Raw genomic sequence first — 52,507 nt, 5'->3', positions numbered from 1 at the left:
CGACTTGCATGTGTTAGGCCTGCCGCCAGCGTTCAATCTGAGCCATGATCAAACTCTTCAATTTAAGATTTTGTTCGGCTCAATGAATACTGAACATTACATAAGTAATGTTTGAATTGACTGTGCTCTTATTGGTTTTCACTTTTAAAAAGTGAAATAAAACAGCTCAAGGCTGCTTTCCAATTCGAATGGTCACTTCGTATCATTGAAACCTAATTTGAAACCGAAGTTTCTAATTGGATTATCATCAACGAGTGCCCACACAGATTGATAGGTCTATATTGTTAAAGAGCAACTCTTCTTTGTGATTGACATCACTCCGGAAGAGGCGGCCATTCTAGCGAGATAATTTATTGTGTCAAACACTTTCTTCAAATTATTTCGTTTTTCTTTTCAGCCTTATCAACTTCGCTTAAACCCTTGTGAGCCCTTGCCCTGTCGACGAGGAGGCATTATAGAGATCGCGCTCACATTGGCAAGCGTTATTTTTCAAAAATTGCAAAAAATAATGGTTAAACGATGAGTTTTCGATCAAAGCTTTATTTATTCAACTTTGCCCCAAGAACTCGCACAGCTTATCCACAGAGTTATTCTATAAGGCGTGTTTTTCAGGTGCTATAATAAAGAAAGCTGCTTTATTGCAGCTTTCTTTATTTACTCTAAACTCGATTTAAAAGTCATTATGGTTATATGCCGGACCCATCTTGTTCTGAACCATCATCTTCATGTAAACCACACTCTCGTTTTAAACCAAAGAATCGAGTTTCTTCCTCTGACATTCCCGGCTCCCATTTACGAGTGGTATGAGTATCACCAACTGAAAGGTAACCTTCATCCCACAATGGGTGGTATTTAAGGCCGTGTTGTTCTAAGTAGTAATGGACGTCTTTATTAGTCCAGTCAATTACGGGCAAAAACTTAAACACACCGTTCTGAATTGATAGTATCGGTAAACCTGCTCGTGATTTACTTTGCTCTCGACGTAGTCCAGAGAACCACGTTCCAACATTAAGCTCTTTTAGCGCTCGACGCATTGGCTCCACTTTATTGAGCTTGTTGTATTTTTCAATTCCCTCTACACCCTGCTCCCATAACTTTCCATATCGAGCCTCTTGCCAATTCGCACTTTCTTTCGCTCGATAAACTTTTAAGTTTAGGTTGAGAGCATCTGTCAGCTCATCAATGAATTGATAGGTTTCAGCAAACAGGTATCCTGTATCGGTTAGAATGACGGGGATATCCGCTTTGACTTGAGTAACTAAATGAAGCATAACCGCGGCTTGAATACCAAAACTAGAAGAAACCGCAAACTCGCCCTCTAGATTCTCTAAAGCCCACTTTACTCTATCTTGTGCCGAAAGCTTTTCGAGCTCGACATTAATTTGAGCAAGACGGAGGATTTGCTCCGTCTTTGTTAATGTCAATAACTCTGTAAGCTCAAGCCTGGATGCTACAGAATCAAGCATGAAAGTCCCTCTTTGATACGAGCACTTCTTGGATTATACCAGCACGAATAGTGAAATCGCCAAAGGCTTCGCCTTCTTCACGCTCTTTCGACCATCGAGCCACCAGCAGATCAATCTCTTCTAAGATTTGCTTATCCGTGATGTTCTCTTTGTACATTTTTGGTACTCGAGTACCAGCACGGTTACCACCTAAATGTAGGTTGTAACGACCTGGCGCTTTACCCACTAAACCAATTTCAGCCAACATGGCGCGACCACAACCGTTTGGACACCCAGTTACACGCAAAATGATGTTGTCATTTTCTGGTAGGTTGTGCTTTTCCAAAATCCCCTCCACATCAGTAACAAACTGAGGAAGGAAACGCTCTGCCTCTGCCATCGCTAGCGGACACGTTGGAAAGGCAACACACGCCATTGAGTTTTTGCGCTGCTCACTGATATTGTCATCCATCAAGCCATGTTCACGAGCGATCTTTTCGATCTTCGCTTTTTCGCTTTTAGGTACCCCCGCAACAATTAAGTTCTGGTTGGCAGTCATACGTAAATCGCCTTTATGGATTTTGGCAATTTCAGCAACACCCGTTTTAAGTGGTTTACCTGGGAAGTCCAGCAGACGACCATTTTCGATGAAAAGTGCTAAGTGATGTTTACCATCAATTCCTTCTACCCAACCAATACGGTCACCACGCTCAGTAAACTCGTACGGGCGGCTTGCTTCAAACTGAATGCCTGCTCGCTTTTCGACTTCGGCTTTAAAGACATCAGTACCTACACGGTCAAGTGTGTATTTGGTTTTGGCATTCTTACGGTTTGAGCGATTACCCCAATCACGCTGAGTGGTAACCACCGCAGCTGCAACATCAAGCGTTTTCTCTAATGGGATGAAACCTAAGTCGTCAGCGCGGCGCGGATAAGTTGACGTATCACCATGTGTCATCGCTAGGCCGCCGCCAACTAAAACGTTAAAGCCTACCAACTTGCCGTTATCCGCAATTGCTACGAAGTTAAGATCATTGGCATGAACGTCTACGTCATTTTGCGGTGGGATCACCACCGTCGTTTTAAACTTACGCGGTAAATAGTTTTTACCCAGAATAGGCTCATCTTCTTCAGTTTCAGTGCTTTCTACTTTCTCACCGTCCAGCCAAATCTCAGCGTAAGCACGTGTTTTTGGAAGCAGGTGTTCACTGATCTTCTTCGCCCATTCATAAGCTTCTTGATGAAGTTCTGATTCGACCGGGTTAGTGGTACACAACACGTTACGGTTTACATCACCCGCGGTTGCAATCGAATCAATGCCAATACTGTTGAGCGTTTGATGCATCAACTTAATATTCGGTTTCAATACTCCATGAAACTGGAACGTTTGGCGCGTCGTTAGACGAATACTTCCATATAAAGAGTGCTCCGTTGCGAACTTGTCGATCGCTAACCATTGCGTTGGCGTGATGATGCCTCCAGGCATGCGAGCACGAAGCATCACGTTATGCAATGGCTCTAGCTTTTGCTTTGTGCGTTCATTACGGATATCACGATCGTCTTGCTGATACATACCGTGGAAACGAATTAACTGGAAGTTGTCGGCAGTAAAGCCACCAGTAATACGGTCCTGTAAATCTTGCTCAATGGTGCCACGTAATAAGTTACTTTCTCGCTTCAGGCGCTCGTTATCAGATAGCGGCCCTAACTCTTCACCTAATACAACCTGCTTATTATTGTCCGTAGAAAAAGTCATTAGTACACATCCCTCTGATAACGTTTCGCTTTACGTAGGTCATTAATAAATTGTTCTGCATCGTCACGCGGCATCTTGCCTTCTTGTTCAGCAACGATAACCAGTGCGTCGTGCACATCTTTTGCCATACGCGTTGCATCACCGCAGACATAGATATAAGCGCCTTCTTGGATCCACTGCCACACTTGAGCTGCGTTTTCTAAGATGCGGTGCTGTACGTAAACTTTTTCTACTTGGTCACGACTAAAGGCAACATCCAATCGGCTTAGTACTCCTGACTTGAGGTACTTTTGCCATTCCACTTGGTACAAGAAGTCTTGAGTGAACGTGCGATCACCAAAGAACAACCAGTTTTTGCCTTCAGCATCACGGTTTTCACGTTCCTGAATAAAGCTACGGAATGGTGCGATCCCAGTGCCCGGACCCACCATGATAATTGGAGTGCTATCATCTTCCGGCAGTTTGAAGTTGTTGTTATGCTCAACGAATACTTTAACTTCATCTCCCTCTTCGAGACGCTGTGCTAAGAAGCTAGACGCACCACCATATCGTTTTTCGTCGTTTTGTTCGTACTCAACCAAAGCAACCGTTAGGTGTACTTCTTCATCGACCTCTTCTTGGCTTGATGCAATAGAGTAAAGGCGAGGAGTAAGACGACGAAGCAAACTAATCAACTCATCTGCGGTTAACTTGGTTTTCTTCTCTGCCAATACATCAACAATTTGAGTATTAGCAGAGTACTCGCGAAGTTTATCTTTATCGTCAACCAGCTTTTGTAGCTTCTTGCTACCGGATAACTCGGCAAACTTTGTAATGAGCTGTGGGTTAGATGTTGTGATTTCATATTTACTCACGAGAGCACTATGAATTGACAAGCTTTCACCATCAACGTCAACGGTCTCAACCCCAGACAAACCGACCTTACCAAGAATGGCATTTGCAAGTTCTGAGCTATTTTCAAACCACACACCTAGCGCATCACCAGGCTGATACGTTAACCCCGAACCTTCCAAGTCAATTTCTATATGACGAACATCCTTTCCAGAATCACGCCCCGTGATTTTTTGACTGGTCAGTAACGTCGCTGTGTATGGGTTTTGTTTATTGTAAGGAGAGTGCGCAGTCGCCGCCTGACACACCGGAAGTTGAACCACATCCGCTTCAGTGCCAGAAGAAAGCGTATCTTTTACCTTACCTAACGCATTCTTACGCCATTCAGCTGCTGGTGCTTCATAATCCACATCGCAATCAAGACGATCGATAAATGGGGTCGCGCCTAACTTTGATAGGTAAGCGTCGAAGTCTTTACCGGTTTGGCAGAAGAATTCGTAGCTCGAGTCACCCAGAGCAATAACGCCATATTGAAGGTTTGACAGCTTAGGAGCTTTCTTAGATTGCAAAAACTCGTGTAGCTCTATAGCGTTATCTGGTGCTTCGCCTTCGCCATTCGTCGATGCCACAATAATGACATGTGTTTCTTTGGCTAAGTTTTTACCTTTGTAATCACTTGCATCAAAAAGTTCGACAGCAATTCCTTCTGCTTTTGCTTCCTGCTCTAAAACTTCAGCAACGCCTTTAGCGTTGCCAGTTTGGGAAGCAAAAATAATACTCAACTTACCTGCAGGCTTCGCTGATACGGCTGCCGTCGCTTGTGCAATTGGCGTTACCGCTGTATTTGGTTGATTTTGAGCTAATCCCCAAAAATACCCACTGACCCAAGCAAGTTGCTGTGAAGACAACTCAGAGACAGTTTGTTGGAGTGAGCTAATTTGTTGGTCATTCAGAGGGCTTGCGATTGGAGGAGTTCCTCCTTGCCCATTATTATCTTCAGACACATTCTTGTGAGAATACTCATTCTTTTGAAAAGACATTATCACGACATCCCTATTCATTGCGTGACGATAGAGTACCCACTCTCCTTAATAACAAGAAAGAATAGAAGTGAATGTTTTATAACTTTTTGGAAGTAAGAACGGCTTACTTTTTGCTCATCGATCTTCAATGCGGACTTGTTGAAAGCCTACTGCCATTGCCGATTTTGACGCTGCATCCAAATCTTCATAAAGACATTCTTCACCATGACTGTCCGTCAGAAAAACAAAACCACCGCGCGCATGTCTGAATTCCACAACCCAGCCACCCTCTTGGATTGCAGGTTCAATAATCGCTTCGACAAGCTGGTTTTCACGGAATAGATGTCTTAGTTCGTTTATTGTCATCGCTATCCCTGCTTTAACTTTCACATTGCTCCTAGGTAAGCATGGTCTAAGTCAGCAAAATAGGCAGAAAATTCGATTGGATATAATGAAGTGATATAAAAAAACGCCGCTTATAAAGCGACGTTTTAAAAAAATCGAGTATCTAATCTGGCTGCATTTAGAATGCGTATTCTGCACTCACAAAAAAGCCGTTAGCAAAAATAAACTCTTTCCCTAGATCCGACATGAATTTCTCGGACTCCAAATCAATCACGCGGTAACCACCACGAAAAGCCAGTTGAGCTTTTTCGAGCGGTACATGGTATTGAACACCTGCCATGAAATCAGTGCTTTTGATACCTTTGTTGTCACCAAAGTTTATCTCACCAATCACATCAAAATTTGTGTCCGGAACTTGAATCTCTGCGTAGCCGTACCAAGCCCAAATCAGCTCATCAAACTCTTCTATACGCTTGTTTGAGCCAGCATCAATGTATTTAGTGTCACTTAAATTACTGAATGTAACACCCGCATCAAAATGCAATAAATCATGCTCCAGAACTTGGTAGTACATGGTTAAATCGAGCTTATCGAACCCCATGTAGTCCGCATCAACACTTGAGTAACGAAGGCGCGCATTAGGAACGTATTTAACATCATGTTCAATCGCCGCGTAAAATGCGCCTGTTGTGCTGCTATCTCGTCTTACTTCATTTACTTTAGTGTCAGCAGCCCAGATCTCTGCGCCGACTTTCGTCGATACAGAATATTCTGCAAAAACAGGAAAAGATACTGCCAACGATAATGCTGTTAAAGCGATGGTCGCTTTATTTGTCATGTAGTGTGTACTCCGAGATAGCTGATGTTCACGTTGAAGACGTGAGAGGAAATATACCATACTCTCACGTCTCTCTATCAACTAAATCATGTCACTCGTTATTTATAGCGGGGCTGGGCAACGTAATTCTTGAAGAACCAAACACCCAATGCAATCACGATTAACCATGGCAATAGTTTGAGTACCGCTCCGACCATTCCCAGTAAAAACATCACAACTAACGCAATACCGGTTGCTGCGAATACGGTCATCATTGTGATACCGGTAACCAATAGGGTCGCCGCAAAGACTAAAATAAAGATTAGCTCCAACATAATCACTTCTCCATTTGTTTTTAATAAACACAGCAGTTTCCATACCAACTTATCAAGATGACGATAAAACATTGATTTTATTCAAAAATAAAGCCAGAGGCATTTCTGCACTCTGGCTTTATCATTCTTTAGTTGGCAATTTTAGCCAACCACTGGTGAATTTTACACATTCAATTCTTTTGGAATCTTCGCTAACGCGTCTTGCAGCACTTCTAAACCAGAACCCGGCTTGTGCGCATTTTCACTGATATGACGACGCCATTGACGAGCACCTGGCATGCATTGGAATAAACCTAACATATGACGGGTAATATGACCAAGGTACGCACCTTTCGCTAATTGCGCTTCAATGTATGGGTACATTTCTTCAACAATTTCGCTGCGTTTCTTCACTGGAGCATTAGAGCCAAATAACTCTTGATCTACCGATGCCAGTAGATATGGGCTTTGGTAAGCCTCACGACCAATCATCACACCGTCAAGATGCTGAAGATGTACTTTTGCTTCTTCTAATGATTTCACGCCACCGTTAATCGCAATGGTTAAGTGAGAAAAATCTTGCTTCAATTGGTAAGCTCGTGGGTAATCCAATGGTGGGATCTCACGGTTTTCTTTTGGGCTTAAACCACTTAACCAAGCTTTACGTGCGTGGATAGTGAACTGCTCACAGCCCCCCTTTTCTGAGACAATAGAAACAAAATCCGTTAGGAACTCGTAAGAATCTTGATCATCAATACCAATACGAGTCTTGACTGTCACAGGAATATCAACCACATCCTTCATTGCAGCGACACAATCCGCAACCAACTGTGGTTCCGCCATTAGGCAAGCACCAAAGCGACCGTTTTGTACACGATCAGACGGACAACCCACATTGAGGTTAACCTCATCGTAGCCACGCTCTTGAGCCAGTTTGGCACACTTTGCCAAGTCTTCTGGGTTTGAACCACCCAACTGAAGGGCCAACGGATGCTCTTCTTCGTTGTAAGCGAGGAAATCTCCTTTTCCATGAATGATCGCACCTGTCGTCACCATTTCAGTGTACAGCAGGGTTTCTTTGGTCATTAAGCGATGGAAGTAGCGACAATGACGATCGGTCCAGTCGAGCATTGGTGCTACGGAGAGCCTGCAAGAATGAGTCATGATATAAACACCCGTTTTTATGTTGCCAAGGTCGAGCGCAGCAGTACGCTCAAAAAATAAGTCGGGTATTGTATACCCAAGCACCTCTAGGTGCTAGTTTCAGCGAGAATGATTTGGCTGGCTGGCTAGCCAAATGCTTAAGAATATGCAGCAGTAATACGAATTCGTCACTCGTTGATTCATTCTGTGATGACTATTCCGACTTCACACCACCACCGACTTGCTTTAATTCATGATTTTCGTTCTGATAGTGGGTAAAATGAAGCATTTCTAAACGAACTTCGTATAGAAATGATTTATCATAGAGCACGTCCGATAGTTATGGTGAAAGGTTTGAACCCAACAATCATTGAACAAATTGAAAGTATCTGCGCAGAGCGTGGAGTACGATTGACTCCGCAACGCCGACGCGTATTTGAACTCATTTGTTCTAATCGCCGCGCCTCAAGTGCGTATGAGCTATTGGAGCAACTAAAAGAGAGTGAGCCTCAGGCTAAGCCTCCCACTGTTTATCGAGCATTAGATTTTCTCCTAGAGCAAGGCTTCATCCACCGAGTGGAATCGACAAATAGCTTTATTACTTGTTGTTCTTTCAATACTCAGCAGCACTTTTTCCAATTACTAATTTGCGATAAATGTGGTGATGTCGTTGAACTCGAAGATGAGACGCTGATATCCTTGTTAGCCGAAAACGCCGAGAAGCATGGATTCAAACTGACCAACCAAGTTATTGAAACTCATGGTGAATGCCAGGCCTGTTCCTCCGAGACGAAAGAAAAAGTATAGAAGAACGTTATGCGCGCTGAATTTGTAAACCCGTTTTTAGCTTCTTTAATGAACGTGCTAAAAACCATGGCTTCTCTTGAGCTGAAGCCACAAAAACCGCGAATCAAAAAAGATGAGATCGCACGAGGTGACGTTTCTGGTCTGATTGGCATGGTAGGTCCACAAACTCGTGGTTCAATGTCGATTACCTTTGATGAAGCGCTAGCTCTAGAAATCATGCAGAACATGCTTGGTGAGCGTCCAAATGGACTCAATGAAGAGGTCACCGATATGGTGGGTGAGATCACCAACATGGTTACTGGTGGTGCGAAACGCATTCTGGCGGAAAGTGGTTTTGATTTTGATATGGCAACACCGGTAGTGGTTTCTGGCCGAGGCCATACCATTCGCCACAAATGTGAGGGCTCAATCATCATCATGCCTTTCTCTTCCCAGTGGGGAAATGCCTTTATCGAAATCTGCTTCGAATAAAAGAGAAAAAATAGGTTGGCACTGGCCAACCTATTTTGTTTTTGCCTCAGGCAATAAAAAAGGTCAGCATTTGCTGACCTTTTCTTTATCTATTCAAACCAAACATTAAGCTTTGAACGCTTTAAATGCGTTGATTAGACCATTTGTTGAGCTGTCATGCGAGCTGATTTGAAACTCGTCTGCAAGCTCAGGTAGGATTTGGTTAGCCAGTTGTTTACCTAGCTCCACGCCCCATTGGTCAAAGCTGAAGATGTTCCAGATAACACCTTGTACGAAGATTTTGTGTTCGTACATTGCGATCAAGTTACCTAGCGTACGAGGCGTGATTTGCTTCACTAGGATAGAGTTTGTTGGACGGTTACCTTCAAACACTTTGAATGGCGCAATCGCGGCCACTTCTTCAGCGTTCTTACCTGCTTTCACCAACTCTTCTTTCACGGTTTCTTCACTCTTACCAAACGCTAGTGCTTCAGTTTGCGCAAAGAAGTTGGACATCAGTTTTTGGTGATGATCGCTAGCTGGGTTGTGGCTGATTGCAGGTGCAATGAAGTCACATGGGATCAGCTTAGTGCCTTGGTGAATCAGTTGGTAGAACGCGTGCTGACCGTTGGTACCTGGTTCACCCCAAATAATAGGGCCCGTTTGGTAAGTCACAGCATTGCCTTCACGGTCAACGTATTTACCGTTTGATTCCATGTTACCTTGTTGGAAGTACGCCGCGAAACGGTGCATGTACTGATCGTAAGGTAAGATAGCTTCTGATTCCGCACCGTGGAAGTTGTTGTACCAAATACCGATCAGAGCAAGGATCACAGGGATGTTGCTTTCTAGGTCCGTTGATACGAAGTGCTTGTCCATCTCGTGAGCACCTTCAAGCAGCTCAACGAAGTTGTCGTAACCTACCGCTAATGCGATTGATAGACCGATTGCAGACCATAGTGAGTAACGGCCACCAACCCAGTCCCAGAATTCGAACATGTTCGCGGTATCAATACCGAACTCAGACACGGCTGTCGCGTTCGTTGAAAGCGCAGCAAAATGCTTAGCCACGTGCGCTTGATCACCCGCAGACTCTAGGAACCAATCACGAGCAGTGTGCGCGTTAGTCATGGTTTCTTGCGTTGTGAACGTCTTAGACGCGATCAAGAATAGCGTCGTTTCTGGGTTAACTTTCTTCAACGTTTCAACGATGTGAGTACCATCAACGTTAGATACGAAGTGAAGGTTTAGATGATTTTTGTATGGTGCTAGAGCTTCCGTCACCATGTAAGGACCAAGGTCAGAACCACCGATACCGATGTTCACGATATCTGTAATTGCTTTACCTGTGTAACCTTTCCACTCACCGCCGATAACGCGTTCAGTGAATGATTTCATTTTTTCTAGAACCGCGTTCACTGCTGGCATTACGTCTTCGCCGTCTACCATTACTGGTGTATTCGCGCGGTTACGTAGTGCAGTGTGAAGAACAGCGCGACCTTCTGTTTGGTTGATCGCTTCACCACTGAACATCGCTTCAATTGCAGATTTCAGCTCAGTCTCGTTCGCAAGAGCGAACAGGTGCTTCAGAGTTTCCTCATTGATGAGGTTCTTTGAGTAATCGACTAGGATGTCTGAGCCGAAACGTGCAGAGTATTTGTCGAAACGCGCTGCGTCTTGAGCAAATAACTCTTTAAGATCCATATCTTGTGCAGATTCGAAATGCGCAGTTAGCGCTTTCCAAGCTTGTGTTTGCGTTGGATTGATATTTTTCAACATGGTCTTTATCCCGATGTTACAGTAGGTTCCATTCCTTACAGTCTAGCGAAAACTGTGGAATCCCCGATTTAGCAAATAGAATATTAATTAGATGTTTGGGCGAATTGCCACAAAACAAGTCTTTGTAATTTTTTTTCAGGTGCCAATTATGACTGAGAGTATTTACATTCACATTGAGTTAGGTCACGTTCCCTGCCCTGAAAATGAACAATTCATTTACGATGACAAGAATCATATCACTTACTAATGACAGGCTCTAATTGGAATAGGATAGACGCCAATTTATAAATTTCCAAAGGAACACGTATGTGGGCACAAAAAACACTGCAATTAAAAGCGAGAAGCCGCGGTTTTCACCTAATAACTGATGAAATTGAACAACAATTACCACAAATAAACGAGCTTTCAGTAGGTTTATTACACCTATTTATTCAGCATACCTCCGCCAGTTTGACCTTAAATGAGAATGCTGATCCAACCGTGCGTATGGACATGGAAGCGCATTTCAACAAGTTTGTACCAGAGCGTGCTCCTTATTATCAGCACACCTATGAAGGTGATGACGACATGCCAGCACACATTAAAGCATCCCTACTTGGCAGTAGTGTGACGATACCAATCCAAAATGGTCGATTAGCTTTAGGAACATGGCAGGGCATTTACTTGGGTGAGCACCGAGACTTTGGCGGCGGCCGCCGCGTTATTGCTACGATTAACGGTGAGTAGATAAAACAAAGGCTAACCTTAGGTTAGCCTTTCGCTGTTTATTTTGAGTACTCCATCTCGACGCGAGGCGTTAGCTTAGTCACGAGTTCATACGCAATGGTACCAATGTGACCCGCCACTTCTTCTACTGGGAGCTCTTTCCCCCAAAGAATCGCTTCGTCGCTGACTTTATCCGTTGCATCTGGTCCCAAATCGACCGTCAGCATATCCATAGAAACTCGACCTGCGATAGGTACTTTACGACCATTTACCCAAACCGGAGTGCCGTTCGGGGCACTTCTTGGGTAACCGTCGCCATACCCTACTGCGATGACACCGACTTTTGTATCTCGCTTACTGGTCCACATACCGCCGTAGCCAACACTTTCGCCCTTCTTAACTTCACGTACCGCAATAAGATGGGATTTAAGTGTCATCACGGGTTGATACCCCAGATCTTGTGCGGTCTTGTCATCAAATGGCGATACACCATACATGATGATGCCCGGACGAACCCAATCCAAATGGCTTTGAGGCCATGCCAACAACCCCGCAGATGCAGCAAGTGAACGCTCCCCCTGACAACCAGAGGTCAACGACTTAAACAGCTCAATCTGTTGGGGAGTGATATGGCTATCCAGCTCATCTGCACAGCCAAAGTGACTCATGTAACGTAACGGCTTGGCTACGTTTGGACACTCTTTCAACCGCGTGACAAACTCATCATATTGCTCAGGGCGAACGCCAAGACGGTGCATCCCACTGTCAATCTTAAGCCACACGACAACCGGAGTTTCAAGGTCGGCTTGCTCCAAAGCGATAAGCTGCTCTTCACAATGCACCACGGTTTGGATGTTGTTCGTCACAAGAACAGGTAAGTCACCTGGAGAGTAAAAACCTTCTAGCAATAGAATCGGCTTTACCACGCCACAAGCGCGCAGTTGCAACGCTTCTTCAATGCGCGCAACACCAAAGGCATCCGCATGGTTGGCATGTTTTGCAACGTGACGTAATCCGTGACCATAGCCATTGGCCTTCACTACAGCCATCACTTTACTTTGGGGCGCTTGCGCTTTCACGCGCTGTAAGTTGTGCTGCAACGCAGACAAATCAATGCACGCCTTGGCCGCTTTCATATAGCTCATGGGGTTACTCATCATCAATATCGAATGCAGGACCCGCGTAGTTGTCAAAGCGCGAGTGTTGACCTTGGAAGGTGAGACGTACAGAGCCGATAGGGCCGTTACGTTGCTTACCAATGATGATTTCTGCCGTACCTTTGTATGGGCTATCTGGGTGATATACCTCGTCACGGTAGATGAACATGATCAAGTCGGCATCCTGCTCGATAGAGCCCGACTCACGCAAGTCCGAGTTTACTGGGCGTTTATCTGAACGTTGCTCTAGGGAACGGTTAAGCTGAGACAGCGCCACGACGGGCACATTCAGCTCTTTTGCCAGCGCTTTCAGAGAGCGCGAAATCTCCGCGATTTCCAGCGTACGGTTATCAGAGAGTGCAGGCACGCGCATAAGCTGAAGGTAGTCGACCATGATCATCGACAGACCGCCATGTTCACGTGCGATACGGCGAGCGCGTGAACGCACTTCGGTCGGAGTTAGACCGGAGCTGTCATCAATGTACATGTTTTTCTTCTGCATCAAGATACCCATAGTAGAAGAAATACGCGCCCAGTCTTCGTCATCCAGCTGACCCGTACGGATCTTGGTTTGGTCAACGCGAGACAAAGAGGCCAACATACGCATCATCAACTGCTCGGCTGGCATCTCTAGCGAGAAAATAAGCACAGGCTTCTCTTGTTGCATGGCCGCATTTTCACACAAGTTCATCGCAAAGGTCGTTTTACCCATAGATGGACGCGCCGCGACAATCACCAAATCAGAACCTTGCAAACCTGCGGTTTTCTTATTGAGGTCAGTGAAACCTGTGTCGACACCCGTTACACCATCTTGCGGCGTTTTATATAACAACTCGATACGTTCTAACGTCTTTTCGAGTATGTTATCGACATTTTGTGGCCCTTCGTTTTCACTGGTTCGTGACTCAGCGATGGCGAAAACTTTGCTCTCCGCCATATCAATCAGATCTTCCGAACTTCGACCTTGAGGATCGTAACCCGCATCCGCAATCTCATTCGCGACACCGATCAAACCACGGACAATCGCACGTTCGGCAACAATATCAGCGTACGCATTAATGTTAGCGGCGCTTGGCGTGTTTTTCGCCAAATCTGCAAGGTAAGCAAAACCGCCCACATCTTCTAATTGCTCGTGACGCTCCAGGTATTCCGATAAAGTAATAAGATCGAGAGGCTTGCCCGCTTCAAGAATGGTTTTTACACCTTCAAAAATTAGGCGATGCGGACGACTATAGAAATCACTGCTTACAACACGTTCGGCAACGGTGTCCCAACGTTCATTGTCCAGTAAAAGACCACCAATTACTGATTGCTCGGCTTCTAGTGAGTGAGGTGGCACTTTGATTGCGTCGACCTGACTGTCTGAAGGTTTGCGATTTCTGTTTTCCGCCATGACTTTGCTCGATAACTACTATTGACCCACGATTATAACCTTAACCTAACTGAGATGCTTCCCCGAAGCGACAATTACTTGTTAAGAAATCCACATGCGAACCGCACAAGTAATAGCCTGGTTCTTCCGCCCAGCTCTAATAAAAATTAACCTACCATTGACCCAACAAAATATCTGTATCAGTATCATGCCCCTCCTTTTTAATTACGTTCGAGGTTGATGTGTCCCGATACTGGTTACTTAGCTTTAGCCTACTATGCGCTAGTGCATCGTATGCTGACGAATCAGTACAGCCAGAGCAAAATATTGATGTGCCCGACCCATTAAAAACCGAGGTGGAGTTCGGCTATCAAGCTCACACAGGTAACACGGACTCTCGTTCCCTGAATGCTCGTTTGAGTGCTGAATATACGTCAGGTCGACACCGTTCTAATGGTGAATGGAAGTACTACAACTTGTACAAAGACGGTGAAGAAGACAAACGCTCATCCACCTACGCCCTACAGAGTGACTACAAGTTAGGTCCTAAAACGTATTTGTATGGCAGCTTTAAAGGGGTGGATTCTCGTTACAGTGCCTATTTTAAAGACTACACCTTATCAGGCGGTTTGGGTTACCAGTTCTCCTACACTGAAAACTTCATTTTAGAGGTAGAAGTCGGTCCTGGTTTTCGTTATCAAGAACCAAATTTAGATGAGATAGATGATGACGACATTGTCTTTCCCGATATCGTTCGAGAAGGCATTTTTCGAGGGAATATCAATACGACTTGGCACGCACTAGATAATTTGAGTTTCGCGGCTGATATTACGTTGGTAACAGGTAAAAGTAACACTCGGGCCGATAGTGAACTCAGCGTGACCAATGATATTACTGAAGATATTGCACTGAAACTGGCACACTCTCGTCAGTATCACGATAAAGTGCCTGAAGGCTTAAGCAAAGCGGATAGCGTATTTTCCGTTAATTTACTTTTCGCTTTTTAACCCTTTTTCTCTCAGTTTTAGAAATAAAAAAAGCACCTCCGAGGAGGTGCTTTTTAGTATTTCGTCTTGATACTGAATTACTCAGCAGCAACAACTTGTAGGTTCACAGTTGCGAAAACTTCAGAGTGAAGTTGAACGCTGATCTCGAACTCACCAGTTGTACGTAGAGCACCTTCAGGAAGGCGAACTTCGCTCTTAGCAACTTCAACGCCTGCAGCTGTGATAGCGTCAGCGATGTCACGAGTACCGATAGAACCGAATAGTTTGCCTTCGTCACCAGCTTTAGAAGCGATAACTACAGCTTCTAGAGCGTTAACTTTCTCTGCGCGAGCTTCTGCAGCAGCTAGTTGCTCAGCAACTTTAGCTTCTAGTTCAGCACGACGAGCTTCAAACATTTCAACGTTAGCTTTAGTTGCCATAACTGCTTTACCTTGTGGGATAAGGAAGTTACGAGCGTAGCCAGATTTAACGTTTGCAGTATCGCCAAGACCACCTAGGTTACCAATTTTATCAAGTAGAATAACTTGCATTGCTTAATCCTCTTTCTTAATAAAATGAACCGATTACTGATGCTTGTCAGTGTACGGTAGTAGAGCTAGGTAGCGTGAACGCTTGATAGCACGTGCTAGTTGACGCTGGTACTTAGCGCTTGTACCAGTGATACGGCTAGGTACGATTTTACCAGCTTCAGTGATGTAGTTTTTAAGAGTTGCTACGTCTTTGTAATCAATCTCTTGTACGCCTTCTGCAGTGAAACGGCAGAATTTACGACGACGGAAGAAACGAGCCATGGGCTATCTCCTGATCTTAAATTTGAGTAATGTTGTCGGCGTGTAACACTAATTTTCCCACGCCATTTCGGCCGGTTTGATAAGTGACAAAACCACTTACCTTAATGTTACTGCCTTGAACTAAATTCTGAGTTAGTGCTTGTGACCCAAGCCCGCTGACGACTACCGGCATACGACAATAAACTTGTCGAGGTAAGTCAGCTTCGATAATAGTAGAGCGATGCTCCAGCCAAAACCGACAGTGTTCAATGCCACCAGGGCTTTTACTACGAATGGGCGGTTTGGCAATGGTGCCGCTCAGCTCCATTCGATTGGCCATAAGAAAACTTACTCAGCAGCTTCTGACTTAGCTTCAGGCTTAGCTTCAGAACGCTCTTCACGACGTGGAGCACGCTCTTCTTTTTGCTTAAGCATGATAGATTGCTCAGTGATCGCTGCTTTAGTACGCATGATCATGTTACGTAGAACTGCATCGTTGAAACGGAAAGCAGTTTCTAGCTCATCAATTACAGCTTGGTCAGCTTCAACGTTCATAAGAACGTAGTGAGCTTTGTGAAGCTTGTTGATTGGGTAAGCCAGTTGACGACGGCCCCAGTCTTCTAGACGGTGGATTTTACCGCCAGCTTCAGTGATTGAACCAGTGTAACGCTCGATCATGCCAGCAACTTGCTCGCTTTGATCTGGGTGCACCATGAATACGATTTCGTAATGACGCATTGGTTGCTCCTTACGGATTATTCAGCTTCCACAAATGGCTCAGTCGTCCAGAGGAAGCAAGGAACTAAAGATAATTGACTGAGTTTAAGGAGCACGAATAGTACAGAAAGGGCGCAAAATAGGCAAGTGATTATTTGCTCAACGCAGGGGATATTTTATTTCATCCAACGCTAGAAATAACAAAGGCTGCCAATAAAGTGACAGCCTTTAAAATCAGGGCATTATCGCGCGTATATCAGGACTTATTTCACTTCAGCCAGTTCCGTGCGCATTTGGTCGATCACTTGTTTGTAATCTGGCTGACCGAAAATCGCCGAGCCTGCAACAAACATATCTGCGCCCGCTTCTGCGATTTCACGAATGTTGTCAACCTTCACACCGCCATCGATTTCTAAACGGATATCGCGACCAGACTCATCGATCATCTTACGAACTGCACGCAGTTTATCTAGCGTGTGAGGAATGAATGATTGACCACCAAAGCCAGGGTTAACCGACATCAGTAGAATCATGTCGACTTTGTCCATGATGAACTCAAGGCTCGCAAGTGGCGTTGCTGGGTTTAGTACCACACCAGCCTGACAGCCGTGCTCTTTAATTAACTGCAGTGTACGGTCTACATGATCAGAAGCTTCCACATGGAATGTAATCATCGACGCACCCGCTTTTGCGAAATCAGGAATAATGCGGTCAACCGGTTTCACCATTAGGTGAACATCGATTGGTGCGGTGATGCCGTAATCGCGTAGTGCTTTACACACAGGTGCACCAAAAGTCAGGTTTGGTACATAGTGGTTATCCATAACGTCGAAATGCACCACATCCGCACCCGCTGCGAGTACTTTCTCGACATCTTCACCGAGACGAGCAAAATCTGCAGATAAAATGGATGGAGCAATAAGAAAATCTTTCATACCTGACCTCAGTAGTAATGAGCAAACAATCTGCGCGCAATTCTACCGAAGCCAGTGGGGAGATCCACTATTTAGATTTAATAGTGTGAGAACTAAGAGCTTGGTTGATCCATCTCAGGGGCATGAAAAAGCGCAAGCAGCTCATCGACTTTATTACGACCACTGCCATTGCGGCTAATGGTGCGCTTCACTTTTACTACATTGAGATCCGCACCGTGATACAACCGACGCGTCAGCGTAGTGTCGTGGTTGGAAATCAGAACCGGAATACCACGCTCAGTCGCCGTTCTTTCAGCAATGTCGGCTAATGCAGCCTGGTCATCCAACGTAAAACCATTACCTGCGTATGAGGTGAAATTTGCCGTGTTTGAAAGCGGTGCATAAGGAGGATCGCAATACACCACACTCCCCTTACGTGCTCGACGAAAAGTTTCTGGATAACCTTCACAAACGAACGTAGCTTTCTTGGCTTTTTCGGCAAAAAACTCCAATTCCGCCTCTGGGAAGTAAGGCTTTTTATATGAACCAAACGGAACGTTAAAGCCGCCTTTTTTGTTGTAACGGCATAGGCCATTAAAACCAAAGCGGTTCATGTACAAAAACGCCAAAGAGCGGTACATCACGTCATCTGTTTTATTAAACTCAGCGCGAATGTGTAAGTAGGCTTCTTTACGGTTATTCTCGGCAACAAACCAACGCTTCGCTTCAGAGATATACTCTTCAGGGCGTTCTTTCAGTAGGTTGTACAGATTGATCAGATCTGGATTGATATCTGCCAGTAGGTAATGGTCATAGTCGGTATTCAGAAAAACTGAGCCCGCGCCAACAAAAGGTTCAACTAGCTTTCGAGCCGGCGGTAAATGACGTTGGATGTCTTCAACCAGTCCGTATTTTCCTCCTGCCCATTTAAGAAAGGCTCGTTGCTTTTTCATCTACTGCTCTATCTATCGACCAAAAATTAAGGCTGCGGAATGTAACATATTTTTCAGCGAAGCTCAGGTTTATTTCACGCGATCAATTTCGCGATGAACCTGACGGAGTGATTTTGCCCAAGGACTCACCGACTTAACCGAATCAGGCAAGCTTGCAACGGCATCGCGAGCCATTTGAATTGTCGGATAATCTTGGTATGTGATGATATACCACTCGGTGTCATTGCGAACGGTAGGATAAATTCGTACTTGATTATTCAGCTGATGCTCATCGAGGAAGGCTTGTACATCCTCCAGTGACGTCATAGCAGCAAGCTGCAGTGTATAGGCTCTTGGTGATAGTGCTTTTAATTCTTCGCGAGCAAATGAAAACTTAACCACAGGCTGCTTCGCACCGTCTTCTCCTGACCGAGCAGAAGTTTGCGTCATACCTTGATTTGGTTTTACGACTTTTATTAGGGGTGAGCTGGTTTCATCAGTGGCGTCTTGCTTCTCAACGCCTATGACATCATCAATCGCTTTTGTGTCTGCTGAATCAGCTTTACCTTCAAGCAATGCATCGACCACATTCGACTCAATCACCACTCTCTGTTGATTGTCATCACTGCCAACGCTCGCCACTTCTTCCGTTACTGCTGGCGGTAATGAATCAGAATCATCAATCGCGCCAGAGCCATCAAGGCTACTGCTAGTGTCATCAGTCACAGATTGTAGTGAAGACTGCGCAGCACTGATTCCTGAATCTTCAAAAGTTGGAATAGCCGTTTGCTCTAAACTACCAGCAATTTGCTGCGCTTTATCATCAGGGCTTGGTTGATTATACATCCACCAATAGCCACCAACAGCAAGCAACAGTAATGCTAATACCACTAACGCAATATTCAGCGGTGAACCGACAATCGAGCGGATAATGATCCTTTTTTCCACTTTCATCTCTCCTAACGCCATGATGTCACCCGGTACTGGGTCAACTTTTTTAAATGCATCTCGAACCCGCTTCTCCGCCTCATCATCAACATAGCGCGCAACAAGTGATTCAAAGAAACGACGGGCTTCCACTTCGGACAACATATCAATATCAAGCTCAACAGGCTTTATCTCTTGTCCGTAACTGAGACGTGACAGCAATCCTTCTAAGCGCCCAGACTGCGTAAATAATAAGACATTGATGGTCCAATTCGGCTTATGATGCGCCTCTAAAATCAGCATCCAAAGCTCAGAAACGAGCGTCTCACTTAATAAATGCGCATCATCAACCACAATCGCGATATCACAAGGCTCATCACCCAATAGTCTTTCGAGACTATCAAGTAAAGGTTCTTGCTGATTAAACAATGCGTCCGAAACCAGTTGACTCAAAATAAGGATGCGGCGCTGCACATCATCTTGATTAGAATGACAAAGTAACAAACATTGATTCTTGTTACTGGCACCCACTTCAAGGTATCGCTGCGCTAACCAAGATTTTCCATAACCATCATGACCATTAATCGCAATGAAATTGGAACCAAAATTAGTCAGCAATCCCAACCTATCAAGCAACTCGATTTGAGAATCTAGTTCCAGAACGTGAGCAACACTCATCTAATAACCTTAATACACTACAAGAATGACGCCCAAAGGCGCCATTACAAGGTTAAATATCGCGACCGAAGTCTATCGCCTGTTTGAGTACGTCTTGTGTCGTATCAGCAATGACCTCGGCACTGCCAATGCCTGTAGGCAAAACCAATCGTAATTGACCAGAGAGGACTTTTTTATCTCGCATCATATGTTTGAGGAAGTCATCGAAGCTCATACTTTCTGGAGTATGAACAGGCAGTTTGGCACGACGCAAAATCGCAACAATACGCTCAAATTGCTCTGCTGAGATAAGACCGCGCAGATGCGAAGTTTTGGCCGCCATAACCGTGCCAGCAGAAACCGCTTCACCATGCAGCCAATTGCCGTAGCCAAGCTCAGCTTCAATCGCATGACCAAAGGTGTGACCTAAGTTGAGCAGAGCGCGGATGCCCGATTCTTTCTCATCCAGAGCCACCACTTCCGCTTTTATTTCACAGCAACGTGCAATGGCATAAGTTAGCGCTTCTTCATCCAACGCGTACAAGCGTTCAAGGTTTTCTTCCAACCATACAAAAAAGTCTGCATCGTAAATGATGCCGTACTTAATGACTTCTGCGATACCTGCTGCGAATTCACGCTCAGGCAACGTCGATAAACAGTTGGTATCGATGATCACGGCTTTAGGTTGGTAAAACGCACCTATCATGTTCTTACCCAACGGATGGTTAACCGCGGTTTTTCCACCCACCGAAGAATCCACTTGAGATAGTAATGTCGTTGGTATTTGAATAAAGTCGACCCCACGCTGGTAACAGGCAGAAGCAAAACCCACAAGGTCGCCAATAACGCCACCACCTAACGCGATGATCACAACATCACGAGCATAATTCCCCTCGAGGAGGAAGTTCATCACTTGGTTAAACACATCCAAGTTTTTGTACTGTTCGCCGTCAGGCAATTCTAACAAGGATGCACTACAACCGAGCTGCTCGAGTTGCTTTAAAATTTTGTCAGCATACAAAGGCGCCACTGTGACATTACTGATCACAACAACTTTTTGTTTTGCATTTTTGTTTGAGAGAACTTGAGAGAGGTACGCCGGGTCCTCAAATAACCCGGCGCCAATAGAGATTGGGTAGCTACGCTCAGCTAGGTTGACCGTAATCCGTTCCATCGGTTTGCTCCAATTAAAAAAAAGATAAAAACTTATCTCTCTTCTAGCATTTTTACGATCTGGTTGGCTACCACTTTTGCACTCTGATCGTCAGTGCGAACAGTGTAATCCGCTACTTCTTCATACAGAGGATTACGTTCTTCAGCTAATTGCTCCAATACTTCGCGAGGGTTGTCCGTTTGAAGTAGAGGACGCTTCTTGTCACGGTTTGTGCGCGCAAGTTGCTTTTCAATCGTCGTTTCTAAGTAAACAACAACACCACGTGCCGAAAGACGATTACGGTTTTCTTTGCTCTTAACAGAGCCACCGCCAGTCGCAAGCACGATGCCTTGCTCTTGTGTTAGGTCTTCAAGTACCGCTTCTTCACGCTTGCGGAAGCCTTCTTCACCTTCTACATCAAAAACCCAAGAGATGTCTGCACCAGTGCGTTCTTCGATCACTGTATCGGAGTCAACAAACTCCATATGCAGTTGCTGTGCTAGATGTCTACCAATTGTACTTTTGCCGGCGCCCATTGGGCCAACAAGGAAAATATTACGTTTCTCAGCCATGTTTAGCAGTAATTTACAACATTGATTCAATAAGATCGCCACAAGAAAACACAGCTAAATCGCTGTTCTACAAGGCTTGTGGCACCAGTTCCTCACAGATAATTCGTGATAAGACCCGAAATTATCCAAGCATGGTGCCACTATTGCAACTTTATTTTTGATTTAATCAGTTTTTCACGAGGTAGAACTACTGAATCACCACCTTAGGGGTGACGAAAATTAACAGCTCACTTTTGCCAACATTTTCATAACTTCGACGGAAAAGCGCACCTAATAGTGGCAGATCGCCTAACAAAGGCACTTTGTCCACCGAGTTAGTAATGCTGTGCTGGAAAATACCACCAAGAACGACGGTTTCACCGTTATTTACTAACACTTGCGTCCCGATACGCTGAGTATCAATCGCAACGGCTTCACCAGTGCCTGTTTTCACGACTTGTCCAGGTCTATCTTGCGTAACGCTTAAGTCCAACACAAGACGGTTATCCGGTGTAATTTGTGGCGTCACCTTCAAACTCAATACTGCTTTTTTGAACGTTACCGTCGTGGCACCACTTGATGAGGACTCTAGATAAGGTATCTCGGTACCTTGCTCAATATAGGCAGGCTTCTTATTAGTAGTGATCAAACGTGGGCTTGAGATAATCTCAGCTTTGGACTCTTGTTGCAGCGCAGAAAGCTCGAGGTCTAACAAGGTGTCTGAGCCTAATTTTGCAACCTGAAAAGCAATGCTGGTCGCGTTTGGACTGGTTGCAGCTAAGTTTACGTTTAGGAAGTCATCGATACCTACTCCATCACCGTCACCACCGTCTTCTCCTTCACCACCACCGTTATATAAACCGATCGTGGCAAGGTTGTTTTCGATAGAACCACCAACCGTGTTATTGCCATTAATAGAGGTAAAGCCCCAGCGAATTCCCAACTCGTCCATGTTGCCTTCATTGATGGTCACAATACGCGCTTCAATTTGAACCTGCTTCACCGGGATATCCAAAGATTCAATAATTTCTCGAATCACTTCAATGTTTTCAGGTAGCTCACGAATCAATAACGAGTTAGTCCGCTCATCAATGGTCATACTGCCTCGCTCAGACAACATACTGATGTTCCCTTCTCCGTTGATCATCTCTGCAATATCTGATGCTTTAGCGAAGTTTACCTTGATGATTTCAGACGAAAGCTCTCCCATCGTTTGTTCTAGCTGCTGCTTTTCGAGTTGCTGTTTTTCGCGCAGATCAAGCTCATCTGTTGGAGCAACCAGAATCACGTTGCCATCAACACGCTTATCTAACCCCTTAACTTGCAAAATAATATCCAGCACTTGCTGCCACGGAACACCATCAAGACGAAGTGTGAGGTTACCTTCTACGGAGTCTGAAACAACCAAGTTGAACTGGTTGTAGTCGGCAATCAGCTGTAACACGTTACGTACAGGAATATCTTGGAAGTTAATCGAAATGAGCTTGCCTTCTTTTTCTAGAATGCTTTTATCCGGAGCTTTCTCATTGGGTTTGATCTTAGCCACTTTGATTTCCAAGAATCGCCCCGTTAAACGGTAATCATGCGTATATTCTTCATTGATGTGCGCAACCAAGCGCGTAGTTGAGGTATCGCGAAACACCTCTACGCTTTCAACCACAGTCGAGAAATCTTTTACGTCTAGGAGATACAGTTGCTCGTCTTTTACCGAAGTATTAAGCAAATCGATACTTAACCCTTCCTGTACGCGTTTGACATCAACAATCGCGGCAGGTGACGCCAGTTCAACGACAATAACGGCGTCTTTATCTTTATTAGTGCGAAAATCGATACTCTTTAAGGCATTAGACGATACTTCTTCTGCTGCCACTAAAGGGGCTAAAAATACAAACAACCATAAGGAGAAGAGCCCAGTTAGTATCCTTGGTGTACGTGTTAATCCTTGTCTCATTTTCATTACTCAATATCAAAAATAAATGGGGCTATCTCAAAGCCAACTTAACTTTACGCTTCTGCCAACACCCTAAGCCGTCGGGCAACGTTTCATTAATTAACAAATAGGAATGGCTGACATGGGTCACTTTGCCATTGTTGCGTCCGAGGTATTGCCCCGGCTTCACTTTATAAACGGTGCCATTGGGTGCCTGAACGAGACCAGAAACCGTATTACCCATGCCCATAACTCCTTTCAAACGTAATTGGCTTAATGGGAATTTTTCTAATTTGCCAGTGCGCCGTCTTGAAGGCGGTTGCCAGCAATCTTTTCTTGCAACGGGCTGAGTGGCGATCGTGGCTTCTTTTGGTAACTCAAAGGGCGCACGCTGTACTTCAGGTGCGTACGTGACGGCAACATACTTATCTGCAGGCTTAAGTTTCTCGACATCTTGACGCGCCTGACTCTCCACCCCTCGAATAAAATCCGTTAATGACTCATCATTCGCCTGACATCCAAGGAGCAGAGACCCCATCAGCACCAACAACAAATGCTTACTTGTCATTGTTCGTCTCCTCTGGCTTAAACTGATAGGTATTGGCTCGTACCCTAAAGTGCAGAGTTTCACTTTCTTGGCTGACACGCTGCCAAGTCACATCTTTAAACGTGATGATTCGAGGTAGCGTTGCTATCGCCTGAGAAAAATGTCCGATGTCATGAAAATCTCCCGTTAACTCAATGTTTAAAGGAAGACGATAGAGGAAATGCTCTGATTGCTTTTCACCCCAGTCGATACGGGTAAAGGTCAACTTATTGTCGATACCGAGTTCATTCACCGAAGCGAGCATCGTAGCCAACTCTTTTTGCGCGGGCAGTTGTTGTAGCAATAACTCGTAACGCGTGGTGAGTTCATCCAATTGAGATTGAAGCTGAGGCAATGCAGCTACTTTGTTCGCTTTAATCTTCAGTGCCACCTTGAGCGTCTGCTCCTGCTGGACCAAGTTATTCAATTGCTCTTCTTTTGGCTTAAGGTAAAACCAATAGCCAAAACCTTGAATGAGGAAAATCAGCAGCGCGATAACCACAAGCTGAGGCAACAATGGCCACTCTGCCATTTCATCTATTTCGAGATCCTGCCAATCAACCATGCTGGGCCTCCACTTTCTTCTCCGGCACTTTGAACATGAAAGACACTTTGAACGTTTGGAACTCTTTTCCAAAACGCGCTTTTCCGTGAACGATGGAGTGCATTTCTACATCATTCAACTTGGCCGAACGCTCCATGTTGTCCAGCATCGTGGCAAGTTTTGGAGTGCTATCAGAGATCCCAGAGATCTCAATTTCCAGATCATTCATTTTGATCTTGTCGACATATACACCTTCAGGAATGACGGCTGGCATCAAGTTCATAAACTCGGTCGTTTTGTTTCGACCGTTTTGTAACCCTTCAACCACTTTTAAACGTTCGAGGATTTTGCTGTGCTCTTGCTCGGCGATTTTCATTGCTTCAATACGCTGGTCGAGCTCAGCAATGTAGTGAGTAAGGTAATCAAGCCGCTCCTGCTGCTGATCTTGTTGGTACTCAAAAAACTTTCCAATACCCCATTGAATACCAATGGCAACCAACATGCCTAACGCGACCAAGCTAATGAAACGACGTCGGTGCTCTTCTCTTTGGTTCTCTCTCCAAGGAAGTAAATTAATGCGATAAAGCACGCGCACCTCCTAGCCAATGAATGCCACGAATCGCGAGTCCTGCGGCTGTAGAGAAATGCTGCCAATCCGCGGCACGACGTTTACGTTTGGACACCTTCATTTCAAATAGCCCTAGCGGGTTTAGCAATTCACACTCTAGTGACAGTTGCTGAGATAACTCTTCCGCGAGCATTGGTGTCGAAGCTCCTTCCCCTGATAACCAGATACCTTTGATATTTTGCGAGCCATTAATTGAGGTGTAGAGCTGCATCTGACGTTTCACCCGTTCCACGATTTGGCGATTAAACAGCTCTGTTTTCTCCTGAGCATCATCGGACATCAAATCATCTTGAACAGGGCTGTTTGCTCCTCGAGTGCCGCAAGCAAACTCTTTGTGAAACAGCTCACCTTGTTCGGTAAACATGGTAAAGGAGCTCGATGAGGTGCCAATATCGAGTAAGCAGTACTTATTTTTGTCAGGAAAGCGATCGGCGGTGAGCTTCCAGATATGACCAAGACTTTGTGAATGCACGTCCACTAAAACGGGTTTTAGTCCGGATTTTTGTAATGCATCCACGCGACTATCGACCACATCTTTTCTTGTCGCAAACACTTGATAGTTATCAGTCCCACGCAACCCATCTTCGGCACGAAGACGGACGAAGTCTAAACTCAGCTCTTCGACAGGGAATGGCGATTGATGAGAAAATGCCTGAATCACAGCAAACTCAACTTCGCTATCTTCAAGGTTTTGTTCTATTTGCAGTTTTTTACTGATCACCGAATTATCAGGCACTGAAATTGCGACCTTTTTAGCACCAAAAGGCAGTTCTTTTTTAATCAGCTTTAGGGTCTTTACAATTTCTTGATGATTTATAGTGTTATTTTCAGCGACAATACCTTCCTTTAGTAATATTTCTTTGTAACCCAACAGAGCGTAATTGTTGCCTGTGGGTTTAAGTACTACGGCTTTGAGGCTGTTATGGCCTATATCGATGCCGGTAACGATTAGCTTATCCATCTCTTACTCTCGCTCCGAAATTTCTTCGTGCAAAGGTTGTTATTAGCACCCAAATAAGAGTTAATATCTCTATGTGCTAAATTTTTGACCTAAGAGTACAAGGGTTTGCCGTTACACAGCCTCAACCAATCAGGGATTCTCCGGTGAAGTTCATAAAGCGTTTATTATTTTTAACATTGATTTGCATAATTCTTGGAGTCACCACAATATTTGGCTTCTATCAGTACGTGAAGCCTGAATTGCCAGATGTTGCAACTCTAAAAGACGTTGAATTACAAACACCTATGCAGGTGTTTAGTCAAGACGGGAAGCTGATCGCACAGTTCGGTGAAAAGCGTCGTATTCCTGTTACTTATGATGAAATTCCTCAAGACTTAATTCATGCGCTAATCGCAACCGAAGATAGCCGTTTTTACGAACACCCAGGTATCGATCCTATCGGCATCACTCGTGCAGCCGTTGTAGTTGCGATTTCAGGTTCAGCTAAGCAGGGCGCAAGCACCATTACTCAACAGCTAGCGCGTAACTTCTTCTTATCTAATGAGAAGAAGATCATGCGTAAGATTAAAGAGATTTTCATTGCTATCCACATTGAGCAGCTTCTGAGTAAGCAAGAAATCATGGAACTTTATGTCAATAAAATCTTCCTTGGTTACCGCTCATATGGTTTTGGTGCGGCCGCTCAAGTTTACTTTGGTAAGAGCCTTGATGAATTGACGTTAAGCGAGCTTGCGACACTCGCAGGGATGCCAAAAGCGCCATCAACGATGAACCCAATTTACTCTCTTGAGCGTGCGACAAAACGCCGTAACGTCGTGTTAATGCGAATGCTTGATGAAAAATACATCACGCAAGAACAGTATGACGAAGCACGCAACGAACCTATCGTGGCACGTTACCACAGTGCTGAAATTGAACTTTCAGCTCCTTATGTGGCGGAACTAGCTCGTGCATGGGCCGTGAAAGAGTACGGTGAAGAAGAAGCCTATACCTCTGGCTTGAATATCTACATGACGGTGGACTCTAAACTGCAAGATGCCGCGAATACATCCGTGGTAAATAATCTGCTGTCATACGATGAACGTCACGGCTACCGCGGTGCGGAAAAAGTGCTTTGGAAAGAAGGTGAAACCGCTTGGAACAGCGAGCAAATAGAAAAGCACCTTAAGAAGCAACCAACTTATGGTGACCTTTATCCTGCCGTCGTGACAAAAGTCGATGATAAGACTGCACAAGTTTGGGTTAAAAACCATGAAGAGCAGACCATTCCTTGGACTGGAATGCATTGGGCACGTAAATACATCACCGAAAACCGCCAAGGCTCAACACCAAAATCAGCGCATGATGTGCTAGCGACAGGTCAACAAGTTTGGGTTCGCGAAGTGAGCGAAGCCAATGAAGATGACAACACGACACAAAGCTGGAAACTGAGCCAAGTGCCAACAGCGAACACCGCGTTTGTCGCGATGAACCCGGAAAATGGTGCGATATTGTCGTTAGTGGGTGGCTTTAACTTTGTTCATAGTAAGTTTAACCGTGCCACTATGTCAGTGCGTCAGGTTGGCTCAAGTATCAAACCATTTATCTACTCAGCCGCAATTGACAAGGGACTTACCTTAGCCACTCTGATCAACGATGCGCCAATTAACAAATGGGACGCAGGTTCTGGTTCGGCTTGGCGACCTAAAAACTCACCACCAACCTATGGCGGTCCAACTCGCCTTCGCCTCGGCTTAGCTCAGTCAAAGAACGTGATGGCAGTGCGTACGCTGCGTGAAGTAGGCCTTGATGAGACTCGTCAGTACCTTACTCGTTTTGGTTTTGATATTAACCAAGTACCACGTTCAGAGACCATCGCGCTCGGTGCTGGTAGCTTAACACCAATGAAAGTGGCACAAGGCTACTCTGTATTTGCGAACGGAGGTTATTACGTCGAACCGTTCTACGTAGAACGCGTGGAAGATGCATTCGGTGAAGTGCTGTTTAAAGCGAATCCAAAGAGCGTTTGTCATAAGGATTGCCCACAAATGAGCGATGAGCCAGACAATCGCTATGCCGATGAGTTTGGCGAACAAGACGTCGCGATTGATGGTTTGGCAACAGACAACGCACTGGAAAATGATGAACCTCAATATGCTCCACAAGTTATCTCTGAGCAAAATGCATTCTTAATGCGTGAGATGATGTACAGCAACATTTGGGGTGGTGGTAACTGGCGTGAAGGTACGGGTTGGAACGGTACTGGCTGGCGTGCACAAAAACTGGGGCGTCGTGATATCGGTGGTAAAACGGGTACAACGAATGACTCCAAAGATGCTTGGTACAACGGCTATGGTCCTGGTGTTGTTGCCATTGCTTGGGTTGGTTTTGATGATCACTCACGCGCACTTGGTCGTACAACAGTTAATAGCAACCTAGGCAAAGGCCAAATTTCTGGTGCTGAATCGGGTGCGAAAACCGCAGAACCCGCTTGGATTGACTTTATGCGCGTTGCACTAGAAGAAACACCTGAGCAAGGTAAAAATATTCCAGATAACATCATTCGTGTTCGTATTGATCGCAACACTGGCATGCTAACGCACAAAGTAGACAGCACATCAATGTTCGAATACTTTGAAAAAGGCACTGAGCCTACCGAATACGCTGGAGACCGTTTGGAAGACAGTATTTATTCTTCCGGCTCTGGCGCAGAAGAGCTGTTCTAAATCACTAAAGCAAAAGGGAGAGCACTCGCTCTCCCTTTTTTATGTCGGCTTTTACGCCGCGGCGTTCAATGAAGGATAAGAAGCCAATACTTCTTTAATCTTCGCCGCCAAAGCTTCAAACCTTGCACGCAGTGGTGAACCCGGGCGATATACAAGGACTATATTGCGCGAAGGCGTAGGGTTAACGGCTGGTACATAGCACACACCATCTTTTTGCTTCTCATTGGGGATAGAAAGCTGAGGCAATAACGTAATCCCAGCACCAGCAGCGACCATATTCCGCAGTGTCTCCAAACTGGTTGCCTTAAAGCGTTCATCGTCTTTCGCTCCGGCAGCAAAACAGAAACCTAACGCTTGATCACGAAGACAGTGACCGTCTCCTAGCGCTAAAACGGTTTTACCATTCAGCTCCAACATATCAACATGGTCGAGAGAGGCCCACTCATGATCACATGGCACCGCAACGCTTAACGGCTCGTTATACACTTCGATTTCTTTAAAAGGTGCCGTTTCATCAACCGAAGCCAAGACCAAGCAGTCCAATTTACCTTCTTCTAATTGACGCACCAACTGATGTGTTTGAGCTTCGTGCAGGAACAGCTCCAGTTCAGGAAATGCTTCTTTTATCTGCGGCAGAATTTTGGGTAGTAGATACGGACCTACCGTCGGGATGAAACCGATATGCATCGGCCCAGTCATTGCTCCGCTCTGACCACTCGCCATATCTTTAAAAGTTTTCACTTCACTTAAGATACGCTTAGCTTGCTCCACCAACTGCAACCCTGAATCGGTAAACAAAACGCGACGGCTGCTTCGCTCTAAAAGCGTGGTACCGAGTTCATCCTCTAGCTTACGAATTTGTCCACTCAATGTTGGTTGGCTAACAAAACATGCTTCTGCCGCTTTGCGAAAGTGCTTATGTTCCGCAAGTGCAACTAAGTACTCAAAATCTCGAATATTCATAACTCACAATTCGCTTTTTTTAACAATAGCTAATACCTATCAAAACCATAACACCAAACGATTAGAGCTATCAAAGGATTTTTACAATAATGGGCTCAACAGAACGAAACAGAGCAAAGAAAAACGCTAAGCTCTATACGCATAATTTAAAATAGTTAAAGGAAATCATTATGTTTGTATCTAAAGAAGGTCAACAAGTCCCTCAAGTTACTTTTCCAGTTCGTCAAGGTGACTCTTGGATGAATGTAACGACTGATGAGCTATTTAAAGGTAAGACCGTTATCGTATTTAGCTTACCGGGTGCATTTACTCCAACCTGTTCATCAAGCCATCTACCTCGTTACAACGAATTGTTCCCTGTATTTAAAGAGCACGGAGTGGATGAGATTATTTGTGTCTCAGTCAATGATACGTTCGTGATGAATGCATGGAAACAAGACCAAGAAGCAGAAAACATCACCTTCATTCCTGACGGTAATGGTGAGTTCACCGATGGCATGGGCATGTTAGTGGATAAAAACGACATCGGCTTTGGCAAACGTTCATGGCGTTACAGCATGCTAGTAAAAGATGGCGTAGTAGAAAAAATGTTCATTGAGCCAAACGAACCTGGCGACCCATTCAAAGTGTCAGACGCAGATACGATGCTGAATTACATTGCGCCAGACTACAAAACGCAAGAGTCCATCACGGTATTCACTAAGCCAGGCTGCCCTTTCTGTATGAAAGCGAAACAAAACCTGATTGACCACGGTCTTCAATATGAAGAAGTGATTCTGGGTAAAGACGCAACGACAGTTAGTCTACGAGCTATATCTGGTCGCACGACTGTTCCACAAGTCTTTATCGGTGGCAAGCACATCGGCGGTAGCGAAGAGCTAGAAGCGTATCTAGGCTAAGCTGTCCATAGCCTACACCCTCGGTCTCCGGTGCCTTTGGCTCGGAGGCCAACCCTAACTCACTTCTTCTACTAGTCTAGATAAGTAGTCGTCTACCGATAAGGTGACTCCTTATGCAGATTCAACGACCCAATTCACTCTCCAAGCTCAATGTAGCTAGCTTGGCTTAAAAACAAAAAGCGAGAGTTCACGATGAAACAAGTTAATGTCGACGTAGCGATTATTGGTGGTGGTACTGCTGGTCTTGGCGCTTATCGAGCAGCAAAAGCTCATACTAACAGCGTAGTAATGATTGAAGGCGGCCCTTACGGAACAACCTGTGCTCGCGTCGGTTGCATGCCCTCTAAGCTGTTGATTGCGGCCGCAGAAAGTGCCCACCAAATCGAAAAAGCGCCTGGATTTGGGATCCATCCGCAAGGTGAAATACGCATTAACGGACAAGAAGTCATGGATCGTGTAAAACGCGAACGTGATCGTTTTGTTGGCTTTGTGCTTGAAAGCGTCGATGATATTCCCGCAGAAGACAAGTTGTCAGGTTACGCGAAGTTTGCCGATGATCATACACTTATCATAGATGACCATACTCAGGTCGCCGCAAAACGGATTGTGATCGCGACGGGCTCTCGTCCTGCCTATCCAACAGCTTGGAATGAGTTGGGTGACCGTCTCGTAATTAATGATGATGTCTTTGATTGGGATGATTTGCCTGAGTCCGTTGCGGTATTTGGCCCCGGAGTGATCGGACTTGAACTCGGTCAAGCATTGCACCGCCTAGGGGTGAAAGTGAAGCTCTTTGGTCTTGGTGGTCAAGTTGGTCCACTGACAGATCCAGAGGTGATGGCTTACGCAGATAAAACTTTTAAAGAAGAGTTCTATCTTGATGCCGATGTAAAAGTAGAAAGCATGAAGCGCATACCATCATCGAATGCAGCAGGCGCAGACAAAGTTGAGATCCAATTCATTAACCACGACGGTGAATTAGAAACCTTTATTGTTGATTACGTTTTAGCAGCCACTGGACGACGTCCTAACGTAGATAAGCTAGCGATCGAGAACACCAATGTGGCATTAAATGAACGCGGTGTACCAACCGCAGATCACTACACATTGCAAACCTCCGTAGAGAGTATTTTTATTGCGGGTGATGCAAGTAACCAAGTTCCATTGCTGCACGAGGCCGCTGACCAAGGTCGCATTGCTGGTGATAATGCTGGTCGCTTCCCGGATATTCGTGCAGGTCTGCGTCGTTCGCCAATTTCAGCTGTATTCTCCGATCCGCAAATAGCTATGGTCGGTGAAACTTTCAAACAACTGGAAACTCGCTTAGGAAGCTGTGGTTGTTTTGTTACTGGCGAAGTCTCGTTTGAGAATCAAGGACGTTCACGTGTCATGCTACGAAACAAAGGGATGTTACATGTCTATGGCGAGCAAGGTACTGGACGATTTTTAGGTGCAGAGATGATGGGGCCGAACGCAGAACACCTCGCGCATCTTTTGGCTTGGGCACACCAAAATAGAATGACGGTTTCTGAGATGCTAGATATGCCCTTCTATCATCCAGTGCTCGAAGAGGGTGTCCGCACCGCTCTACGTGATTTGAATGCAAAACTACACTTAGGGCCAGAAATGGTGAAACATTGCCTTGACTGTGGGCCTGGTTGCTAACGCTTTCATGCTCAATCGAGCCAGTCTTTACATACCAAACAAAACAGAAAGCCTCGTGATTAACGAGGCTTTCTGTTGACTACTTTGAGGCGATTACATAAGTACTACACTGCCATCATTGCGTAACGACTTACCATGATGATCGCGACTACACCGATCGTAAAAAAACCACCAGCGATACTCAGCGCAAATTTCAATTCTGTCGACATGATTACTTTCCTATTAAAGACTGACAGCGAACCATACATCAATCACGTGCCACATAAGCTCTACAAAGCTAACTTTCCATTTTTGGTTGTGTTCCTGCGCTCTAAGCTGCGACAAAAAACGCTTTCTCTCTTTGTGTTGGGTATATAATCTGAAGCAACACTGATGCCTTGGAAAACACTATGACTTGTCGCCGTTGCGAGGAACATTGGTTTTGGAAAAAGCTTGGGCGTTGCCAACGATGCTTGGATCAGTTAACGGTGCTTTCGGTACTGTGCTGGATTGTGTGGTGGTTTGCGTTCAAAGATGATCCACAAAGCATCGGTTCGATCGCTTTGATCTTCGCTGGTTTCGCTTTCAATATTTTATTGTTTTTGCACTTATGGATGCGTTTTGTCATCTTGCCGTGGCAACGTCGGCGAGGACGAAAAGAGACGGATAAAAAAGAGTAAAGTGGCAGATAGAAAAAAGCCCCAAAACCAATATCAGTTCTGGGGCTCTCTTAGATTCTTCTAAGAAAAAGCAGTGGTACTTTAATAGACCGAGCTTCCTCTCAAAGGTTCCAAATTTTTTCGATTTTTTTAGCAAATACTGATGTAAGTGAATCAGAAAATAACTATGTCATTGAATGCTAATAAAATCACTCCGAAATTTCAGCTCATGCCACATGCGATTTTTGGATCACTTGCTCCATTAAATTGATCTCTAGCGCCACTTCATCACACGCGTGCTGACGTGGACACTGATCGCAATCTTTCAAGACTTTTTCTGGCAACAGCGACTTCGATGTTGGTAAGAAGCTCTGCTTCATAAAGAACTCTGGCGTTCGAGTGAGGACAAAGACCTTCTTGATCGCCATTTGACGTGCTTTCTCAACCAAGTGATTTACGATTGCACTGCCCTGCCCTTGGCCTTGCCAGCCCGCTTCGATACCAAGAGAGCGTATTTCAGCCAACCCTGAGTCATACACATATAGAGAAGCGCAACCTGTCACTTCACCATGATGCTCAGCCACCGCGAAGGAGCCAATATCTCTCACGAGCTCATTTCGAGAGCGGGGTAGATTCTCACCGAGGTTCGCCCAATAAGCCACCATGCCCTCTAGTGTTTCAATGTCCGTCAAACGTGCAGGACGCACTTTCACTGCCGAGCTGTCACGCTGGCTCAGACGTTTATCCGCTTGCTCTACCGCATAAGCGACTTGGTGAGGCGAAACGCCACCCAGCGCACAACGTTTTTCCAAACAAGACTCTATTGTCAGAATGTCATACACATCATCTTCAATCACCTCAGAGAAGGCTTTTAGCTCTTGCAGAGACAATTCTTCCAGCGCGCAGCCTTTGTCAATTGCCCCTACCACCGCTACGCCCACAATATGGTGCGCCTCACGGAATGGGATGCCTTTCGCCACTAAGTAATCAGCTAACTCCGTCGCGTTCGCATACCCTTGCTTCGCAGCTTCAAGCGTACGCTCACCATTCACTTTAATGCCATCAAAACACAGCGCTGCCATTTCCATGCAATCATTCCATGTGTCTAACGCATCAAACAACCCTTCTTTATCTTCTTGCATGTCTTTGTTGTACGCCAATGGTAGGGCTTTCACTGTCATCATCATGCTCGATAATGCGCCATAGACACGCCCTGTCTTACCACGGATCAACTCAAGTGCATCCGGATTTTTCTTCTGTGGCATTAATGACGAACCAGACGTCACCGTATCCGCTAACTCAATAAAGTTAGACTCCCCTGAGTTGTAGAAGATCATATCTTCTGCAAGACGAGAAAGGTGCAACATAGAAATCGAGGCCACCGACATCAGTTCCATCACATGATCACGATCCGAAACCGAATCGAGTGAATTACGCGTAGCGCGGTGGAAACCAAGGTTATGAGCTAATTGTTCACGATCAATCGGATAAGCCGTGCCAGCTAAAGCACCCGAGCCAAGTGGACAAGTGTCGAGACGCTGTAAGGCATCATTCAGACGAGAGTAGTCACGCTCGAGCATTTCAACATAAGCCAAACACCAGTGAGCAAAGGTGACAGGTTGAGCGCGCTGAAGATGAGTATAGCCAGGCAATACAGTGCCTTGGTGCTGCTTAGCAACATGAACCATTTGTGCTTGCAGACGATCTAAAGCAATCAACAGTTGCTGGCCTTGCTGACGACACCAAAGTTTTAGGTCTGTCGCTACTTGGTCATTACGAGAACGCCCAGTGTGGAGCTTTTTACCTAAATCTCCCACTTTACTAATCAGCTGCTGTTCAACCCAAGAGTGGATATCTTCTGCATCTGAACGAAGAATTTGATGAGGATCTTCCATCACTTCTAACTTCAGCTCGTTTAAAGCAAGTTCCAGCTTTTGCTGTTCTTCTGCCGATAGAACATCTACAGAAAGCAGAGCTTTAGACCATGCGATTGAACCTACGATGTCTTGCTCAGCCAATCGGTAGTCAAAACGCAACGAATCGTTAAACTCTTTAAATCTAGTGTCTGCCGCTTGGGTAAATCTTCCGCCCCATAATGCCATTGCGTTTCTCCTGATGACTATTGCTTACTCTAACGTTCTCGAATGAGTAGTAACCAATTTGATGGTCATTTGCTCACTTTTTCTTATGGGTCAACGTTACGGCAATTTCGACAAAAAATAAAGTATAAATTCAATATTTTTACATATATATTCAAACGGAATGTGTTTGCATCTTTGTGCTCATAGACGTAAGCCAACAAAAAAGACCTGCTATCCAATAGCAGGTCTTTACTCAATCCGAGATGTGGAGAGATTATTTCTTCTGGCTGTTCAACGCACGGATACGGCTTGATAGCGAGTAAAGACGGATGAAACCACCCGCATGGCTTTGGTCGTAAACCTCATCTTCACCAAAAGTCGCGAACTCTTCTGAGTACAAGCTGTTGTCAGAACGTTTTTGCGTTACCGTGGCTTGGCCTTTGTAGAGCTTAACAACCACTTCGCCATTCACGTCTTGCGCTAGCTCTTCTGAAGCGGCAAGGATCGACTTACATAGTGGCGTAAACCAACGGCCATCGTACACAAGGTGAGACGCTTTTAGACCCAGCTCTTCACGGAATTCGAATGATGATTTGTCTAGCACGAGCTGTTCAACGGCACGTAGCGCTTCCATCATGATGGTGCCTCCCGGTGTTTCGTAGCAGCCACGAGATTTCATTCCTACTAGACGGTTTTCAACGATATCGATACGACCAACACCGTGCTTCGCACCTTTTTCGTTTAGGTAAACCAGTGCGTTGTATGGTGTCATCGCTTCGCCATCAACTTCGACCACCTCACCTTTTTCTACTTTCAGCGTGACGTATTCCGCTTCGTTTGGTGCTTGCTCTGGGTCTACAGTCCATACCCAGCAATCTTCGTTTGGTGCGTTCCACGTATCTTCTAGGACGCCACCTTCAGTGGAAATGTGCCATGCATTTGCATCACGTGAGTAGATCTTAGTAAGAGACGCTGAACAAGGAATGTTACGCTCAGCTAGGTAATCTAAACATTCTTCACGGCTCACTAGGTCCCATTCACGCCAAGGGGCAATCACTTGTAGATCTGGTGCTAGTGCTGCGAATGCGCCTTCGAAACGAACTTGGTCATTACCTTTACCTGTACAGCCGTGACACAATGCGTCCGCGCCCACTTTACGTGCGACTTCAACCTGTGCTTTAGCAATAATTGGACGCGCCATTGATGTACCCAGCAGGTACTTACCTTCATAGTACGCGCCGGTTTTTAGCGTTGGGTAAATGTAGTCTGCGACCATTTCTTCTTTCAAGTCAGCGATGTAACACTCAGAAGCACCAGAGGCTTTTGCTTTCGCTTCAATACCTTCTAGCTCTTCTGCGCCTTGACCAACATCGGCAACGAAAGCAACGACTTCACAATCGTAGTTCTCTTTTAGCCACGGGATAATTACTGAGGTATCTAGACCGCCTGAGTATGCGACTACCACTTTATTTACGTTCACTTTGCTCATCTTTCTTCTCCAAACTTAACTGGCGCTGCGCTCGGCGGTCAGTGCCAACTACTACTTCCTAATATTGAATTCTTTTGCTGATGCTTATTGAGGCAAAAATTGCGTTCCAATACTTTCACCAGCGAATAGCTGTACTAATTTTTCTGGGTAACGCCAGGTCGCGACTTCGATAGGGCGACCAAGATCATTGGCCGCCTCCAAAGCAGCTTTAACTTTGACGATCATGCCGTCTGTGATCACATGTCCATCGATCAACATGTTCGCTTGTTGTTCCGACAGGGTTTTGATCAAATGGCCTTTACCATCTAATACACCACTCACGTCTGATAGCAGGACCAACTCCGCATCTAATGCGCCCGCAACCGCGACTGCGGCTTGGTCAGCATTCACATTCATCATCTGGCCATCTGTGGTTAAGCCAATTGAACTGATGATCGGCAGTGCGCCTGTGTTTAGTACCGCTTGTAATAGCGTTGAATCACCCGGTGATGCTTTACCTACCGCGCCCAACTCTGGGTCAAGTTCTTCAACAAGACACAAACCACCATCCGCAAGGCTAAGACCTACTGCATTGAGTCCATCTGCGATGGCTTGGCCTTGAAGTAGCTTATTCGCTGTGCCTGCAAGTGCGCCTGCAATCACCGGAATTTGATCGTAAGGCGTTACGCGTAAACCGTTTTTCTTTACGGTTTCAAGCTGAAGCTTTGCCATCAACTCATCAACTAGGTAGCCACCGCCATGAACGATGGCGATTTGTCGCTGTGCCGATTTTTGGTAAGCCGCAATGGCACCAAAAAGTTGGCTTAAGGTTTGAGTGCAAGATAGAGCTGCACCGCCTAGCTTAATGACTAAAGGAGCTTGATTGGTTTGCGTCATCGCATTTCCCTCTTTCAACGACTACAGCAACGCTGTCAGTTCTGGGTAACCATAATGAATATTGAGACATTGCATCGCTTGACTTGATGCACCTTTGAGTAGATTGTCGATGGCTGAAATCACAATGATGTGTTCGCCTTGTACCTTCCAGCCGATATCGCAGAAAGGGGTATTTTCGACATCCTGAATACGTGGAATGCCATCGCCTTTTAAACGCACGGCTGGCTTTCCTAGATAAGCTTGTTCAAATGCTTGAGCGACTTGTTGCTCTGTAACGCCTGATGCTAGCTTCATGGTGATCGTGGCAAGAATGCCGCGTTTAAAGTTGCCTAGGTGCGGAGTAAAAATCACATCGCAACCTAAGTGCTGAGCAATTTCTGGTTGGTGACGATGAGTAAATACACCATAAGGTTGCAAGCTCACTTCACAGAAACTGTTCACCATAGAAGCTTTACGCCCAGCTCCGGACACACCGCTGGTCGCGTTAATGACAGGCCATTGATTGGTATCCACTAATGCATTTTCGAGTAGAGGTTTGATGGCTAACTGCGAAGCAGTCGGGTAGCAACCTGCTACAGCAACTAAGGGAGCAGTTTTAATTGATTCCTGGTTCCACTCTGCTAAGCCGTATGCAGCTTTATCTAGCCAGTTATTATGTTGATGCTCGAAGCCATAAAAGGTGTTGTAAAAACCTTCACTTTGGACGCGGAATGCCCCCGATAAATCGAATACCTGACAGCCTGCCTCCAAGAAAGTTGGGGCTAGATCGTGGCTCACCTCATGAGCCGTTGCTAAAAACACCACATCCGATTCTTGAGCGATTTGCAGTGGATCCGTTAGTGGCGAGACCGGAATATCAATGATGCCTGCTAACTTACCGTGCAGCTGCGCAATATTCTTTCCTGCATCAACACTGTTGGCGGAAACGTATAAACCTGATAGCGTGAGTTGTGGGTGTTTATTAACCATTAACGCTAACTCTGCGCCGGTGTAACCGCTGGCTCCAATAATCGTGGTTTTTAGCATTGTGTGACATCCATATACTTAAAGGCTCAAATGACTATTCATATTTAATTTTTGCTTTATTTTGATTTTTTATTCATTAAATATGATTTAATATGTGTTTTACATTTTTGTGGTCTGTCTGTCAACAGGAGATTTGAAGAATCCATGCAATTACCAACTTTTCTAGAGGTCTATGAAGGACTCATCAGCACCTCTTCTATCAGCTCCACGGATCCGAGCTGGGATCAGGGCAATGCAAAAGTCATCGAAAAACTCGCATCTTGGTTTAAAGATCTGGGTTTTAGCGTTGAAGTGATCGAAGTCGAGCCAGGCAAGCACAATATGATCGCACGTATGGGAGAGGGTGAAGGCGGCCTTTTACTTGCTGGCCATAGTGATACCGTGCCATTCGATCAAGGGCGATGGAATTTTGATCCACATAAGCTGACTGAAAAAGACAACCGCTTTTACGGTTTAGGCACGGCAGACATGAAAGGCTTTTTTGCCTTTATTTACGAAGCCGTCAAAAAAGTCGACTGGAGTAAGCAGACCAAGCCGCTATACGTATTAGCCACTTGTGACGAAGAAACCACCATGTTGGGTGCACGACATTTCACCGTAAACGCCCCTTTTAAGCCGGATTACTGCATTATTGGTGAGCCCACCAGCCTCATTCCTATTCGCGGCCACAAAGGTCATGTGGCGAATGCAATTCGGGTCACGGGTAAGTCAGGCCATTCATCCGATCCTGCCTTAGGCGTTAACGCGATTGAGATCATGCATGAAGTGATGTTTGCCATGATGCAACTGCGCGATAAATTGGTGAAAGAATACCACCATCCGGGTTTTGCCATTCCAAGCCCTACCCTAAACCTTGGACACATTCACGGCGGTGACAGCGCTAACCGTATTTGTGGTTGCTGTGAGCTGCACTATGATGTTCGCCCACTACCAGGGATCAGCCTGGATGGCCTAGAAAATATGCTGCGCGGAGCATTAAAAGAAGTCGAAGCAAAGTGGCCTGGACGCTTGGAGATAATTCCGTTACATGAACCAATTCCGGGTTACGAATGCCAACATGACCACCCATTTATCGGTGGTGTTGAAGAGATCTGCCAAACCAGTTCAGAAACCGTGAACTACTGTACTGAGGCGCCCTTCTTACAACAGCTCTGTCCAACCTTAGTTCTTGGCCCGGGTTCAATTGACCAAGCGCACCAACCGGATGAGTTTCTCTCATTTGATTTTATCGATCCCACAATTGATGTGCTTTCAAAGGCAATGGTCAAGTATTGCTGTTAATACGCGAATAAACTCAAAAGTCAGTGCAGCTCGATTGAGCTGCATCTTTTTATCTTCACAATTTAGCGCTAGCCTTAACACTTCTTTAACTTGTTATTTTGTAATTAATTTTCACTTCTTATTCTACAGCTGCCGTAAATTTGCTCTAAATCAGGAGACAGCGGAATAATTGCAAACTTAGTCTGCTTTATTTGACTATAACTGGTGCTTTTCGCTAGATTGGAGTCTTAACAAGGACAATGGATGTAGTTTTTTTACGAGGCAGGACGACAATGAACGAGAAATACGCCGCACTCAAAAGTAATGTGCGCATGTTAGGCCACTTATTGGGTAACACCATTCGCGATGCCCATGGCGAAGAAATCTTCGAGAAAGTGGAAACCATTCGTAAATTATCCAAATCGGCTCAAGCAGGTAATCAAGCAGACAGGGAAAGCTTGATAGAAGAAATCAAACACCTACCCGATGAGCAGCTAACGCCCGTTACCCGTGCGTTTAACCAATTTCTAAATCTCACCAATATTGCTGAGCAATACCACACGATTTCACGCCATTGTGAAGAGCACATTTGTGAACCAGACGCGATTAACTCGCTGTTTTCTAAACTGGTACAAAACGATGTGAGCAAACTGGACACTGCGCAAGCGGTTCGTGATCTGAATATTGAATTGGTATTGACGGCTCACCCAACGGAAATCACGCGTCGCACGATGATCAACAAGTTGGTCAAGATCAACGAGTGCTTATCAAAGTTGGAACTGAGTGATCTTTCTTCTAAAGAGCGCAAGAAAACCGAGCGTCGTTTAGAGCAACTGATCGCGCAAAGCTGGCATTCAGACGTAATTCGACAACAGCGCCCTACTCCGCTGGATGAAGCAAAATGGGGTTTTGCAGTCGTTGAAAACTCACTATGGGAAGCTGTGCCAGACTTCTTACGTGAAATGAATGATCGTCTGAAGTCTTACTTGGGTGAAGGTTTACCAATTGATGCGCGCCCTGTGCACTTCTCTTCTTGGATGGGGGGCGACCGCGACGGTAACCCGTTTGTCACTCATAGCGTGACACGTGAAGTATTGCTTCTGTCTCGTTGGAAAGCCGCAGATCTTTATCTCAATGACATCAACGAGTTGATCAGTGAACTGTCTATGACGGTTTCAAACGACCAAGTTCGTGAGCTTGCTGGCGAAGATCAGCACGAACCATATCGTGCGATCCTGAAACAACTTCGCTCACTATTGAACGAAACCAAAGATATTCTCGATGCTAAAATCCATGGTCAAAAACTGGCCGTTAAAGCTCCGTTGCAAAAAGTCGAGCAACTTTGGGAACCTCTGTATGCCTGTTACCAGTCGCTAAATGAATGTGGCATGGGTGTGATCGCAAATGGCTCTCTACTGGATACATTGCGCCGCGTAAAAGCATTTGGTATTCATCTTGTTCGCCTTGATATCCGCCAAGAGAGCACGCGTCATTCAGACGTATTGTCTGAATTAACCCGCTACTTAGGCATTGGTGATTACGAGCAATGGAGTGAGCAAGATAAGATTGCTTTCCTAACCAACGAACTCGCATCTAAACGTCCTCTTCTGCCTCGTGATTGGGAACCATCAGAACCTGTCAAAGAGGTTTTGGACACCTGTAAGATTATTGCAGCACAACCGCGTGAAGCATTCGGTGCCTACGTTATTTCTATGGCACGCACTGCATCAGATGTGTTAGCAGTCCACCTACTTCTGCAAGAAGCTGGCTGCCCATATCGTATGGATGTTTGCCCGTTATTCGAGACGCTAGACGACTTGAACAATGCAGAATCGGTCATCAAACAGCTGATGGGTATCGACCTATACCGTGGCTTTATCCAAAACCACCAAATGGTCATGATTGGTTACTCTGACTCAGCGAAAGATGCGGGTGTCATGTCTGCAGGCTGGGCTCAGTACCATGCGATGGAATCGTTAGTAAAAGTGGCGGAAGAAGAAGGTGTTGAACTGACTCTATTCCACGGTCGTGGCGGTACAGTAGGCCGCGGCGGCGCGCCAGCACACGCAGCACTTCTGTCTCAACCACCAAAAAGCTTGAAAGGTGGTTTGCGCGTAACAGAACAGGGCGAGATGATCCGCTTTAAACTGGGCCTTCCAGATGTCGCTGTAAACAGTTTTAACCTTTACGCGAGCGCGATTCTAGAAGCTAACCTATTGCCACCGCCAGAGCCAAAACAAGAATGGCGCGACTTAATGGAAGTGCTATCAGAAGTTAGCTGCGAGTCTTATCGCAACGTAGTTCGCGGCGAGCCTGATTTTGTGCCTTACTTCCGTCAAGCGACACCAGAGCTCGAGCTCGGTAAGTTGCCACTTGGCTCTCGTCCTGCAAAACGTAATCCGAAGGGCGGAGTGGAAAGCTTACGTGCAATCCCGTGGATCTTCTCGTGGAGCCAAAATCGTTTGGTACTTCCAGCATGGTTAGGTGCGGGTGAAGCGATTCAATACTCGATCGATAAAGGCCACCAAGCGTTGCTCGAAGAGATGTGTCGTGAATGGCCGTTCTTCTCGACTCGCCTTGGCATGTTAGAAATGGTGTACTCGAAGTGTAATATCGATATTTCTCGCTATTACGATGAGCGATTGGTGGATGAATCACTCCGTCCACTCGGTGAAAAGCTTCGCGCTCAGCTTCAAGAAGATATCAAAGCAGTACTGAATGTAGAGAACAACGAAAACTTGATGCAGCATGACCCTTGGGGACTCGAATCGATTCGCTTGCGCAACATCTACGTTGAGCCATTGAACATGCTACAAGCCGAGTTGCTATACCGTACACGCCAAACCGAAGAAGCATCTGCAAACCTAGAAGAAGCGCTAATGGTGACAATTGCTGGTATTGCAGCTGGCATGCGCAACACAGGCTAATCGCTTCATTTGTAATAAAAAGCTGAGCAAGTGCTCAGCTTTTTTTTGGCGCTGGATAATTGCACAACCAAAAGGCAGTTTAATAAACTATAAAAAACCCAAAAATTACCACACAAAAAGAATAAAAAACCACAAGTTAACACTATTGATTATTATGTTAGTTTTTTAGGGTAATTTTGTCCTACTATTCCACTTCATGCTTATTATTTATATACTACTTGCCTGCTGAGAGCTCATAAATCCAATCATACCTGCTCCAGCCATGATGGGACTCCCCATCTCTCTAGGTGATAAACGGCTTTAAGGTGACAGGACCAACATTGTTGGTGCTACTTATACATTAAAAAACTCAAGTGCCAGAAAGAGCACAGCTGAAAGTATAAGTAGCTTGTTTACAAGTTTATTGACCATTTGGATTGAAGACATGTCATTACCACACGTAATCTTAACTGTTCTTAGCACTCGCGACGCAACCGGTTACGATATCACTAAAGAATTCTCTGCTAGCATCGGTTACTTCTGGAAAGCAAGCCACCAACAAGTGTACCGTGAACTCAATAAAATGGCCGAGAAAGAGCTGGTTACTTGCGTATTAGAACCCCAAGAAGGCAAACCAGACCGTAAGGTTTACTCCATCACAGATGCTGGTCGCAGCGCTTTAGGAGAATGGTTTGATCAACCAACTGCACACCCGACTGTTCGTGATGAATTTTCAGCGAAATTGATGGCATGTGCCGTTCAACCATCAACACCTTTCCGTGATCAACTCGCCGAACTGGTTGAAGAGTCTCGCAAACTGGTTTCTCACTACAAAGAAATTGAAGCGGCTTACTACGCAACGCCGTCAACTTTAGACAAACAAGCTCGCCTAGAGCGTTTAACGCTTCGTCGTAACCTACTGTTACGTGAAACGTGGATCACTTGGGCTGAAGAAGTCCTAACAGAACTTGAAGTGATTGGTTAATTTCCTTTTACTTTGATACAACGAAAAAGGCTTGCCACTCGGCAAGCCTTTTGTCTTTTTGAAACCCGGTCGATCTATGCACCTACTGCAGCGCGAGGACGAACGCCTAGCGTATGACATAAAGCGTAAGTCATCTCTGCACGGTTTAGGGTGTAGAAGTGGAAATCCTTAACGCCTTCACGACTAAGTACGCGCACCATATCAATAGCTTGGCTAGCTCCTACAAGCTGACGAGTCACCGGATCATCATCCAAGCCTTCGAACTGTTTACTCATCCAGCCTGGTACTTTCACATTGTTCTGCGCAGCAAAGCGAGACGCTTGCTTAAAGTTCGATACAGGCAAAATTCCTGGCACAATTTCTACGTCAATTCCTGCCGCTACACAACGGTCACGGAATCGCAGATAAGACTCAACATCAAAAAAGAACTGAGTAATTGCACGGTTTGCACCTGCATCTACCTTACGTTTTAGGTTCAATAAGTCAGACTGCGCACTTTTAGCTTCAGGGTGAACCTCAGGAAATGCGGCTACTGAGATATCAAAATCGTGACGTGATTTCAGCAGCTCAACCAGATCCGAGGCATACATGTCAGGCGCACCGCCACCAGGAGGAATATCACCACGCAGAGCAACGATATTTTCAATGCCATTATTCCAGTAATCATCGGCAATATTAATCAACTCTTCGCGAGTCGCATCAATACAAGTGAGGTGAGGAGCGGCAACCAATCCGGTTGTTGCTTTGATTTCTTTAATGATGGAGTGCGTTCTGTCACGCTCGCCAGAGTTCGCGCCGTAAGTCACAGAAACAAATTTAGGTTGGAGCGTTTTAAGACGGTGCACTGAATTCCAGAGTGTCTCTTCCATCTTCGCGCTGCTTGGTGGAAAAAACTCAAATGATACATTGATGTTGTCTGACAACTCAGCAATATTCTGGTTCAAGGCGTCAATATGGCCTGCGTGCGTGTATCCCATCTTACTCTCCCTGTGGCACTCCGCCACGAAAACAAATTCCTTAAATCGACGTTTAGACGTCTATATGTCTACAGAATGTATTGAATACGATTTAATGTCAACCTTGTAATTATGAATTTTTCTCAAGTTAATAATGAGGATAGTTCAAGTTATTACTTGAACGTTATTTCACCACTTATCACAAGCCGATACTTCAGTATGGCACTGAAGGCAAAATAAAAAACCCTGGTCGGGTTCCAGGGTTTTAGGTATCTCGCAACTTTAGAATAAACCGGCTAATCGGTTGAGGTCGGATTGAATCGCGCCGGCTGTCACTTCTCTTCCTGCGCCAGGCCCTCGAATAACGAGTGGGTTATCTTTGTACCACTTACTTTCAATGGCAAAAATGTTGTCGCACGGCAGTAGGTTGGCGAGCGCATGTTCACGAGATAACGCTTCTACTCCCACCGTCGCTTTACCATTTTTTTCTAAACGAGCAACGTAGCGAAGCACTTGGTCGTTTCTCTGTGCTTTTGTCAGGCGCTCTTGCAGTATTTCACTCAACAGCCCTCCGTTATCGAAGAAGTCATCGATGCTAAGTTCTCTTAATTCTTCTGGTACCAGAGATTCAACCTTAACGCTGCCCGGCTCAATATCGAGACCAGACTCTCGAGCTAAGATAACCAGCTTACGCATCACATCTGAACCATCTAAATCAGAACGAGGATCAGGCTCTGTTAAACCTTGCTGCCAAGCGAGGTCGACTAAATCATTAAATGGTACTAAGCCGTCAAATTGTTGGAATAACCATGATAACGTCCCTGAGAAAATACCCGATAGAGCAACGATCTCATCCCCACTTTCACGTAGATCTCGCACGGTATGGTTTATTGGTAACCCTGCACCAACCGTCGCGTTGTACAGCCAATAACGACCAATTTTAGCGAATGCATCTTGAACCTGATGGTAATACTGGCTATCTGCCGAACCCGCCACTTTGTTAGCGGAAATCAAATGAATGCCCTGCTGCGCAATTTCTACATAGCGCTGAGCTAAGTCTTTACTCGCTGTCACATCAAGCACTACGGCTTCATCGTAATTTTTTAGCGCTCCTAAGTGAGTCAACCAAGACCCATCGTTTGCTAGGCTTTCATCATCAAATCGTTCAGCAACACTTGCTGCATCAATACCTTGCTCATCGAACCAGTAGGTTTGACTATCCACGACCGCGACAAGGTCGAAGCTCATGCCATGACGTTTTTCGAGCTCACCTTTTTGAGTTGCAAATAGATTTAACCAACTAGAACCAATGTTGCCCTTGCCACATAAAGCCACCGCCACGCGCTTTTGCGCTTGGAACAACTGGCTATGAATCGTTTGAACCAACACTTCGGTATCAGTACGACGCAAAACGGCGACTAAACTCAGCCCCGACTCAGTTTCAGAAATAAATTCAACCGGAGAGTGTTTTAACTTCTGATAAAAACCAAAACAATGGTTGGCGTTTTTCGTAACGCCAGCGCCTACTGCCGCTAAGAGCGAGTAGCCTTCTTTGAGCTTAATCTCCGCTTCAACCGCAAGCTCTTGTAAGTGTTTCAGTGCGCCGCCGGCAATTTCTGCGGTATACGCCAAGCGCAACGTGTGTTGATCGGGCTGTGCCTCAAATGCCAATGGTTCCAATTGCGCTCGCTGCAACGCTTGTAATACATCATTCTGTGTTTTTTCGAAGTCGTGCCCATGCATGAAAGACAGCTGCACCAATAAAACATCATCCAGCGAGGTAATAATTTTAGCGCCACGGCCAGACGCTAAGACACGCTCAATACGAGTGGAGCCCGATTCCGGCAGATAGCTACATTTGAGGTTGAGATCCATAGTACTTTGCGCCACAGGCTGAAGTGTACGACTGTGTAGGACTGGGGCGGCTAAACGGGCGAGTTCGCTGGCTTCATCCAATCGAAGTAACGGTAACAGACACGCGTCTGCCACCAAACGCGGATCGGCACTATAGACACCGGCAACGTCACTCCAAATGGTGACCGTGCTCACTTCAGCCAGAGCACCAATGACAGTTGCAGAATAGTCAGAGCCATTACGACCAAGTAAAATGGTTTCGCCCGCCTCGTTCTGAGCCATAAAGCCAGTAATTACCACACGTTTATGATTGTGTTGCGCGAGAACTTCTTTTATCAAAGGATATGAACGAGCGCGATCAACTTCAGGTTGAGTCCCGGCTTCCGCACGTAAAAACGCTCGTGCATCTTGTGCGACAGCGGGGATAGAACGTTGAGATAATAACGCGGCCAATAGGCGAGCAGACCAAACTTCTCCGTGTCCTAGTACCGCGGCTTTTTGCGCGCCAGTGAGTGGTGCTGTCAGCTCAGATAAGGTACTGAACTCATCATGCAGTAACGCTAATAGCTCTTCTTGTACTTCATTTTCCAACAAATTTTCTATTAGCTCCGTTTGGAACTGCCTTAGGCTTTGAAGTGCTTCATGCGCGATTCGGCCATCTTTGTCTAACCCTTCCAGGAACTCAATCAAGCGGTTAGTGGTTTTTCCTGCCGCCGAAACGACCACAAGATCATTTTCCGTCGAATACTCCTTAAGAATATCCACAACGCGTAAATAGCATTCTGGGTTTGCTAAGCTACTGCCACCAAACTTATGCAGCTGACGTTGTACAGTCATTATTCTCGTCTCCTATTGTTGGGCAGCTTTAGCGAATGCTTGCTCTAAGTCCGTGATGAGATCTTGTGCATCTTCCAAGCCGACAGACAAACGCAATAGTTGATGTGACACCCCCGCTTCTGCCAGTGCTTCCTCTCCCATAGCGCGATGCGTCATGGATGCCGGATGACAAATCAAGCTTTCTACTCCACCTAATGACTCAGCCAATGAAAACAGTTGGAGCTCTTTAACGAACACTTTTAACTGCTCAAACGAACCGGCAAACTCAAAGCTCAGCATAGAGCCAAAGCCCGTTTGCTGCTTTTTAGCAATGTCATGACCCGGGTGCTCCGGCAGGCTTGGATGATAAATGGTTTTAACTAACGCTTGCTTCTGGAGATAAGCCAGTACCTGCTGTGAACTCTCTTCATGCACTCGCATGCGAGCACCAAGTGTACGAATGCCTCGCAACGTCATATAACTATCGAAAGGTGTGCCAGTCGCACCAATGCAATTGCCCCACCATGCAAGCTCTTCTGCATGCGCTTCTGTTTTGGTGATGATCACGCCACCAATCACGTCTGAATGACCGTTGATGTACTTCGTTGTGGAGTGGATAACAAAATCCGCACCTAGCTCTAAAGGTTTTTGGTACACGGGTGTCAAAAAGGTATTGTCCACCGCAACTAACGCGCCGACTTGTTTCGCTTTTTCACAGGTAGCTGCAATATCCACTACGCGAACCAGAGGGTTTGACGGAGTTTCTAGCAAAATGAGTTTTGGTTTTTGTGCTAATGCTGCATCCAAAGCTTGCTCGTCAGATTGATCGACAAACTGAACCTTAAAATCGCCTTTGTTGGCTCGGGTATTAAAAAGACGATAGGTGCCGCCATAACAATCGTGAGGAGCAATAATGAGATCATCAGGGCCAAGAAAAGCGGACACCCATAAATTTAATGCCGACGTACCGCAGTTCGTGACAACCGCTCCTTTTCCAGACTCGAGTTCAGATAACGCACTTTCCAACAGTCCGCGGTTTGGATTTCCAGATCGCGTGTAATCATACTTAGGTACCTCACCAAAAGCAGGAAAACCGTAGTTAGTGGAAAGATAAATAGGTGGAACGACAGCGTGATATTGGCTGTCTGATTCAATACCAGTGCGTACTGCAATGGTCGCAGGTTTGCGAGAGCTCATGGGTGTATCCTTTCACGGGTAATGACTTCTAAATAGGAATGCGCTATATCTAATGAGTTAAATAAAGTGATCAACACGCTTCCTTTGCTGTTCTGTTCACTTTACTCGTCAAAAAATGAGACGTCAACACTTCTAGACGTCCATATGTCTTTGCTTATGGCGGTAAATGCAGCTAAAATCAGCACCTAAATTATTTTTAACCGATTACATAAATGAAGGTGTGCAATGGCTGACTGGAATGGCGAATACATTAGCCCATATGCAGAGCACGGCAAAAAAAGCGAACAAGTAAAAAAAATTACCGTCTCTATCCCGCTAAAAGTTTTAAAAGTGCTAACTGATGAGCGTACTCGCCGTCAGATCAATAACTTACGCCATGCAACCAATAGTGAATTACTATGCGAAGCATTTTTGCACGCGTATACAGGTCAGCCACTTCCAACAGATGAAGACCTTCGTAAAGACCGTCCAGATGATATTCCAACAGAAGTAAAAGCACTGATGACCGAAATGGGCATCGAATTTGAGTCGTTTGACGAAGAGTAAAAAGCGAGACTGGAGGCTTCAGATAGCAACTCTTATCTCGAGCCAAAAGAATGACATAAAAAATGGGACGCGATTGCGTCCCATTTTTTGTACATCACATCTAATAGATATATTACTCTGCCATGTAGTTTTCAGGCATCTCGATACGAGCAACACCTGAATCAACTGCCGCCTGAGCCACAGCTTTTGCAACACGTGGTAGTAAACGTGAGTCCATTGGTTTTGGAATGATGTAGTCTGCACCAAACTCAAGCTTATCGACGCCTGCGGCCTTCAATACAGTTTCAGGTACAGGCTCTTTTGCTAGCTCACGAATCGCCTCAACGGCTGCAAGTTTCATTTCATCATTGATTTCACTTGCGCGCACATCAAGAGCACCACGGAAGATGAATGGGAAACACAATACGTTGTTTACTTGGTTCGGGTAATCACTACGACCAGTCCCCATGATCAAATCATCACGAACAGCGTGGGCAAGTTCCGGCTTAATTTCAGGATCTGGATTCGAACATGCAAATACGATTGGCTTATCTGCCATCAGCTTCAACGCTTCCGCTGGCAATAGGTTTGGACCAGATACACCTAGGAACAGATCCGCGCCTTCAATCACGTCTTCTAATGTGCGTTTGTCCGTGTTGTTTGCGAATAGCTGCTTGTATTCATTAAGATCATCACGACGAGTGTGGATCACACCTTTACGATCCAGCATGTAAATTTTTTCGCGCATTGCACCACATTTAATCAGCAGCTCCATACACGCAACGGCTGCAGCGCCAGCGCCAAGACAAACGATCGTTGAGTCTTCAAGCTTCTTACCTTGAAGTTCGATCGCGTTCAGCATGCCTGCCGCCGTTACAATCGCAGTACCGTGCTGATCATCGTGGAATACTGGTACATCACAACGCTCAATTAAACGCTTTTCAATCTCAAAGCAATCTGGTGCTTTAATATCTTCAAGGTTGATACCACCAAAGGTGTCTGCAATGCTTGCGACAGTATCAACAAATTCATCGATCGTGCGGTGCTTAACTTCAATATCAATAGAATCAAGACCTGCAAAACGCTTAAACAGTAACGCTTTACCTTCCATTACTGGCTTAGATGCAAGTGGACCTAGGTTACCTAGACCTAAAATAGCGGTACCGTTAGAAATAACAGCAACCATGTTGCCTTTCGCTGTGTACTTGTACACGTTATCAGGGTTTTGTGCGATCTCACGCACTGGTTCTGCAACACCAGGGCTGTAAGCAAGGGCAAGATCACCCGCCGTTTCCGCAGGCTTTGTCAATTCGACAGCAATCTTCCCTGGGGTTGGATAAGCATGGTAATCCAATGCTTTTTGGCGATGTTCTTCTTCTGGAGTGGCTGCTTGGCGATTGTCTTCAGACATGGACGTTTCTCTTTTTTATTTTTAGGTAAGGGGGCATAAATTCTATCGGATAGAAATCAAACTTCATAGGCAAGATTGCGAGCAATATCCTTAAAAAGCCGATAATAAAAGAGATTAGACCAGATAGCGGGGATAAGCACCTGATTTTCGAGTCAGGTGCTCTTTTCTTCTTACAATTGAAGTACGCAAAATCCTGGACGCTATTACTCTTCGTCTACGTATTGCGCTTGGAGGTAGTTCTCAATGCCAGACATTTCAATCAAGCCAAGTTGCGTCTCTAGCCAGTCAACATGCTCTTCTTCATCTTCAAGAATATCTTGAAACAGATCGCGAGACACATAGTCTCGAATGTCTTCAGCATAGGCAATCGCATCTTTTAAATCTGGAATGGCGGCCATTTCAAGCTTTAAGTCACACTCGAGCATTTCTTTAGTGTCTTCACCTATCATCAACTTGCCTAAATCTTGTAAATTAGGTAAGCCCTCAAGAAACAAAATACGCTCAATCAGATGATCGGCATGTTTCATCTCATCGATAGATTCGTGATATTCCTTATCTGCTAGGCGCTTTAACCCCCAGTCCTTATACATTCGAGCATGAAGAAAATACTGATTAATAGCGATGAGCTCATTTCCGAGCACTTTATTGAGATGTTGGATGATGATTGGATCGCCTTTCATGACAAAAACCTCCTCTTTGGCTTCATTTAAATGTAGAAGCAAATGAGAAGGTGTCAAAACGCTAGGCAAATAATTACTTAATTACTGCATGCTCACAGTAATTAGCTAGCTTGTTTGAATACCGTGTAACTGGTTTCCGCTAAAATATCCTTGGCCTGTCTGATGCACTTACCACATTGGCTACCCAATGCTGTGCATTTTTTGATTCCTTTAATATCCGTTACGCCTTCATCTATCGCCAACTTCCTAATTTTCTTGTCGGAGACCCCATGGCAAAGACAAACGTACATACTCAAAAACCTATTAAATTAACCTGTGGCAACCAATATAAACAAGAATAGTTCTTGTTACCAGTCGCATTGATAGGCCTGTTCAGAATATTTTGTTATATAGATTTGGTGACAGTTGGCAAAGATCAGAGGGTTAGGTGTTACGACTAAAGGTGTTGAAAAATAGAGCCGGTAATATTCTGTTTTTAAATTAAAAAATTAACGAATTTCCTACGAACACTTATAACCAAATATAATTTAGATATAAAAAAGGGAAGCCTAAGCTTCCCTTTCTCGATGCGCTTTCTTCATAAAGAAGAAGAGTGCAAGATTTCGTTTAATTCGTTATGAATTAGTCGAAGATCTTAGCAACAACACCAGCACCTACTGTACGGCCACCTTCACGGATCGCGAAACGTAGACCTTCGTCCATTGCGATTGGTGCGATTAGCTCAACAGTCATCTGTACGTTGTCACCTGGCATTACCATTTCTACGCCTTCTGGTAGCTGGATGTCACCAGTTACGTCAGTTGTACGGAAGTAGAACTGTGGACGGTAGCCTTTGAAGAATGGAGTGTGACGACCACCTTCATCTTTAGACAATACGTATACTTCTGATTCGAACTTAGTGTGTGGAGTGATTGAACCAGGCTTCGCTAGTACTTGACCACGTTCAACTTCGTCACGCTTAGTACCACGTAGAAGTGCACCAACGTTCTCACCTGCACGACCTTCGTCTAGAAGCTTACGGAACATCTCAACACCAGTACATGTAGTAGTAGTAGTGTCTTTGATACCTACGATAGCAACTTCGTCACCTACAGTTAGGATACCACGCTCGATACGGCCAGTTACTACTGTACCACGACCTTGGATTGAGAATACGTCTTCGATAGGCATTAGGAATGGCTGATCTACCGCACGCTCTGGCTCAGGGATGTAAGTATCTAGAGCTTCAGCTAGTTCAACGATTTTCGCTTCCCACTGCTCTTCGCCGTTTAGTGCGCCTAGTGCAGAACCTTGGATAACTGGTAGGTCATCACCTGGGAAATCGTATTCAGATAGAAGTTCACGAACTTCCATTT

48 protein-coding genes and 1 rRNA gene are annotated in these 52,507 nt (G+C 45.3%); 12 read left to right on the top strand and 37 right to left on the bottom strand.

Annotation, left to right across the window (positions count from 1 at the left end; genetic code table 11):
• The 8 genes from L3V27_RS22205 to dusA form a co-directional block, all read right to left on the bottom strand.
• Positions 1 to 64 (bottom strand): 16S ribosomal RNA (locus L3V27_RS22205); the annotation flags it as partial.
• Between the two features lie 622 nt (positions 65 to 686).
• The gene (locus L3V27_RS22200) at positions 687 to 1,466 is read right to left on the bottom strand and encodes a phosphoadenylyl-sulfate reductase (RefSeq protein ID WP_006743230.1); all 780 of its coding nucleotides are present in this window, start codon (positions 1,464 to 1,466) and stop codon (positions 687 to 689) included.
• Entirely contained in the window at positions 1,459 to 3,201 is a 1,743-nt protein-coding gene (gene cysI, locus L3V27_RS22195; protein WP_237312739.1) for an assimilatory sulfite reductase (NADPH) hemoprotein subunit, read from the bottom strand. Before cysI ends, L3V27_RS22200 begins: the two co-directional genes overlap by 8 nt.
• Entirely contained in the window at positions 3,201 to 5,072 is a 1,872-nt protein-coding gene (locus L3V27_RS22190) for an assimilatory sulfite reductase (NADPH) flavoprotein subunit (protein WP_237312737.1), read from the bottom strand. The genes cysI and L3V27_RS22190 overlap by 1 nt, the downstream gene beginning before the upstream one ends.
• Positions 5,073 to 5,189: 117 nt before the next feature.
• Positions 5,190 to 5,420, bottom strand: coding sequence for a hypothetical protein (locus L3V27_RS22185; RefSeq protein ID WP_005455817.1), 231 nt, complete (start codon positions 5,418 to 5,420; stop codon positions 5,190 to 5,192).
• Positions 5,421 to 5,577: 157 nt separating this feature from the next.
• Complete coding sequence (locus L3V27_RS22180; RefSeq protein WP_048626708.1) at positions 5,578 to 6,237, bottom strand: TIGR04219 family outer membrane beta-barrel protein; 660 nt, start codon at positions 6,235 to 6,237, stop codon at positions 5,578 to 5,580.
• 98 nt (positions 6,238 to 6,335) lie between these two features.
• Positions 6,336 to 6,551, bottom strand: coding sequence for an envelope stress response protein PspG (pspG, locus tag L3V27_RS22175; protein WP_005398086.1), 216 nt, complete (start codon positions 6,549 to 6,551; stop codon positions 6,336 to 6,338).
• Positions 6,552 to 6,713: 162 nt separating this feature from the next.
• A complete protein-coding gene (gene dusA / locus L3V27_RS22170) occupies positions 6,714 to 7,694 on the bottom strand; it encodes a tRNA dihydrouridine(20/20a) synthase DusA (RefSeq protein WP_237312735.1) in 981 nt (326 codons plus the stop codon).
• A 321-nt stretch (positions 7,695 to 8,015) separates the two neighbouring features.
• Here dusA and zur point away from each other — a divergent pair, with 321 nt between their 5' ends.
• Together zur and L3V27_RS22160 are read left to right on the top strand one after the other, a co-directional pair.
• Entirely contained in the window at positions 8,016 to 8,480 is a 465-nt protein-coding gene (gene zur / locus L3V27_RS22165) for a zinc uptake transcriptional repressor Zur (RefSeq protein WP_005381268.1), read from the top strand.
• A gap of 9 nt (positions 8,481 to 8,489) precedes the next feature.
• Positions 8,490 to 8,951, top strand: a complete 462-nt coding sequence (locus L3V27_RS22160; RefSeq protein ID WP_005381269.1) for a chemotaxis protein CheX — start codon at positions 8,490 to 8,492, stop codon at positions 8,949 to 8,951.
• 105 nt (positions 8,952 to 9,056) lie between these two features.
• Here L3V27_RS22160 and pgi read toward each other — a convergent pair whose 3' ends face one another.
• Positions 9,057 to 10,709 (bottom strand): glucose-6-phosphate isomerase, encoded by a 1,653-nt coding sequence (gene pgi, locus L3V27_RS22155; protein ID WP_104969858.1) that lies wholly within the window; start codon positions 10,707 to 10,709, stop codon positions 9,057 to 9,059.
• Positions 10,710 to 11,015: 306 nt separating this feature from the next.
• On the opposite strand from pgi, the gene L3V27_RS22150 reads away from it, so the two are divergent.
• The gene (locus L3V27_RS22150) at positions 11,016 to 11,435 is read left to right on the top strand and encodes a secondary thiamine-phosphate synthase enzyme YjbQ (RefSeq protein WP_046874640.1); all 420 of its coding nucleotides are present in this window, start codon (positions 11,016 to 11,018) and stop codon (positions 11,433 to 11,435) included.
• A gap of 38 nt (positions 11,436 to 11,473) precedes the next feature.
• Here the strand turns inward: L3V27_RS22150 and alr are convergent, their stop codons facing one another.
• Complete coding sequence (alr, locus tag L3V27_RS22145) at positions 11,474 to 12,550, bottom strand: alanine racemase (protein WP_041853013.1); 1,077 nt, start codon at positions 12,548 to 12,550, stop codon at positions 11,474 to 11,476.
• A gap of 13 nt (positions 12,551 to 12,563) precedes the next feature.
• Entirely contained in the window at positions 12,564 to 13,964 is a 1,401-nt protein-coding gene (locus L3V27_RS22140; RefSeq protein ID WP_005395704.1) for a replicative DNA helicase, read from the bottom strand.
• 221 nt (positions 13,965 to 14,185) lie between these two features.
• Here L3V27_RS22140 and L3V27_RS22135 point away from each other — a divergent pair, with 221 nt between their 5' ends.
• On the top strand, positions 14,186 to 14,950 hold the full coding sequence (locus tag L3V27_RS22135) for a DUF481 domain-containing protein (protein ID WP_006743223.1): 765 nt from the start codon (positions 14,186 to 14,188) through the stop codon (positions 14,948 to 14,950).
• Positions 14,951 to 15,027: 77 nt separating this feature from the next.
• Here the strand turns inward: L3V27_RS22135 and rplI are convergent, their stop codons facing one another.
• From rplI to pilM, 14 genes are all read right to left on the bottom strand, one after another.
• The gene (rplI, locus tag L3V27_RS22130) at positions 15,028 to 15,480 is read right to left on the bottom strand and encodes a 50S ribosomal protein L9 (protein ID WP_005381278.1); all 453 of its coding nucleotides are present in this window, start codon (positions 15,478 to 15,480) and stop codon (positions 15,028 to 15,030) included.
• A gap of 33 nt (positions 15,481 to 15,513) precedes the next feature.
• Entirely contained in the window at positions 15,514 to 15,741 is a 228-nt protein-coding gene (rpsR, locus tag L3V27_RS22125) for a 30S ribosomal protein S18 (RefSeq protein ID WP_000090472.1), read from the bottom strand.
• Between the two features lie 16 nt (positions 15,742 to 15,757).
• Entirely contained in the window at positions 15,758 to 16,060 is a 303-nt protein-coding gene (gene priB, locus L3V27_RS22120; protein ID WP_005381298.1) for a primosomal replication protein N, read from the bottom strand.
• 8 nt (positions 16,061 to 16,068) lie between these two features.
• Entirely contained in the window at positions 16,069 to 16,458 is a 390-nt protein-coding gene (gene rpsF, locus L3V27_RS22115) for a 30S ribosomal protein S6 (protein WP_005381299.1), read from the bottom strand.
• A gap of 242 nt (positions 16,459 to 16,700) precedes the next feature.
• Entirely contained in the window at positions 16,701 to 17,372 is a 672-nt protein-coding gene (rpe, locus tag L3V27_RS22110) for a ribulose-phosphate 3-epimerase (protein ID WP_005395709.1), read from the bottom strand.
• Positions 17,373 to 17,464: 92 nt separating this feature from the next.
• Positions 17,465 to 18,304, bottom strand: coding sequence for a Dam family site-specific DNA-(adenine-N6)-methyltransferase (locus L3V27_RS22105; protein ID WP_005395710.1), 840 nt, complete (start codon positions 18,302 to 18,304; stop codon positions 17,465 to 17,467).
• Positions 18,305 to 18,373: 69 nt separating this feature from the next.
• Positions 18,374 to 19,888 (bottom strand): AAA family ATPase, encoded by a 1,515-nt coding sequence (locus L3V27_RS22100; RefSeq protein WP_237312733.1) that lies wholly within the window; start codon positions 19,886 to 19,888, stop codon positions 18,374 to 18,376.
• A gap of 52 nt (positions 19,889 to 19,940) precedes the next feature.
• Positions 19,941 to 21,041 carry a 3-dehydroquinate synthase gene (gene aroB / locus L3V27_RS22095; protein WP_005395712.1) on the bottom strand — a complete coding sequence of 367 codons (1,101 nt, stop codon included), beginning with the start codon at positions 21,039 to 21,041 and terminating at the stop codon, positions 19,941 to 19,943.
• 32 nt (positions 21,042 to 21,073) lie between these two features.
• Complete coding sequence (gene aroK / locus L3V27_RS22090) at positions 21,074 to 21,592, bottom strand: shikimate kinase AroK (RefSeq protein WP_005381319.1); 519 nt, start codon at positions 21,590 to 21,592, stop codon at positions 21,074 to 21,076.
• Positions 21,593 to 21,779: 187 nt separating this feature from the next.
• Complete coding sequence (locus L3V27_RS22085; RefSeq protein WP_006742777.1) at positions 21,780 to 23,528, bottom strand: type IV pilus secretin PilQ family protein; 1,749 nt, start codon at positions 23,526 to 23,528, stop codon at positions 21,780 to 21,782.
• Between the two features lie 25 nt (positions 23,529 to 23,553).
• Positions 23,554 to 24,069, bottom strand: a complete 516-nt coding sequence (locus tag L3V27_RS22080; RefSeq protein WP_237312731.1) for a pilus assembly protein PilP — start codon at positions 24,067 to 24,069, stop codon at positions 23,554 to 23,556.
• Complete coding sequence (gene pilO, locus L3V27_RS22075) at positions 24,059 to 24,652, bottom strand: type 4a pilus biogenesis protein PilO (RefSeq protein ID WP_012841351.1); 594 nt, start codon at positions 24,650 to 24,652, stop codon at positions 24,059 to 24,061. The genes L3V27_RS22080 and pilO overlap by 11 nt, the downstream gene beginning before the upstream one ends.
• Complete coding sequence (locus L3V27_RS22070) at positions 24,645 to 25,220, bottom strand: PilN domain-containing protein (protein WP_046874634.1); 576 nt, start codon at positions 25,218 to 25,220, stop codon at positions 24,645 to 24,647. Before L3V27_RS22070 ends, pilO begins: the two co-directional genes overlap by 8 nt.
• Entirely contained in the window at positions 25,204 to 26,220 is a 1,017-nt protein-coding gene (gene pilM, locus L3V27_RS22065; RefSeq protein WP_005395718.1) for a type IV pilus assembly protein PilM, read from the bottom strand. The genes L3V27_RS22070 and pilM overlap by 17 nt, the downstream gene beginning before the upstream one ends.
• Positions 26,221 to 26,363: 143 nt before the next feature.
• Here pilM and L3V27_RS22060 point away from each other — a divergent pair, with 143 nt between their 5' ends.
• Positions 26,364 to 28,925, top strand: a complete 2,562-nt coding sequence (locus L3V27_RS22060) for a PBP1A family penicillin-binding protein (RefSeq protein WP_048626702.1) — start codon at positions 26,364 to 26,366, stop codon at positions 28,923 to 28,925.
• Positions 28,926 to 28,976: 51 nt separating this feature from the next.
• Here L3V27_RS22060 and oxyR read toward each other — a convergent pair whose 3' ends face one another.
• Positions 28,977 to 29,888 carry a DNA-binding transcriptional regulator OxyR gene (gene oxyR / locus L3V27_RS22055; protein ID WP_005395720.1) on the bottom strand — a complete coding sequence of 304 codons (912 nt, stop codon included), beginning with the start codon at positions 29,886 to 29,888 and terminating at the stop codon, positions 28,977 to 28,979.
• Between the two features lie 170 nt (positions 29,889 to 30,058).
• Between oxyR and L3V27_RS22050 the strand changes: the two genes are divergently transcribed.
• From L3V27_RS22050 to L3V27_RS22040, 3 genes are all read left to right on the top strand, one after another.
• Positions 30,059 to 30,787, top strand: a complete 729-nt coding sequence (locus L3V27_RS22050) for a redoxin family protein (protein WP_005395721.1) — start codon at positions 30,059 to 30,061, stop codon at positions 30,785 to 30,787.
• A gap of 192 nt (positions 30,788 to 30,979) precedes the next feature.
• Entirely contained in the window at positions 30,980 to 32,452 is a 1,473-nt protein-coding gene (locus L3V27_RS22045; protein WP_237312729.1) for a dihydrolipoyl dehydrogenase, read from the top strand.
• A 389-nt stretch (positions 32,453 to 32,841) separates the two neighbouring features.
• On the top strand, positions 32,842 to 33,111 hold the full coding sequence (locus L3V27_RS22040) for a DUF3624 domain-containing protein (RefSeq protein WP_237312727.1): 270 nt from the start codon (positions 32,842 to 32,844) through the stop codon (positions 33,109 to 33,111).
• A 206-nt stretch (positions 33,112 to 33,317) separates the two neighbouring features.
• On the opposite strand, the gene argH is transcribed toward L3V27_RS22040, so the two are convergent.
• The 4 genes from argH to argC form a co-directional block, all read right to left on the bottom strand.
• Positions 33,318 to 35,192: an argininosuccinate lyase gene (gene argH, locus L3V27_RS22035; protein WP_237312725.1), complete on the bottom strand. Its 1,875-nt coding sequence runs from the start codon at positions 35,190 to 35,192 to the stop codon at positions 33,318 to 33,320.
• A 253-nt stretch (positions 35,193 to 35,445) separates the two neighbouring features.
• Entirely contained in the window at positions 35,446 to 36,660 is a 1,215-nt protein-coding gene (locus L3V27_RS22030; RefSeq protein WP_017821738.1) for an argininosuccinate synthase, read from the bottom strand.
• An 84-nt stretch (positions 36,661 to 36,744) separates the two neighbouring features.
• On the bottom strand, positions 36,745 to 37,536 hold the full coding sequence (gene argB / locus L3V27_RS22025; RefSeq protein ID WP_048626700.1) for an acetylglutamate kinase: 792 nt from the start codon (positions 37,534 to 37,536) through the stop codon (positions 36,745 to 36,747).
• 21 nt (positions 37,537 to 37,557) lie between these two features.
• Positions 37,558 to 38,562: an N-acetyl-gamma-glutamyl-phosphate reductase gene (gene argC, locus L3V27_RS22020; protein WP_237312723.1), complete on the bottom strand. Its 1,005-nt coding sequence runs from the start codon at positions 38,560 to 38,562 to the stop codon at positions 37,558 to 37,560.
• 144 nt (positions 38,563 to 38,706) lie between these two features.
• Between argC and argE the strand changes: the two genes are divergently transcribed.
• From argE to L3V27_RS22005, 3 genes are all read left to right on the top strand, one after another.
• Positions 38,707 to 39,843, top strand: coding sequence for an acetylornithine deacetylase (gene argE, locus L3V27_RS22015; RefSeq protein ID WP_053807711.1), 1,137 nt, complete (start codon positions 38,707 to 38,709; stop codon positions 39,841 to 39,843).
• A gap of 272 nt (positions 39,844 to 40,115) precedes the next feature.
• Positions 40,116 to 42,749 (top strand): phosphoenolpyruvate carboxylase, encoded by a 2,634-nt coding sequence (gene ppc, locus L3V27_RS22010; RefSeq protein ID WP_053807712.1) that lies wholly within the window; start codon positions 40,116 to 40,118, stop codon positions 42,747 to 42,749.
• Between the two features lie 424 nt (positions 42,750 to 43,173).
• A complete protein-coding gene (locus L3V27_RS22005; RefSeq protein WP_005395734.1) occupies positions 43,174 to 43,713 on the top strand; it encodes a PadR family transcriptional regulator in 540 nt (179 codons plus the stop codon).
• A gap of 74 nt (positions 43,714 to 43,787) precedes the next feature.
• Here the strand turns inward: L3V27_RS22005 and metF are convergent, their stop codons facing one another.
• From metF to L3V27_RS21990, 3 genes are all read right to left on the bottom strand, one after another.
• Positions 43,788 to 44,690 carry a methylenetetrahydrofolate reductase gene (metF, locus tag L3V27_RS22000; RefSeq protein ID WP_046874624.1) on the bottom strand — a complete coding sequence of 301 codons (903 nt, stop codon included), beginning with the start codon at positions 44,688 to 44,690 and terminating at the stop codon, positions 43,788 to 43,790.
• A gap of 261 nt (positions 44,691 to 44,951) precedes the next feature.
• Positions 44,952 to 47,360, bottom strand: coding sequence for a bifunctional aspartate kinase/homoserine dehydrogenase II (locus tag L3V27_RS21995; RefSeq protein ID WP_182035006.1), 2,409 nt, complete (start codon positions 47,358 to 47,360; stop codon positions 44,952 to 44,954).
• A gap of 12 nt (positions 47,361 to 47,372) precedes the next feature.
• Positions 47,373 to 48,536 carry an O-succinylhomoserine (thiol)-lyase gene (locus L3V27_RS21990; RefSeq protein ID WP_114324092.1) on the bottom strand — a complete coding sequence of 388 codons (1,164 nt, stop codon included), beginning with the start codon at positions 48,534 to 48,536 and terminating at the stop codon, positions 47,373 to 47,375.
• A gap of 225 nt (positions 48,537 to 48,761) precedes the next feature.
• Between L3V27_RS21990 and metJ the strand changes: the two genes are divergently transcribed.
• Positions 48,762 to 49,082: a met regulon transcriptional regulator MetJ gene (gene metJ / locus L3V27_RS21985; protein ID WP_005381353.1), complete on the top strand. Its 321-nt coding sequence runs from the start codon at positions 48,762 to 48,764 to the stop codon at positions 49,080 to 49,082.
• 112 nt (positions 49,083 to 49,194) lie between these two features.
• Here the strand turns inward: metJ and L3V27_RS21980 are convergent, their stop codons facing one another.
• The 4 genes from L3V27_RS21980 to L3V27_RS21965 form a co-directional block, all read right to left on the bottom strand.
• Positions 49,195 to 50,472: a malic enzyme-like NAD(P)-binding protein gene (locus L3V27_RS21980; RefSeq protein ID WP_006742766.1), complete on the bottom strand. Its 1,278-nt coding sequence runs from the start codon at positions 50,470 to 50,472 to the stop codon at positions 49,195 to 49,197.
• Positions 50,473 to 50,675: 203 nt separating this feature from the next.
• Positions 50,676 to 51,152 carry a bacterioferritin gene (gene bfr / locus L3V27_RS21975; protein WP_237312721.1) on the bottom strand — a complete coding sequence of 159 codons (477 nt, stop codon included), beginning with the start codon at positions 51,150 to 51,152 and terminating at the stop codon, positions 50,676 to 50,678.
• 101 nt (positions 51,153 to 51,253) lie between these two features.
• The gene (locus L3V27_RS21970; RefSeq protein WP_031780493.1) at positions 51,254 to 51,442 is read right to left on the bottom strand and encodes a bacterioferritin-associated ferredoxin; all 189 of its coding nucleotides are present in this window, start codon (positions 51,440 to 51,442) and stop codon (positions 51,254 to 51,256) included.
• A gap of 331 nt (positions 51,443 to 51,773) precedes the next feature.
• A partial coding sequence (locus L3V27_RS21965; protein WP_267135759.1) for an EF-Tu/IF-2/RF-3 family GTPase occupies positions 51,774 to 52,507 on the bottom strand: 734 nt, incomplete at its 5' end.

It is taken from the genome of Vibrio sp. J2-3(2022) (assembly GCF_021725735.1).
Lineage (GTDB): Bacteria > Pseudomonadota > Gammaproteobacteria > Enterobacterales > Vibrionaceae > Vibrio > Vibrio diabolicus.
The sequence above is the reverse complement of the archived record's forward strand: the minus strand, read 5'-3'. Positions and strand labels throughout refer to the sequence as shown.

Coding starts and splice junctions, on each gene's coding strand:
- L3V27_RS22200 (WP_006743230.1), bottom strand. CDS start 1,466: ATGCTTGATTCTGTAGCATCCAGGCTTGAGCTTACAGAGTTATTGACA.
- cysI (WP_237312739.1), bottom strand. CDS start 3,201: ATGACTTTTTCTACGGACAATAATAAGCAGGTTGTATTAGGTGAAGAG.
- L3V27_RS22190 (WP_237312737.1), bottom strand. CDS start 5,072: ATGTCTTTTCAAAAGAATGAGTATTCTCACAAGAATGTGTCTGAAGAT.
- L3V27_RS22185 (WP_005455817.1), bottom strand. CDS start 5,420: ATGACAATAAACGAACTAAGACATCTATTCCGTGAAAACCAGCTTGTC.
- L3V27_RS22180 (WP_048626708.1), bottom strand. CDS start 6,237: ATGACAAATAAAGCGACCATCGCTTTAACAGCATTATCGTTGGCAGTA.
- pspG (WP_005398086.1), bottom strand. CDS start 6,551: ATGTTGGAGCTAATCTTTATTTTAGTCTTTGCGGCGACCCTATTGGTT.
- dusA (WP_237312735.1), bottom strand. CDS start 7,694: ATGACTCATTCTTGCAGGCTCTCCGTAGCACCAATGCTCGACTGGACC.
- zur (WP_005381268.1), top strand. CDS start 8,016: ATGGTGAAAGGTTTGAACCCAACAATCATTGAACAAATTGAAAGTATC.
- L3V27_RS22160 (WP_005381269.1), top strand. CDS start 8,490: ATGCGCGCTGAATTTGTAAACCCGTTTTTAGCTTCTTTAATGAACGTG.
- pgi (WP_104969858.1), bottom strand. CDS start 10,709: ATGTTGAAAAATATCAATCCAACGCAAACACAAGCTTGGAAAGCGCTA.
- L3V27_RS22150 (WP_046874640.1), top strand. CDS start 11,016: ATGTGGGCACAAAAAACACTGCAATTAAAAGCGAGAAGCCGCGGTTTT.
- alr (WP_041853013.1), bottom strand. CDS start 12,550: ATGAAAGCGGCCAAGGCGTGCATTGATTTGTCTGCGTTGCAGCACAAC.
- L3V27_RS22140 (WP_005395704.1), bottom strand. CDS start 13,964: ATGGCGGAAAACAGAAATCGCAAACCTTCAGACAGTCAGGTCGACGCA.
- rplI (WP_005381278.1), bottom strand. CDS start 15,480: ATGCAAGTTATTCTACTTGATAAAATTGGTAACCTAGGTGGTCTTGGC.
- rpsR (WP_000090472.1), bottom strand. CDS start 15,741: ATGGCTCGTTTCTTCCGTCGTCGTAAATTCTGCCGTTTCACTGCAGAA.
- priB (WP_005381298.1), bottom strand. CDS start 16,060: ATGGCCAATCGAATGGAGCTGAGCGGCACCATTGCCAAACCGCCCATT.
- rpsF (WP_005381299.1), bottom strand. CDS start 16,458: ATGCGTCATTACGAAATCGTATTCATGGTGCACCCAGATCAAAGCGAG.
- rpe (WP_005395709.1), bottom strand. CDS start 17,372: ATGAAAGATTTTCTTATTGCTCCATCCATTTTATCTGCAGATTTTGCT.
- L3V27_RS22105 (WP_005395710.1), bottom strand. CDS start 18,304: ATGAAAAAGCAACGAGCCTTTCTTAAATGGGCAGGAGGAAAATACGGA.
- L3V27_RS22100 (WP_237312733.1), bottom strand. CDS start 19,888: ATGAGTGTTGCTCACGTTCTGGAACTAGATTCTCAAATCGAGTTGCTT.
- aroB (WP_005395712.1), bottom strand. CDS start 21,041: ATGGAACGGATTACGGTCAACCTAGCTGAGCGTAGCTACCCAATCTCT.
- aroK (WP_005381319.1), bottom strand. CDS start 21,592: ATGGCTGAGAAACGTAATATTTTCCTTGTTGGCCCAATGGGCGCCGGC.
- L3V27_RS22085 (WP_006742777.1), bottom strand. CDS start 23,528: ATGAAAATGAGACAAGGATTAACACGTACACCAAGGATACTAACTGGG.
- L3V27_RS22080 (WP_237312731.1), bottom strand. CDS start 24,069: ATGACAAGTAAGCATTTGTTGTTGGTGCTGATGGGGTCTCTGCTCCTT.
- pilO (WP_012841351.1), bottom strand. CDS start 24,652: ATGGTTGATTGGCAGGATCTCGAAATAGATGAAATGGCAGAGTGGCCA.
- pilM (WP_005395718.1), bottom strand. CDS start 26,220: ATGGATAAGCTAATCGTTACCGGCATCGATATAGGCCATAACAGCCTC.
- oxyR (WP_005395720.1), bottom strand. CDS start 29,888: ATGAATATTCGAGATTTTGAGTACTTAGTTGCACTTGCGGAACATAAG.
- L3V27_RS22050 (WP_005395721.1), top strand. CDS start 30,059: ATGTTTGTATCTAAAGAAGGTCAACAAGTCCCTCAAGTTACTTTTCCA.
- L3V27_RS22045 (WP_237312729.1), top strand. CDS start 30,980: ATGAAACAAGTTAATGTCGACGTAGCGATTATTGGTGGTGGTACTGCT.
- L3V27_RS22040 (WP_237312727.1), top strand. CDS start 32,842: ATGACTTGTCGCCGTTGCGAGGAACATTGGTTTTGGAAAAAGCTTGGG.
- argH (WP_237312725.1), bottom strand. CDS start 35,192: ATGGCATTATGGGGCGGAAGATTTACCCAAGCGGCAGACACTAGATTT.
- L3V27_RS22030 (WP_017821738.1), bottom strand. CDS start 36,660: ATGAGCAAAGTGAACGTAAATAAAGTGGTAGTCGCATACTCAGGCGGT.
- argB (WP_048626700.1), bottom strand. CDS start 37,536: ATGACGCAAACCAATCAAGCTCCTTTAGTCATTAAGCTAGGCGGTGCA.
- argC (WP_237312723.1), bottom strand. CDS start 38,562: ATGCTAAAAACCACGATTATTGGAGCCAGCGGTTACACCGGCGCAGAG.
- argE (WP_053807711.1), top strand. CDS start 38,707: ATGCAATTACCAACTTTTCTAGAGGTCTATGAAGGACTCATCAGCACC.
- ppc (WP_053807712.1), top strand. CDS start 40,116: ATGAACGAGAAATACGCCGCACTCAAAAGTAATGTGCGCATGTTAGGC.
- L3V27_RS22005 (WP_005395734.1), top strand. CDS start 43,174: ATGTCATTACCACACGTAATCTTAACTGTTCTTAGCACTCGCGACGCA.
- metF (WP_046874624.1), bottom strand. CDS start 44,690: ATGGGATACACGCACGCAGGCCATATTGACGCCTTGAACCAGAATATT.
- L3V27_RS21995 (WP_182035006.1), bottom strand. CDS start 47,360: ATGACTGTACAACGTCAGCTGCATAAGTTTGGTGGCAGTAGCTTAGCA.
- L3V27_RS21990 (WP_114324092.1), bottom strand. CDS start 48,536: ATGAGCTCTCGCAAACCTGCGACCATTGCAGTACGCACTGGTATTGAA.
- metJ (WP_005381353.1), top strand. CDS start 48,762: ATGGCTGACTGGAATGGCGAATACATTAGCCCATATGCAGAGCACGGC.
- L3V27_RS21980 (WP_006742766.1), bottom strand. CDS start 50,472: ATGTCTGAAGACAATCGCCAAGCAGCCACTCCAGAAGAAGAACATCGC.
- bfr (WP_237312721.1), bottom strand. CDS start 51,152: ATGAAAGGCGATCCAATCATCATCCAACATCTCAATAAAGTGCTCGGA.
- L3V27_RS21970 (WP_031780493.1), bottom strand. CDS start 51,442: ATGTACGTTTGTCTTTGCCATGGGGTCTCCGACAAGAAAATTAGGAAG.